The organism is Streptomyces sp. NPDC043867, from assembly GCF_056435845.1.
The window spans coordinates 61,953-119,623 of record NZ_JBWKDS010000024.1; the positions used below are offsets into that span (position 1 = coordinate 61,953).

Here is a 57,671-nt window from a genome sequence, read left to right on the forward strand (position 1 = left end):
GCGAATCCTCCCCCCCTTGGGGAAGAAAGGGCCGCAACGGACGGGCGCCCCCTTCCGCGTCATCCCCTACTTTGCGGGCGCACACGTCCTGGTGGGGCGTATCCCGCCTCCCCGGTGGGAGATGAGTGGGAGACAAGTGGGAGATGATCATGGCGTGGTGCTGCAATCAGGCGCTAGGAAATGCTAGATAGCGCTGCCTGCGCGGCCCGGGTTCAGCCGCCGGATTCGCCCGCGTGCGGGCTGAGCACACCCATGCTGACCAGCACAATCATCACCACACCGAGGGCAATGCGGTAGTAGACGAACGGCATGAAGCTCTTTGTTGAAATGAATTTCATGAACGAGTTCAAGTCGAGGTTCTGAGCGGCTCTGACCTGCTGTTTCCACCACTCGTCACGATTGAATGGGAGAGCAGTAGGAGATGGCACTTTCCAGTGCTCTCCCTCGCCGGCCATGAAGCGCAGCCACCTCGTTTGCAGCGGGAATCAATCATGGAGATACAGCACGCGCTTGAAGGCAGCATGGCGGCGAACGAGCTGCCCGCCCGGGGTCAGGATGAGTGAGCAATTCCGGGCAGCGGCAACGGAATCCGCATTGCACCTCCGTGCCCACATTGCGCGACTCGAAGTCCGCGAACTGGCCGCCACTGTGTTGCAGTGGCTGGAGCCACACCGAAGCGCGGCAGCAGCCCGGACGGCGCTCGACACCCTTCAGGACCGCCTGAGCCGCCATCTCCGAGGCCTCTACGCGGTAGGCAGTACCACTGTCACGATCAGACAGGCAACAAGCGCCCGTAGTCGGCGAGTACTCCGCGCACCTCGTGCACGTCCTCCGTGCGCTCAGGGGAGAGGTCCCGCCGGATTGGGCGATGACGTTCCTGGCCTCTTCGGCGGCCTGCTCGGGCTCGTTCGCGTCGGCCAGGGCCACCGCGAGCCACGACCGGTACGGGGCGACCTCCCGGGCGTGCGTGGCGCCGCAGCGTCCCAGCACGTCCGCGCTTGAGGTGAAGGACGCCTGGCCGAAGGATGAAGACTCTCGTGACGGCACTGAGGCACCGGATGAGGAACCGCTCGCTCCGGAAGAGGACCAGGGATAGTACCGAGTAAGGGGAAGCAGGCGCTCTGGGTCGTCCGTCGGGAGGCGGACGACCCAGAGTTATTCAGGGGTTAGGTGTATCTCACGGCGCGAGGTCGAGCACCCGGACGCCGGCCTTGTCCCAGGCCTCGGGCTGGACGGTGGCGACGCGTGCCCCGTCCAGGCGCTCGGGGCCGGGCATGGCCACATGGTGGGTGTGGCACCAGCCCAGAGACCGCTCGTGGCCCGAGGCGGCCAGGACCGCGGCGAGATCGAGCGGATGAAAAACCACCTGGTCGAGCATGCCGAGGTGGCCGGCGAGTCCGGTGCGTACCCGGTCCGCTTCGGCGAGTGTGGCGAGCGCGACGTGGACGCGCCAGGCCCCGGTCTCGGCGGCCTGGTACAGAAGGCGGGAGGCCAGGACGTTGCCTGAGCCCAGGGCGAGCAGGGCGCTGTCGTCGAGGACGACATCGACAGGGGCGACAGGGTTCACGCGGCGCTGCCGAGCCGGCGCGTGAGCTCATCGTCTGCTGCGCGGTCCTGCTCGGGATCCGGGGCGTAGCCGGAGAGCGTGTGCAGGACTTCGAGGGTCTTCGCGACCTGCTCGTCCCGCTCGCTCTGTGTGAGGGTGTGGGTGGCGAATTCGCCGACGAGCCCCGCGATCGTTGTGTCCTTCTCGGCGGCCAGGATCGCCAGCCGGTCCCGGACACTGCTCTCGACCTTGATCGTTGTGTGTGCCATGCCTGACAGAATACATCGGGTATACCCGCCCGGGGGAGGCGATTGAGGTAGCTGCTTGCGCCTCCCCCGGCCAGGGGCCGAGGGACGGTCGGTAGGTGTGATTTCGCAAGCGAGAGCTCCTCATGGCTGCCGTACAGCGCGGCGAAGTCGACGTCATCATCGTCCTGTGTGACGTCGGCCAAGAGCAATGTGACAACCCGCATGGAGGCCGCGCCGAGCGTGCCTATGGTCGACGCAGGCCGTCGTCTCTTCCCGTACCCGCGACGGGTCCCAGGAGCGGCACCATTAGCGCTTCCGAGGGTCGAGTTCGGCCACCGGAGCGTCGTCGTCTTCGGCGAGACGGCGGGCGACTTCCACCTCGAACTCGGAACCAGCCAGGTCCCCGATGGGCGCGACCCGGGCAAGGGTCTCGGAAGGGACTAGGCGGAGCGCGACGCGGTCCGAGTTGTGGATGACGACCACATCGTCGACCTGGAGGCCCAGCTCCGAAGCGGTGGCCCGCCCTGCCCCAATCGCGGGACGGAGCTCTGGTGGCTCCATACCGTCCTCCTCATCGTTGGGTACAGACACATCCAGGGACAGCGGTGTCACCCCATCCCGCTCCGAGCTGATCCGGAGCCTATTCAGAGCGCTCCGACCGCGTGTCCGACGCCATCACGTGGAGTCAAATATCACTTACACAACGAGGTGCCCAGGGCGGCAAGTGGAGTCAGAACTGATTGATAAGTGGAGTCCGACTTCACATACGAAGCCACCTCGTGATCGCGGGCACCTTCATCGCCGTCCTGGCGGTCTGGGATCTCGTCGGCACCCTGCCGTTGCCGCTGGGCGTCGCCGGACGCGAGGGCTCTACCGTCCTCGTCGGCCTTAACGGCCTGCGCCTGCTCGCCGACGGCGCCTGGTGCCGTGCCCGTCCGGACGCGTGATGAGCAGTAGTGCCAAGTGGGCCGGTGGATCCTCACCAGACTCCCGATCCCGCCCCCACCGTCCACCTGCTTGGCCCGCTGTTCGTCTTCGCGGATCTCGGGTCGAGGGGTCGTGGCATCCGTGCGAGGCCATATGCGGGTGGCGCACCCACGCCGGAGAGGAGTCGGGTCGTCCTCGTCTCTCCTGCAGATCCTGTGCCAGAAGGGCCGGGCCCGGCGGGGCCGTGGCGGCGACCACCGTCCGGCCCGGAATGCTTGGGGCTGGGGTATCAGGCTGGCTGCTCGTGCTCGCAAGCGCCGTCGGGGGGCCTTGGTCGACGGTTGCTAACCCGAGTAACTGATGGATTATTGCTGGTCGTGAGGTAGGGATGGGGCTGGAGTGACATCCGCCGCTGGGACCGGTGGTCGCGCGGGGCGGCCCGGCGCTATACCGTTAGTAATCGTTGAGGACTCGGGGGACGGACATGCGAACCACTTCGGCCGGAGCAACGTCGGGCAGCCGGCGGTCGCGGCCCACGGCCAATGACGTGGCCAAAGCCGCGGGGGTGTCGCGGTCGGCGGTGTCGTTTGCGTTCAACAGTCCCGAGAAGCTCTCCGCCAGTACTCGTGACCGCATTCTGGCTGCCGCTCAGGAACTGAGCTACGTGCCTAACACGCTGGCTCGCATGCTCAAGGCGGGGCAGACGCAATCGCTGGGCGTGCTGCTGCCGCAGAACCTTGCGAAGGTTCTGGAGAACCCGTACTACGCCCGATTCCTCACAGGGGTGGGTCAGGTGTGCGACGAGCAGGGGTACACGCTGCTGCTGACCCCGCCCCTTCGGGATTCGATGCTGAAGGCGATTCCCTACGCGGCTGTCGACGGTTTCATTGTGTGCGGTCTCGAGCACGACCGTGGTGAGGTGGCGGAGCTGCGCCGCCGGGGGATCCCATTCGTTCTGGTAGACAGCAGCGCGTATGAGGGTGTCCCCAGCGTCGATGTGGACGACGAGGGCGGGGCGTATGAGGCCGTGCGGCACGTCCTGGACCTGGGGCACCAGCGCATCGCACTGCTGTCGATCGATCCTGGGCCCGAGCGCGCCGAGCGCGGATACCGCGGACCGCTGGCCCGCCGCATGGCCGGGATAGTCCGTGCGCTGGGGGAGAGCGGCATGAGCCTGGACGATGTCCGGCTGGTAGAGGTGCCGGCCACGCGGATGGACGGATTCAAGGCGGTGAAGTCTGTGGTGGCTTCGAGTTCTCCTACGGCGATCGTAGCGATGTCGGACATCCTCGCCTTCGGTGCAGTCGATGCCTTGCATGACCTCGGGCTCAATGTGCCTGGGGACGTGACGGTGACCGGGTATGACGATCTGCCTGAGTCGTCATGGACGCGTCCGCGGCTGACGACGATCCGCCAGGCCATCACCACCAAGGGTCGCACTGCCGCAGACCTGTTGTTCTCTGCAATCCGCAACGAGGACCAGCATCCCCATCAGTTGCTCGGCACCCACCTGGTTGTCCGGGATTCCAGTGGTCGGCCTCCTGCTGCGCCGGGGCTCTCCGGCTCAGTTGGCTGATCCGGCGCTTCCTGCTCCAAACCGCTCCTCCGCGTGGTCACCGGACCCGTCGTAGGGGCGGTTTGTCTATGCCTCCGCTGGGGTCCCGCAGGGGGCAGGCGCGTTACATAACCGTTAACTAACTGCTGTTAATAACCTGCTAACGTCTGCGAGGCGAGAGCTCGTGAAGCTCCCGCCTCACCAGATAGCGAGGCACAGTGTGACCTCCTCTGGCGAGGAAGCATCCCGCGGCCCGGCCTCCTGTGTGCACACGTACAGGAGGTGCCCTCGCATACCGCTGCCGGCTCCATGCCCCGCTGCCGGCAGCGGCACCGGGTCCACCGTTGCCGGATCCGCCCTTACCCGAGGAGTCCCCATGCGCCGTGGCGTCGCCGCAGCCGCCTTGATATCAGCCATCTGCGTCACTGCGAGTGCCTGTTCCGGCGGCGCTTCCGAATCAGGAGACGCTTCCGGTCCGGTCACCATCACCTGGTGGGACACCTCTGACGCCACGAACGAAGCGCCCACGTACAAGGCCTTGGTCAAGGACTTCGAGAAGGCCAACCCCAACATCAAGGTCAAGCACGTCAGTGTGCCCTTCGGCGACGCACAGACCAAGTTCCAGACGGCGGCAGGCAGTAAGGGCGCCCCCGACGTACTGCGCGCCGATGTCGGCTGGACCCCAGGCTTCGCGAAGTCCAGCTACCTCGCCCCGCTGGACGGCACCGTCGCGGCCAAGGAGATCGCCAAGTTCCAGCCCGGCCTGGTCGAGCAGGGCAAGTACGAAGGCAAGCTCTACGGCATTCCGCAGGTCACCGACACCCTGGCCCTGATGTACAACAAGAAGCTCTTCACCGAGGCCGGTATCACCGAGCCGCCGACCACCTGGAAGCAGTGGAAGAGCGACATCACCAAGGTCAAGGAAAAGACCGGCGTCGACGGCTTCGCCTTCAACCCGCAGGGCTACTACGCCATGCCGTTCCTCTACGGCGAGGGCACCGACATGGTCGACCCCCAGGCGAAGAAGATCACCCTGAACTCGCCGGCCGCTGTCAAAGGCATCGACACGCTCAAGGACCTGGTGAAGGCGAAGGGCACGAGGAAGCTGGACACCACCAGCAACGCCTACCCCAACATCATGGACGCCTTCAGCAGTGGCAAGGTCGCCTGCATCATCCAGGGCCCGTGGGAGAACGCCAACGTTTTCAAGGGTTCAGCTTTCGCAGACAAGAACAACCTCGGCATCGCCCCCGTCCCGGCCGGCAGCAGCGGCAAGGCGGGTGCGCCCCTGGGCGGTCACAACCTCGTGGCCTATGCAGGTTCGGACGCCGCGCACCAAAAAGCGTCGCAGAAGTTCATCGCCTTCATGACCTCCGCCACGGCGCAGAGCCGTGTGGCGGTGAAGAATGGCACGCTGCCCACCCGCCGTGATGCCTATACCGCACAAGTCACCGCCAACCAGGGCATCGCTGGCTACCAGAAGGTCCTGTCCAGCGGCCAGCCGCGCCTGGCCCTGCCGGAGTACAGCTCGCTGTACACCCCGCTGGAAACCCAGCTGATCAAGATCCTTTCCGGTCAGGAGAGCACCGAGGGCGGTCTGGACAACGCGGCTGCAGAGGCGAAGAAGCTGCTGTCGGACTACAGCGTCAGCTGACGAATCCCGGTCCGTCCGCCCCGCGCGGCCGCGGGGCGGACGACCAGCCGACGTACCTCTCCTTCCCCTGTCCCCGAGGTGTCAGATGACCGTCGTCGAGGGCAAGTCCGCCCGCGCGAACCAGCACAGCACCGGGCCCGGCTCCGGCCCACTCAACCGCCTCAAGAATTCCTACGACCAACACTGGTACGCCTGGGCGATGTGCCTGCCCGTGGTGCTCGTCCTGGCGGCCGTCGTCGCTTACCCCCTGGCACAGGGGATCTATCTGACGTTCACCGATGCCACCAGCCAGAATGTCGGCCGCACCATTGGTGTCAACCACATCCCCGACAGCTTCTCCTGGGTAGGCCTGCACAACTATGCCGAGGTGCTGACCGGGGCGAACAACCAGTTCTGGCCGCACCTGGTGTGGACGGTCACCTGGACCGCGGCTTGCGTCGTCCTGACGTACGCGACAGGCCTGGCTCTGGCTATCGCCCTCAACCGTGACCTGCGCGGGCGAGCCTTCTACCGGCTTCTTCTCATCCTGCCCTGGGCGGTGCCGACCTTCGTCACCATCTTCGGTTGGCGTCTGATCCTGGCCGATGACGGAGTGGTCAACCAGCTGCTGGGCGCGGTGGGCCTGCCCGCCCCGTCCTGGTTGAGCGATCCCCTGGCGCAGAAGTTCGCCGCGATCGGCGTGAACATCTGGTGCGGTGTGCCGTTCATGATGATCTCCATGCTGGGCGGGCTGCAGGCCATCCCCAAGGAGCTCCACGAAGCTGCGGAAATGGATGGTGCCTCGCCCTGGCAGCGCTTCATCCACGTCGTCCTGCCCGGACTGCGTCCGGTCAGCAGCACGGTGATCCTGCTCGGCGTCATCTGGACCTTCAACCAGTTCAACGTGATCTTCCTGCTGTTTGGCGGGAACAGCGACAGCGTTCAGATCCTGGTGACCTACGCCTACCGCCTCTTCTTCGGCCAGCAGCCCCAGGACTACGCAGGCTCGGCGACTGTCGGCATCCTGTGCCTGTCGATCCTGGTGGTCTTCACAAGCGTCTACCGCCGCTGGCTCAAGCGCAACGACCAAGGGGCCCTGGCATGACCACTACCACCGCTCAGGTCACCCCCCGTCCCGTGACGGGCTCGGCTCACTCCGCGAGCCGCCCGCGCAGCCGCCGGCGGCGTTCCGTCTCCGCCTCGCTGCATGCCGTCCTCATCGGGGCCGCCTTCATCGCGGTCTTCCCGGTTCTGTGGATCTTCTACATTTCACTCGGCGCAGACAAGAACGACTACCAGCACCCCGGACGCATCGTCAACGACCCGACCTTGTCCAATTACAGCCACGTCTTGCGGGACACGGGCTTCGGCACGTGGATGCTCAATTCGTTGATCGTCGCTGGCGCCACCATGGTGATCGGAGTTCTGATCGCCGCGAGTAGCGCGTATGCCGTCTCCCGGATCCGCTTTCTGGGCCGTGGCTCGCTGATGTACACCTTCCTGCTCACCCAGATGTTCCCGGTCGCTGTTCTCATGGTGCCGCTGTACAAGATCATGGGAAGCGTCGGTCTGCTGGACACCTACGGCGGACTGGTCCTCATCTACTGCTCCACCGCCGTGCCGTACTGCGCCTGGCTGCTCAAGGGCTACTTCGACACCATTCCCGCCGAGATCGACGAGGCGGGACGCATCGACGGCCTGACGCCCTTCGGCACCTTCTGGCGCCTTGTTTTGCCGTTGGCCCGGCCCGGCCTGGCGGTCGCAGCGTTCTACACCTTCATCACCGCCTGGGGCGAAGTCGCCTTCGCCTCCAAGTTCATGCTCTCGGAAGGCAATTACACCCTCGCGGTGGGTCTGCAGTCCTACGTCAGCCAGTTCAACTCCCAGTGGAACTACATGGCGGCCACGTCGATACTCATCGCTCTCCCCGCCGGACTCGTCTTCTACATCGTCCAAAAACACCTGGTCACCGGTCTGACAGCTGGCGGCACCAAGGGCTAAGTCACAAACCCCGCCAGCGGGTGTCGCAGCCCCCATTTCCATAGCGAAGTCCCTGCTCCGTACCTGTCGGCGCCCAAGCGCCGCTGTCGTGAGGACTCCCTCTCCATGACCCAGTACCTTGTCGCCACCGACCCTGCCGCCGACCCGGACGCCGGCACCGTCCGTCCGGCCGACTGGTGGCGGGAAGCGGTGATCTACCAGGTCTATCCGCGCAGCTTCGCCGATGCCAACGGCGACGGCATAGGCGATCTTCCCGGTGTCCGCAGCCGGTTGCCCTACCTTCGCTCGCTCGGCGTGGACGCGGTGTGGCTCTCTCCCTTCTACGCCTCCCCGCAGGCCGATGCCGGTTACGACGTCGCCGACTACCGGGTCGTCGACCCGATGTTCGGCAGCCTGTCCGACGCCGTCGCACTGATCGAGGACGCCCACCAGCTGAGCCTGCGGATCATCGTCGACCTTGTGCCCAACCACTGCTCCGACCAGCACGAATGGTTCCAGCGCGCCCTGAGCGAAGGCCCTGGTTCCCGCCTACGTGAACGCTTCCACTTCCGCGACGGCCTAGGCAAGAACGGCGAGCTGCCACCCAACGACTGGGAATCCATCTTCGGCGGTCCGGCCTGGACCCGGACGAAGAACCCCGACGGGACACCGGGGCAGTGGTACCTGCACCTGTTCGCCCCCCAGCAGCCCGACTTCAACTGGGACCACCGCGCCGTCCACGACGAGTTCGCCTCCATCCTGCGGTTCTGGCTCGACCTAGGCGTCGACGGCTTCCGCATCGACGTCGCCCACGGCCTGGTCAAAGCCCCGGGCCTGCCCGACCTCGGCGCCCACGACCCGCTCAGGCTGCTGGGCAACGGCGCCAGCCCGTGCTTCGACCAAGACGGTGTGCATGAGATTTACCGCGCCTGGCGCACCATCCTCGACGAGTACGCAGGCAACCGGATCGGCGTCGCCGAGGCATGGGCTCCCACGCTGGAGCGCACCGCGAACTACGTACGCCCCGACGAACTGCACCAGGCATTCAACTTCCCCTACCTGGCCACCTCGTGGGACGCCGAGCCCCTGCGGCAGGTCATCGACGAAACCCTGACCACCGTGCGCCACGTCGGGGCCCCCGCCACGTGGGTCCTGTCCAATCATGACGTCACCCGGCACACCACCCGCTTCGCCAATCCGCCCGGAGTGGGAACCCAGATTCGTACCCCCGGCGACCGGGTGCTGGGCCTGCGCCGCGCCCGCGCCGCCAGCCTCCTCATGCTCGCACTGCCAGGCTCCGCCTACCTGTACCAGGGGGAGGAGCTCGGCCTGCCCGACGTCACCGATTTGCCCGACGAGGTGCGGCAAGACCCCTCGTTCTTCAGGGCCGATGGTCAAGACGGCTTCCGAGACGGATGCCGGGTCCCAATCCCCTGGTCGGGAACCCAGGCCCCCTACGGGTTCAACGCCGTTACGGGTGGTCCGAGCTGGCTGCCTCAGCCTGAGGAGTGGGCCACGCTCAGCGTCGACGCCCAGAGCGGCGATCCGGCCTCCACCCTCCAGCTCTACCGCGCCGCACTCGCCATCCGCCGCGACCACGTGGCCCTCGGCGGAGCCGACAACCTGCGCTGGCTCGCCAGCCACGAAGGTGTACTCGCCTTCGAGCGCCACGCCCCTGACGGCACGGTCTTCACCTGCACGGTCAACACCACCGGTCAGCCGGTACGGATCACCGCGCCGGGCGAACCGCTGCTCTCCAGCGCTCCCCACACCACGGACGGCACGCAAGCACACCTGCCGGGCGACACCACCATCTGGTGGACCAGCCGCTGAAACGGCGCACCCCCAGGCCCCGCGCAGCCCCGGCAGCGCAACAGCCTCTTCCCCCAGGACTTCACGTCCTGCCCCATACCAGCGAGGTCTCCATGCTTCGTAGACCCTCCCGAGTGCCCAAAGACGGCCGTCGGCGCACACCCCAGCTCATCGTCACCGCACTCGTCCTCATAGGCACCTCCACCGCAGGGGGCCTCACGCCGGCCCTCGCCGCTGACACCCCGCCCACCGCGGTCGCCATCGCCTCCGACTTCGACAGCCAGCTCGGCTGCGCAGGCGACTGGGCACCCGACTGCGACCAAGCCCAGATGAAGCATCGCGCGGACGGGGCATGGGCTCTCACCGCACGGCTGAAGGCAGGGACGTACTCCTACAAGGCCGCGCTCGACAAGAGCTGGGCCGTCAACTACGGGCTCAACGCCATCCCGGGGGGAGCGAACATCCCACTGACCGTCCCGGCCGGCGGGGCAGACGTGATGTTCATCTACGACCCGGTCACCCACTGGGTCACCGACACGCTCACCACGACGCTCGTCACCGCCGTCGGTGACTTCCAGAGCGAACTGGGCTGTACCAGCGACGGGGCCGCCGACTGCCTGGCGTCCTGGCTCACCGATCCCGACGGTGACGGCACGGCCACCTTCACCACCACCGGCCTGCCCGCAGGGACCTACACGGCCCGCGCCGCCCTGGGCCTGCCTGGCACCCCCACGGGCACGGCCACCTCTTTCACCGTCGCTGCAGACGGTGCGAAGACCACGTTCAGTCACACCGGCTCCTCGCAAAACCTGAACGTCTATGCGGGTGAGCCCAAACCCAGCCTCGCCCCCCGGGCAGCACACTGGCTCACCAAAGATCTGATCGCCTGGGACCTCGGCGAGGAGCCAGCCCAACGGACCTACCAACTCGCCGCAGCCCCCGACGGAGGACTTGCAGCGGGAGGGACCGGCATTACAGGCGGCACCACCATCCCACTGACCTACGACCCCACCGGACTGCCTGCAGCGGTCAAAAGGCAGTACCCCCACCTGGCGAAGCTCTCGGCACTGCGGCTCCCGCGCGCATGGGCCGCAAAGGCCCCGGCACTTCTCAAGGGCCAGGTCGCAGTCGCCGCCCTCGACCCGGACGGCACGCTGCACTCCGCGACCGGCCTGCAGACCCCGGGCGTGCTCGATGACCTCTATGCCGCACCGGCTCGCAAAGCCAGCCTCGGCCCCGTCTTCACAGGCGACAAGCCCACGCTGTCGGTGTGGGCGCCCACCGCGAAAAGCGTCAGCGCCGAGCTCTACGACACGGCCACGACTACCCAGCCGCGCCTGATAGGCATGACCCTCAACCCCCGCACGGGCATCTGGTCAGTGCGAGGCGAGAAGAACTGGAAGAACAAGTACTACCGCTTCGCTGTGAAGGTCTGGGCGCCCGCCGTTCTCAAGACCGTCACCAATCACGTCACCGACCCGTACTCGCTCTCCCTGTCCACCGACTCCCGTCTCAGCCAGATCGTCGACCTCCACGACCGCTCCACCGCTCCGCCCGGCTGGGCACGCAGCCGCCCGCCCAAGGCTATCGCCGCAGGAAAGCAGCAGATCCAGGAACTGCACCTGCGTGACTTCTCCGCGGCGGACGACACTGTCCCTGCCGCCGCCCGCGGCACCTACAGCGCTCTCACCCACCCGGCGTCGGCCGGGTTCAAGCACCTGAAGGAACTGTCCGGCTCCGGCGTCACCTCCGTGCAACTCCTGCCCGCCTTCGACTTCGCGGGGACCGCCGAGCAGCGCAGCGACCAGGCCGTCCCGGCGTGCGACCTGCCGTCGATGGCTCCGGACTCCGAGGCACAGCAGGCTTGTGTGGCGGGAACCCAGGCAACCGACGCCTACAACTGGGGCTACAACCCGTTGCACTTCACCGTGCCCGAGGGCTCCTACGCCACCGACCCGAATGGTGCCGCACGCGTCGTGGAGTTCCGGCAGATGATCCAAAACCTCCACAGGGCCGGTCTGCGGGTTGTCATGGACGTCGTTTACAACCACACCGCCGCCGCCGGCCAGGACCCGGCCTCAGTCCTGGACCGCATCGTCCCCGGCTACTACCACCGTCTGGATGCCACCGGTGCCGTCACCCGGGACAGTTGCTGCGCCGACACCGCCCCCGAGCACGCGATGATGAACAAGCTCGTCGTCGACTCCGTCACCACCTGGGCCAAGCAGTACCGCATCGACGGTTTCCGCTTCGATCTAATGGGCCTGGACCCCAAGCAGACCATGCTCGATGTCGACGATGCCCTGGCCCAGCTCACTCCCGGTCGCGACGGTGTCGATGGGAAGAACATTGCCCTGTACGGCGAGGGCTGGAACTACGGGGTGGTCGCCGACGACGCCCGGTTCGTTCAGGCCACCCAGGAGAACATGGCCGGCACCGGTATCGGCACCTTCAACGACCGGCTGCGTGACGGCGTACGCGGCGGAGGCATCTCGGACGCCGACCCCCGTCGCCAGGGCTTCGCCAGCGGTCTGTTCACCGATCCCAACGCCGCCGACGTCAACGGCACCCCGGAGCAGCAAAAGACGCGGCTGCTCAAGGACATGGACTTGGTGAAGGTCGGGCTGGCCGGCAACCTGGCCGACTACTCTTTCACCACCAGCGACGGCACCCGCCGCAAGGGCTCTCAGCTCGACTACAACGGCCACCCGGCCGGGTACACGGCTGCGCCCGGTGAAGCCGTCAACTACGTGGAAGCGCACGACAACCTGGCCTTGTACGATGCGCTGGCTTACAAGCTTCCGGTCGGCACTACGCCGGAGGCCCGAGCCCGCATGCAAGCTCTGGCCCTGGCGGCGAGCACGCTGTCGCAGAGTCCGAGCATGACCCAGGCCGGGACGGACCTACTGCGCTCCAAGTCGCTGGACGGCAACTCCTACGACAGCGGCGACTGGTTCAACGCCATCCAGTGGGACTGCCGCGCCGGCAACGGTTTCGGTCGCGGTCTGCCCTTGGCCGAGTCCAACCGTGCTCAGTGGAACCTTGCCAAGCCCTTGCTGAGCAGCGCCTCCCTTATCCCGGGCTGCAAGGAGATCGGCGAGGCCGGTGCGCAGTTCCAGCAGTTGCTGAAGATCAAAGAGTCCTCGCCGCTGTTCTCCCTCCCCAGCGCCGCTGCCGTGCAAAAGCGCCTGGGATTCCCGCTCTCCGGCACCCCGGGGGAGATTCCCGGAGTCATTACCCAGCACTTGGACGGACGAGGGCTGGACACCTACGAGGCCGTCACGGTCATCTACAACGCCACTCCACGGGTCCAGAAGCAGACCGTCGAGGGTCTGGCGGGAAGTCGGCAGGTGCTGCATCCGGTTCTGGCACGGGGTGGCGACTTCACGGTCAAGCAGTCCGCGTTTAGTGCTCACAACGGCACGTTTACCGTTCCCGCACGCACGGTGGCCGTGTTCGTCCAGCGATAACCGCCAGCTTTCAAGGCTCCTATCGGCCCGGGGGGGGGGGGGGGGGGGGGGGGGCGCCCCCCCTCCCCCCCCCCCCCCCCCCCCCCCCCCCCCCCCCCCGGGCCGTGCCCTTGCGCCACAGCCTCCTGTCTCAGTGCAGGTGCCACTCATTCACAAGAGGCCTTGTGAGACACCTTGACGGCCAACAAGTAACCAATTATTAACTTGAGTTAGCAACACGTGAACACTGAGGTCATCTGCCACGGTCCGTGCGGAAGCCCGAGCCGACCAACCGTGCCGCACCGCCGCCAGCTCACGCCACTCCTCCACGCACCCGCCTTGCGGGCCCCGCAGTGGATCCCCTCCCCAGGAGGCACCCCCATGCACGGCACTCCACCACCCCTCCGGCGCCACCGAGCAACAACTCTCTGCGCCGCCATCGCGACCGGCGCCGTCGCTCTCGTCCTCGTCCCCGCCCTGGATACCCCCGCACAAGCCGCCCCCAGCGCCGTGTCCGTCCCCGGCAGCTTCAACAGCGAGATCGGCTGCCCGGGCGACTGGGCGACCGACTGCGACCAAGCGCAGCTCACGGCACGCACCGACGGGTCCGGAGGTTGGTCCAAAACCATGACCCTCCCGGCCGGCTCCTACGCCTACAAGGCCGCCCTCGACAAGAGCTGGAGCGAGAACTACGGAGCCAAGGCACAGCCCTCCGGCGCCGACATCCCGCTGACAGTCCCCGCCGGGGGCAAGAGAGTCACCTTCGTCTACGACCCGGTCACTCACTGGATCACCGACGACATCAACGCCAAGATCGTCACCGCGGGAGGCTCCTTCCAGTCCGAGCTCGGCTGCGCCGCCGACTGGGCCCCCGACTGCCTCACCTCCTGGCTCAAGGACATCGACGGCGACGGCATCTACACCTGGGCCACGACCGCCATCCCGGCTGGAACCCACGAGGTCAAAGCCGCCGTCGGCCAGTCCTGGGCCGAAAGCTACGGTCAAGGCGGCAGCCCCAGCGGCGCCAACATCAGCTTCACCGTCCCCCGATCCGGCTCCACCACACAGTTCCGCTACGACAGCACCTCACATGTACTGACGGTTCAGACCGAAGCGGGTGGGAGTGACCCCGCGCCCACCGGCACCCTGGGCGCCACCTACACCCCCAGCAGGACGACCTTCCGCATCTGGTCACCCGACAGCTCCGCAGTGACCGTGACCCTCGGAGGCCAGAGCTACCCCCTCAAGCCCGTGACCCTGGCCGGATACACCGACGTGTACGAGGTCGTAGTGAGCGGGGACCAGAAGAACCAGGCCTACCAATTCCGCGTCGGCAACAACACCGTTCGTGACCCCTACGCCCGCATGGTGAAACCAGGCACCACCGAGGGCATCGTCCTCGATCCCGCCGCGATACGGCCCACCGCCGGAACCTGGGCGCCCACCCCGCCGGCGGCCAAACGCGAAGACGCCGTCATCTACGAGATGAGCGTCCGCAACTTCACTATTGACGCCAGCTCCGGAGTGGACAGCGCCAAGCGCGGCAAATTCCTCGGCCTGGTCCAAAGCGGCACCACGAACAACGGAGCCAAGACGGGCATTGACCACCTGAAGGAACTCGGCGTCACCCACGTTCAGCTCCTGCCGTCGTTCGACTTCAACAGCAAGGTACCCAACTGGGGCTACGACCCCGTCAACTACAACGTCCCCGAGGAGCAGTTCTCCCAGTTCACCGCCCCCGAGGACCGGGCCAGGGAATTCGCGGACATGGTCAACGAATTCCACAAGAACGGCATCCGCGTCATCATGGACGTCGTCTACAACCACACCTACAGCAAGGACGCACTGCAAGGGATCACCGGGAAGTACTACACCCCAAATGATCTGTCGGCCACGGGAAACTCCATCGACGATGGCAACCCCATGGTCAGCCGCATGATCAGAGACAGTCTTGAGTCGTGGGTCAGGAACTACAACATCGACGGCTTCCGCTTCGACCTGCTGGGAGTCCACCACTACAAAAACGTCGACAACTGGGCCAAGCACCTCAACGCCACCTTCCCCGACCGCATGCTGCAGATCTACGGCGAACCGTGGAGCGGCGGCGTCAGTGACCCGCTCGAGCCCCAAAAGGTGCGCTACGGAACCACCCCCGCACTGGCCGACGCCCACGTCGGCGTCTTCAACGGCGCCTACCGCGACGCCATCAAGGGCGGCACCCGCGACCAGAACCTCGGCTACATGGGCGGCTCGGGTGGCAACGCCGCGACCGTCGCAGCCGGCATGCAGGGCTCTCCCCTCGCGGTGAAGAGCACCACACCCCTCTCCGACCCGTGGAACCCGGCCTTCGCCTACGACCCCGAGCAGACGATCAACTACGTCTCAGCCCACGACGACCTCAACCTCTGGGACAAGATCACATACTCCGGTGTCACCGGAGGGGCCACAGGACGCGCAGGTCAGATGGACCGCTTCGGCGCCGGCATAGTCCTGACCTCCCAGGGCATCCCCTTCATCCACGAGGGCGATGAATTCCTTCACTCCAAGGTCGTCGGCGGCGACTACGAAACAGCCAAGAACTCCTACGAGGCACCGGACAGCGTCAACGCCATCCAGTGGGGAGAGAAGACGGCCCACGCCACAACCTTCCGCTACTACAAGGACGCCATCGCCCTGCGCAAGTCAACCCCCGCCCTGCGGCTGCACTCCTGGGACGCGGTCAAGGCACAAGCCACCGCCCGGACCGACGGTCAGGTCATCATCTCCGCTGCGAGCTCCCGCGAGAGCGCACCCACCGACTACGACACCGTCGTCGTTTACAACCCCACCAGCACCACGTACAACGCGAACCTGCCGACCGGCTCCTGGACGAAGGTCCTCGACACCACCGGAGCAGTCAGCACGACAGGCAATACCGCAGGGAGCCTGGCAGTGACCGTCTTCAAGAAGAACTGACCCAACAGGTCCCTACCACCATCGCACCGCGAGGCGTTGACCACAGCCCTCATCCTTGTACGCGGACGAGTACGGGCGGAGCTGCCTGCCCGCGGTGCGGCGACCTGCCCGACGCGGTGCGTAGGTCTGCGCGGACATCGGCTCCCGCGTGAGCGTTGCACAGCTATGGCGGGGAGGGGAAGAAGGCTTCCCTGGCAGAGACGAGGCCCGCGATGGAGGACCGCTGAACCATACCGGCCTCATCGCTGTGGAGGGGCGGTGGTCGAGACGTGAGCGCCCCGGCCCCTCCAGAGCGTTCTGGGGCCGGGTGCAACCAAAGGCGGGAAGCAGGGAGCACCATTGTTCACGACTCCTACTGATCTCCCCAGGATGAGGTCGGGCGCCTCGAGCAGTTGATGCTGCAGACAAGGCGGAGCTCTCCGAATGGGTGCCGCGCGTATCTCGCAGCGGACCCGGGGCCGCTCGACTGGTGAAGTTGGGCGACGGTCCGCTCCACAACCCAGCAGGGGCTTTCCCCGTTGTGGTGCTGCCAGCCCGCAGAAGCCGAGGTACGGGGCGAAGTCGTAGCCGCGGACGGCTGAGACCGTGTCCTGCGTGGTGAGGCGGACGAGGCGTTTGTAGCAACACAGGGCGGCCGCCAGTCCGAGAAGGGCCAGGTAGTTGCGGGGATCGCGCTCGTAGTGAGGAGCTCAGACGTCGGTAGCCGGACAGTCAGGACATCGTGCGCTCGATCACCCAACGGCGGCGGCCCAATCGTTCGCTGGACTCGATGCCTTTGCTTGTGGCGGTGGGGATCTTCCTTAGCCGCTCGCGCTCGGCGGTGGTTTTGACTGTCGGGCGGGCGCAGGCAACAGGCATGAGTCGAGGGCCGGCCGGCAGAAGTGGATCAGGTTCAGACTCGAGGGGTGGCGGAGGTCAGGCTGGCGTCGACGATGGCCTCGATGTGCAGGGCGGTCGAGTCCAGCAAGGGCAGAGCGGGGAAGTCCTGCGCGTCGATCAACTGCGTAATCTCGGTGCAGCCGAGGATGATCGCGTCCGCGCCCCGGTCTGTCAACTGTTCCATGATCCGCAGGTGTTCAGTGCGCGAGTTGCCGGTGAAGATGTTGCGGGTCAGCTCGTCGAAGATGACCTGGTCGACGAAGGTGCGGTCGTCTTGGCCTGGGACGATGGCGGACAAGCCGTGTTCTGCGAGGCGGTCGCGGTAGAAGTCCGCTTCCATCACGGGTCCGGTGATGTAGTCGGCGGCACCCTCGGATGCGGGGTTGTCGCATCCAGCAGGGGCATCAGCTCGTGCTGGCCCTTAACCGCTATCGGGCCTCTTGTGCCGTTTGCACCCGAGATTGACCGGCCCGCTCACTCGTCCCTGGTGCTGGCGGAGGCGCATTGAAATCGCCTCTGATGTGGGTTGATCAGGCATCGGTGCAGGTAGCGAACTCCTGGTCGGCTTCAGGCTGGTCGGGTCGTGAGCACCGTCCGCTGGGACGGAGATTCCAGGATGCGCTCCCGAGGGGTGGAGCGATGTGTGGACTGTCGCTTTTCTGGCCATACGGGTTGGGTGGCTGGGGGAGCGGCACATGGCGCGCCTCTCCGTAACGAAGCTTGCTCGCGCAGACAGGCGACATCGCCTCTCCAGCGCGGGAGGCGTGAGAAGAAGTGGTCGAGGGTCGGCGTGCTGGGCATCGGCAAGCCGGGGACGTGATCCCCGTGCATGCAGTCGAAGGTCACGCCCTGCTGAGACTCCTTGGGCGCGTGCTTCCAGCTACGTCAGAACCGTACTCGCCCTGACCTTGCCCCGACCGGTCCTCGCCGTGCGGTGCCCAACTCCTACGCGCCAGAGCGAGATGACTAGGGGCTTAATGAAAGACGAAAGATAAGTCGTGACACATCTCTTGACCGTCCGTCTCGTTACGGGCAAGGTTCCGGAGAGCGCTCTCCCGTGTCGTTCTCGTTTCCAAGGAGCCCCCGTATGCCCATAGTTGGCATATCGTCAGTCGCGCCACCCCCGCCTCGCAGATCTGTGCGCCGGGGTGTTGTCGGTGCGGTGGTCACCGCCCTCACCGCCACCCTGCTCGCCCTTGCTCCCGCTCAGGAGGCCGCGGCCGCACCCGTCCTGCTCTCGCAGGGCAAGCCGGTCACGGCATCCAGCCAGGAGAACGGCGGCACTCCGGCAGCCGACGCCGTCGACGGCAACACCAGCACCCGTTGGTCCAGTGCCCATTCCGACCCGCAATGGATCCGCATCGACCTCGGCGAGACCACCAAGGTGAGCCAGGTCGTCCTCGACTGGGAGGTGGCGTACGGCAAGGGCTACCGCATCGAGCTCTCCACCAACGGCTCCGACTGGTCGACGGCCTACCAGACCACCACCGGCGACGGCGGCACGGACACCATCACCGTGAGCGGCGAGGCCCGCTACGTACGTCTGTATGGCACTGACCGCGCCACCCAGTACGGCTACTCGCTCTGGGAGTTCAAGGTATACGGCGAGACCGGCACCGGAGGCCCGCAGCTCCCCGGCGGAGGCAGCCTCGGCCCCAACGTGCATGTCTTCGACCCCTCGACGCCCGGTATCCAGGCCAAGCTCGATGACGTGTTCCGCCAGCAGGAGTCGGCGCAGTTCGGCAGCGGCCGGCACGCCTTCCTCTTCAAGCCGGGCACGTACAACAACCTCAACGCCCAAATCGGCTTCTACACCCAGATCGCCGGCCTGGGCCTGAAGCCGGATGACACCACCATCAACGGAGACGTGACGGTCGATGCAGGCTGGTTCAACGGGAACGCCACGCAGAACTTCTGGCGAGCAGCCGAGAACCTCGCACTGAACCCGGTGAGCGGAACCAACCGCTGGGCGGTCTCCCAGGCCGCGTCGTTCCGTCGTATGCACGTCAAGGGCGGGCTGAACCTCGCTCCGAACGGCTATGGCTGGGCGAGCGGCGGCTACATTGCTGACTCGAAGATCGACGGTCAGGTCGGCAACTACTCGCAGCAGCAGTGGTACACCCGTGACAGTGCCATCGGCGGCTGGTCCAACTCGGTGTGGAACCAGGTCTTCTCAGGGGTCGAGGGTGCCCCGGCAAACGGCTTCCCGGAGCCCCGCTACACGACCCTGAACGACACCCCCGTTTCCCGGGAAAAGCCGTTCCTCTACCTCGACGGCAATGAGTACAAGGTCTTCGCGCCTGCCAAGCGGACCAACGCCCGCGGCACGACCTGGGCGAGCGGCACCCCGCAGGGCGAGTCGATTTCTCTGAACAAGTTCTACGTCGTCAAGCCCGGCGCCACCGCCGCAACGATCAACCAGGCACTCGACCAGGGCCTGCACCTGCTGTTCACGCCAGGCGTGTACCACGTCGACCAGACCATCAAGATCGACCGGGCGAACACGATCGTCCTGGGCCTTGGCCTGGCCACGATCATTCCTGACAACGGAGTGACCGCGATGAAGGTCGCCGATGTCGACGGCGTGCGACTGGCCGGGTTCCTGGTCGACGCTGGTCCGGTCAATTCCCAGACACTCCTGGAGGTCGGCCCGCAGGGAGCCTCCACCGACCACGGTGCCAACCCCACCACCGTTCAGGACGTGTACATCCGCATCGGCGGCGCGGGTGCGGGCAAGGCGACCACCAGCATGGTCATCAACAATGACGACACCATCATCGACCACACCTGGGTGTGGCGGGCAGACCACGGCGAGGGTGTCGGCTGGGAGACCAACCGCGCCGACTACGGTGTCCGGGTCAACGGCGACGACGTCCTGGCCACCGGTCTGTTCGTCGAGCACTTCAACAAGTATGACGTCGAGTGGTACGGCGAGCGTGGCCGCACGATCTTCTACCAGAACGAGAAGGCGTACGACGCTCCCAACCAGGCCGCTATTCAGAACGGCACGACCAAGGGCTACGCGGCCTACCGTGTCGATGACTCGGTCGATACTCATGAGGCATGGGGCCTGGGCAGCTACTGCAACTACAACGTCGACTCCTCGATCCGCCAGGACCACGGCTTCAAAACTCCGGTCAAGCCAGGGGTGAAGTTCCACAGCCTGCTGGTGGTGTCCCTCGGCGGAATGGGTCATTACAACCACGTCATCAACGACACCGGAGCATCCACGGTTCCCTCTGGAACTTCGACGGTGCCGTCCACCGTCGTGTCCTTCCCCTGATACGCCAGCCGCCAGCCGCCGCCTGATTTGGCAACGCTGGCCATGACTCCCCTCCGGTCCGGGTGACATCCCGCCCCGGCCCGGAGGGGCTGCGCGGTCCGGTGCCCGAACCGGGCGCCGTGAACCGCACCCTTGCACCTCCCCCCATGCGGCCGTGTCGTTCCCAGTAGGGCGGCACGCCGCGGTCACGCGCCGACACGAGGACCGGGGACCCCCCTGGTGAGCGCTCCCCGTCCGGCACCCCAACCTGCCAGGAGCAGATGTGTCCAGACCTCCCTCACCACCCGCCCGGACCCGCCGCCGCGCCGGCCTGTCCGTGCTGGCTCTCGGTGCACTGGTGGCGTCATCGTTCACCCTCGCTGCCCCGCCCGCCCAGGCAGCTGACAGCCTGCTGTCCCAAGGAAAGCCTGCCACCGCCTCCTCTCAGGAGGGGGACGCGTACGCCGCATCGGCGGCCGTGGACGGCAATCTCACCGGCACTCGCTGGTCGAGCAAGTGGAGCGACCCGCAGTGGCTCCAGGTTGATCTCGGCAAGCGTGCGAACCTCACTCGCGCCGTCCTGACATGGGAGGCGGCGTACGGGAAGGGCTACCAAGTCCAAGCGTCCGACAACGGCACCGACTGGCGGACGGTGAAGACCGTCACCGACGGCGACGGCGGCACGGACGACCTCACCCTTTCCGGTGCCGGCCGCTACGTGCGGGTGCTGGGAACGGAACGGTCCGGGGGATACGGCTACTCTCTGTGGGAGTTCCAGGTCTACGGGAACACGGACGACACCCCGCCGGCAGGAGGCGCGGTCCGGGTAGCGGGCTCTCAGGGGAACTGGCAGCTCACCGTCGGCGGACAGCCGTACACCGTCAAGGGGCTGACCTGGGGGCCGGCCATCGCCGACGCACCCCGGTACATGCCGGACGTGAAGTCGATGGGCGTCAACACGGTCCGCACCTGGGGTACCGACGGCGGAACCAAGCCCCTGCTGGACTCGGCAGCCGCCAACGGAATCCGCGTGATCAACGGCTTCTGGCTGCAGCCGGGCGGTGGCCCGGGCAGCGGCGGCTGCGTGAACTACGTCACTGACTCGACGTACAAGAACAACATGCTGACTGAGTTCGCGAAGTGGGTGGAGACCTACAAGTCGCACCCCGCCACCTTGATGTGGAACGTCGGCAACGAATCGGTCCTCGGCCTGCAGAACTGCTACAACGGCACCGAGCTGGAGTCGCAGCGCAACGCCTACACCTCCTTCGTCAACGACGTCGCCAAAAAGATCCACTCGATCGACCCGGACCACCCGGTCACCTCCACGGACGCCTGGACCGGTGCCTGGCCGTACTACAAGCGCAACGCCCCTGACCTCGACCTCTACTCGATGAACTCCTACGGGGACATCTGCAACGTCCAAAAGGACTGGGAGGCAGGCGGCTACACCAAGCCCTACATCATCACCGAGGGTGGTCCCGCCGGCGAATGGGAGGTGCCCGACGACGCCAACGGCATCCCCAACGAGCCGACCGATGTGCAGAAGGCCGACGGCTACACCAAGGCGTGGGGCTGTATCACCGGCCACCGGGGCGTCGCCCTGGGCGCCACCCTGTTCCACTACGGCACCGAGCACGACTTCGGCGGCGTCTGGTTCAACCTCGTGCCCGACGGCCTCAAGCGCCTGTCCTACTACGCCGTCAAGAAGGCCTACACCGGATCGACCAGCGGCGACAACACACCCCCGGTCATCACGAACATGACCGTCACCCCTGGCTCATCGGCCCCTGCGGGCGACGAGTTCAGCGTGCGGGCCGACGTCCGGGACCCGGACGGCGACCCGATCACGTACAAGGTCTTCCTCAGCGGCAACTACGCCAACGGCGACAAGCGCCTCGTCGAGGCCCGCTGGCGCTCCACCGGGAGCGGCACCTTCGCCGTCACCGCGCCCGAGAAGCTGGGCGTCTGGAAGGTGTACATCCAGGCCGAGGACGGACACGGGAACGCCGGCATCGAAACGAAGTCGGTCAAGGTCGTCGCTCCGCCGGTCTCCGGTACCAACGTGGCGCTGAACAAGCCGACCACCGCCTCCTCGTTTCAGGAGTCTTACGGAGACTGTCCCTGCCAGCCCTCCAAGGCCACGGACGGCAAGAGCGACACCCGCTGGGCCAGTGACTGGAGCGACCCGCAGTGGATCAGCGTCGACATCGGCGCCTCCACCGCGATCCGCAAGCTCCAACTGGTGTGGGACGCGGCCTACGCGAAGTCCTATGAGGTCCAGGTGTCCGACGACGGAAGCACCTGGCGCACGGTCCACTCCACCACGACCGGCAACGGCGATATCGACACCATCGATGTTGCGACCACCGCACGGCACGTGCGTCTCCACCTGACAGCCAGGGGGACGAGCTGGGGTTACTCGCTCCACGAATTCGGCATCTACAGCTGACACACCACGCCATACCCCCGGCAGGGGGTCAGCGCTCAGCCCCCTGCCGGGCCACCCCTCACCCATGGGCTGGAGGCCCTTCATGAAATGGCGTTCGAAACAACTCCCTGCGCTCCTTCTAGGCAGCGCTCTCGTCGCATCCGTTCTTGGCCTCGGCACGATCGCCACCGCGGCCGATCCGGAAAGTCGTGCCCCGGCTGTCAGTCACGCCGGGCACACGATGGCTGTATCCACCCAGGCGTCCGGCGACGACCCCGACGGTGACGGCTACATACCGGCCGTCCCCCAGGTCACAGGGGTCACGCCGTCTACGGCCACCCCGCCGTCGCGCTACTTCCACGAATTCCAGGCCAACTGCTCCGTCACGCATACCGCGCCGGACGACCCGATCGTGTATCCGGGACAGCCGGGCAAGTCCCACGACCACACCTTCATGGGCAACACCACCACGAACGCCGCCAGCACAACCGCAAGCCTCTACGGAGGCACGACGACCTGTAAGGCACCCGCCGACGCCTCCGCGTACTGGATGCCCTCCCTCTACAACGGGGACAAGAAGATCCTCCCCGTGGGGCCGCAGGTCATCTACTACAAGGCCGGTGTCACCGACTACACCAGCGTGCGGCCGTTCCCCAAGGGGCTGCGGTTCGTCGTGGGCGATCCCATGCAGAGCGCCGATGCCTTCCGCCACCACCGCGGGTTCGTCGAAGGCTGGGAATGTGGTGAGAGCTTCTTCAACGTCGACTTCCCGGCTAGCTGCCCGAGCCGGCCCGACGTACAGCTCAACATTCGTTTCCAGGCCCCCAGTTGCTGGGACGGCAAGTACCTCGACACCCCCGACCACAAGAGTCACATGGCCTACCCGGTCGTCAAACCCGGCACAAACGACAACATGTGCCCGGCCAGCCACCCCGTGGCCCTGCCGATGATCGAGTTCAAGATGGCCTTCCCGGTCAACGGCGACATGGGCCAGGTCCGCCTGGCCAGTGGTCGCGGGTACTCCTTCCACTATGACTTCTTCAACGCATGGGAGGAACTCACCCTCAAGGCGATGGTCGACCACTGCATCGTGGGCGGCCTCCAGTGCAATCCGCGTGGCTACGACGAGAACCACCCGGAGCAGGGCGCGGTCCTGAACGCGGACTACCGACTGCCCTGACCGACCGATTTTCCCGGGGCCCGGCCGTTCCCGCTCACGCGAGGGCGGCCGGGCTCTTGGTCCTGCCCCGACCATCTGGCAGGGCCATGACGGAGCAGATGTGAGAGAGGGGCGGGACATGGACGACAGGAACGTCGACTGGCATATCGGCAAGCTGACCCTTGAGCAGAAGGTACGTCTGCTTACCGGTGCGACGACATGGCGCACGGCGGGGGAGGTCGATATCGGGCTGCGGCAGATGGTGATGTCGGACGGGCCAGCAGGCGTCCGCGGTGAGGCGTGGGATGAGCGGCGCCCGTCGGCGTTGCTTCCCTCAGCGTCGGCCCTGGGCGCCTTGTGGGACGAGGAACTGGTGGAAGAACTGGGTGGATTGCTAGCGGCCGAGGCTGTCCGCAAGGGCGTCGACGTGGTGCTGGCGCCAACGCTCAATCTCCACCGGACTCCACTTGGAGGCAGGCACTTCGAGTGCTTCTCGGAGGATCCAGAACTGACGGGACGAACCGGTGCGGCCCTGATTCGGGGCATTCAGGCCCACGGTGTGGCTGCTACCGCCAAGCACTATGTCGCGAACGACAGTGAAACCGACCGCTTGACCGTCGACGTGCGCGTCTCCGAGCGGGTCTTGCGCGAGGTGTACCTCGCGCCCTTCGAGGCAGCTGTCGAGGCGGGCGTATGGCTTGTCATGGCGGGCTACAACTGCGTCAACGGCGTGACGATGACATCGAACCCTCTCCTGGAAAAGCCCCTGAAGACGGAGTGGGGATTTGACGGCGTCGTCGTGTCCGACTGGGCGGCCCTGCGTTCGACAGAGGAACCGGCCCGTGCCGCGCTCGACCTGGCGATGCCCGGACCGCAGAGTCCATGGGGGACCGCCTTGGTCCAGGCGGTGAAGGACGGTCGAGTCCCGGAGGAAGCAGTAGACGACAAGGTGCGCCGGCTGCTGCGGCTCGCCGACCGGGTGGGCGCTCTCGGACCGCCTCGACAGCGCCGCACGCCGATGCAGGGCTCGCGCGGCACCCGGGCACTGTTGCGCCGCGCGACCGCGGCCAGTTCCGTGCTCTTGCATAACCAAGGCGTGCTTCCGCTGGATCCGGCAGAGCTTTCCACCATCGCAGTCATCGGCGCCCATGCCGCCTCACCGCGCACGCAAGGCGGAGGCAGCGCCGGTGTCTTCCCTCCTGACGTGGTGACCCCGCTGGCCGGTATCCGAGCCCGGCTGCGGGGTCGCGCCCGCGTAGTGCATGTCCCAGCCCACCTGCCGGGGGCGGCCTCGGCTCCGCTCGACATCGACTTGTGCAGCAACCCCAGGACGGGCACCCCGGGTGTGCTGCTGCGCGTCTTGGACGAGTCGGGCGCAGAGCTGCATGCAGAACATCGCTTCTCGGGCCGTCAGCTCGAGCCGGATCTGCCCCCGGGGGCACATACCGTGGAAATCAGCGCTGCGCTGCGACCGCGACAGGCGGGTGCCTGGACGTTTGGGGTCGGAGGCTTCGGCCGGATGACACTCACCATTGAGGGAAACCCAATCCTGGACGGCGTGTTCCCGTGCGAGACAGACGATCCGGCGGTTGTCCACGTCAATCCGCCAGTCCAGCAAGCACGGACAGAACTGACCTCGAAACAGCCCGTGCATGTGGTGGCAAGGCGTGAGCTGGCGCCCGGTTGTGGACGCGCCACCATCGTCACGGCGGCGCCGCCGGAGTCCGTGGCGGAAGACGTCTTGCAGGCCGCGGTGGAGGCCGCCCGTGCGGCGGACGTTGCACTGGTGGTCGTCGGTACAACTGAGCATGACGAGACCGAGGGATACGACCGCAGTCACCTGTCCCTTGGCAGGTACCAGGACGATCTCGTACGGGCGGTGACCGCAGTCAATTCGCGCACCGTCGTGGTCGTTAACAGCGGTGGTCCGGTCGAGATGCCGTGGCGTAGGGACGCGGGCGCTGTGCTGCTCTCCTGGTTCCCAGGACAAGAGGCCGGTGCGGGAATCGCCGACGTACTCTTCGGTCTGCAAGAGCCCGGTGGCAGGCTTCCTACAACGTGGGGGGCCTCTCTCGCGCACACACCCGTGACGCGCACGCAACCGGCGCAGGGGCGTCTCGACTACACGGAGGGCCTTCACATCGGCTACCGGGCCTGGTCGCGGGCCAGCCGCGAGCCGGCCTTCTGGTTCGGCCATGGGCTCGGGTACACCACCTGGGCGTACGAAGCCGTCGATGCTCCCACCAGGGTCGCGGTGGGCGAGGCGTTCACCGTTCGAGTAAGCCTTCGCAACACGGGCAGCCGCGCCGGGCGGGAGGTGGTACAGGTGTACATGGCCCGGCCGGGGTCGGCCGTGGAGCGGCCCGTGCGCTGGTTCGCCGGATGGGCGGCGGTCCGGGCCGAGCCCGGTCGGCAGGTGGTCGCGGAGGTGGAGGTGCCTGCCCGTGCGCTGCGCCACTGGTCGGAGGTGGAGCACGCCTGGTCCCGGGAACTGGGGTCGTACCGGCTGATGGCGGGCAGGTCTGCGGGGGACTTGCGATGGGAGGGGGAGGTGACGCTGGAGCCTGAGGAGTTCACTGGTTGAAGCTGTTCAGTTCGCCGCCCGTTCCCGCAGGCTGGTCTGCCATGCAGGGCTCAGTTCCTCGGGGTCCGCTTCGGCGCGGCGGCCGCCGCGGGCGAAGAAGTCGGCGAGCGGCAGGATCGCGGCTCCGACGGTGACGGCGTCGGGCCCGAGGGTGCCGAGGTCGATTTCGACGCGCGCGGCTGGGAACTTCAGTGAGTACGCGGTGGCGTAGGTGCGGACTGTGTCCAGGAAGCGCGGGCCGAGTTGGAGGCCGGCCCATCCGCCTACGAGGATGCGGTCGGGCTGGAACAGGTTGATGAGGTCGGAGAATCCGGCGCCGAGGAACTCGGCGGTCTCTTCCAGGACGGCCAGGGCGGTCGCGTCGGCGGGCGGAGTCGTCCCGTTCTCGTCGGGGGCGGGGTAGGCGGCGGCGAGCATCGCGGTCAGCGCGGTCTCCTCGTCTGTGCCGGCAGGGGGACGGCCGCCCGCCTCTGACCAGCGTTCCAGGAGTGCCTCTGCGCCTGCGTACGCCTCAAGGCAGCCTCTTGCGCCGCAGCGGCAGTGCCGGCCCCGTACCCGTACGGTCAGATGGCCCCACTCCAGGGCTACGCCTGAACGTAGGTCGTCGGTGACGAGGCAGGCGCCGACACCGGAGCCGAAGAGGACCACGACGGCGTTCTGTGCGCCTCTTCCGGCGCCGAACCACATCTCGGCCTGGCCGAGGGTTTTGGCGCCGTTTTCGATGTAGTACGGCACGGTCTTGGGCAGCAGTCGGGATTCGCGCAGGAGTCGCTCGAGCGGGACGGCGTTCCAGCCGATGGTCTGGCCGTGCACTACGGCACCGTCCTTGGGGCTCTCGGCGACGATGCCCGGTACTCCGATGCCTACACCCAGGAGCTGTTCGGCGGGGATGCCGGCTTGGTTGAGGACCTTGGGGATGCCCTCGCGCAGGTGCCTGAGCACGACGTTGATGTCATAGCGGTCGACGCGTGGGCCTTCGGTTGCCAACGGCCGTTCCACTCGGGCGAGTTCGGTCAGGGCCAGGTCGAAGAGTTCGATACGTACGCGCGTCTCTCCGATGTCCACGCCGATGAGGTAGCCGCTGTCCGCTTTGATGCGCAGGAGCGTTCGGGGGCGGCCGCCGGCCGAGTCCACGCTGCCGGCCTCCTCGACGAGGCCCTCGGTGACCAGCTCGGCCACCACGTTGCTCACTGATCCGGAGCTCAGCCCGGTGACGGGGCCGAGCGAGAAGCGGCTCAGGGGCCCGTCGAAATACAACCGTTGCAACACTGCGGTGCGGTTCTCCAACCGCAGGTCACGCACTGTGCGGCCGTTGCGCACCTTCACCCTGCCCCCTCGTTTCCCGTGTTCTGCCTGCAACTTACATGGGACTGGGGCCTTGACGCGACCTTCGCTTGAGGTTTAACTCACACCGTAAATTAAGCGCCGGGGGTGCTTCAGGGCCCGAACGCGGGACGCCACTCGTGTCACACCCACCCCGCAGGCGAAGTCCGTCCACCTCCCCGGAAGGCCCCTACAGTCATGCGCAGAATCAGAGCCGCAGCCGTCGGCGCCGTCACCCTCTCGCTCGTTCTCACCGCCGCCGCATGCGGCGGGGGCTCGTCCGGCACGGAGGGCTCCAACAAGCAGCCGAAGACGCTCACCTACTGGGCGTCGAACCAGGGCGCCAACCTCAAGGTCGACAAGAAGGTCCTCCAGCCGGAACTCGACAAGTTCGAGAAGGACACCGGCATCAAGGTGAAGTTGGAGGTCGTGCCTTGGTCCGACCTCCTCAACCGGATTCTCACCGCTACCACCTCCGGCCAGGGTCCCGACGTCTTGAACATCGGCAACACCTGGAGCGCCTCGCTGCAGTCCAGCGGCGCCCTGCTGCCCTGGGACGCGAAGAACTTCGACGCGATCGGCGGCAGGGACCGCTTCGTGGATTCCGCCCTCGGCTCCACCGGCGTCCAGGGCCAGGACCCCGCCGCCGTACCGCTGTACTCCATGGCCTACGCGCTCTACTACAACAAGAAGATGTTCGCCGACGCCGGCATCCAGAAGCCGCCGGCCACCTGGGACGAGCTGGCGGAAACCGGCAAGAAGCTCTCCAAGAACGGCAAGTGGGGACTCGGCGCCGAGGGGTCCAACCTCTCCAACAACATCCACCAGGTCTTCGTCCTCGGCAAGCAGCACGGCGCCGACTTCTTCACTCCCGACGGCAAGGCCAACTTCACCTCGAAGTTTGCCGTCGCCGCCGTCAAGCAGTACGTCGACCTGATGGCCAAGAAGAAGATCGTGGCCCCGGGGAACGCCGAGTATGCCCAGAACCAGTCCCTGAGCGACTTCGCCAAGGACAAGACAGCCATGGTCCTGTGGCAGACCGCCTCGGCCACCTTCAAGTCCCAGGGCATGAACGAGGACGAATGGGGAGTGGCGCCCGCCCCGGTGCAGTCCGGCAAGCCCGGCACGGGCACGGCCACCAACTCCATGGTCGCCGGCATCAACATGGCCGTCTTCAAGAACACCAAGAACATCGACGGCGCCAAGAAGTTCGTCAAGTTCATGACCAGCGACAAAGAGCAGGTCATCCTCAACAAGGCGTATGGCTCCATCCCGCCGGTCAAGGCTGCTCAGCAGGACCCTGCCTTCAACACCCCCTCACTCGCCGTCCTGCGCGAGACCCTGGCCACCAGTGCCACCGCACTCCCGCAGGTCGCCGAAGAATCACAGTTCGAAACCGTCGTCGGCACCGCGGTCAAGGAACTCTTCGCCGACGCCGCCGCGGGACGGCCGGTGACCACCGACTCGGTCCGGGCCAAGCTCGAGAAGGCCCAGCAGCAGATGCCCAAGAAGTGAGTACGGACACTCCAATGACCCTCACCGCTTCCTCCGACACAGGTGAGCGGACAGCAGGGAAGAACTCTCCCGGAGCGGCGCCGCGCAGGCGCCGCTCCGGGCGGCTGCGCCGCATCGGCCTGCCGTACCTCCTGCTGCTCCCCGCCCTCCTGCTCGAACTCCTGGTCCACCTGGTGCCGATGGTCATCGGCATCGTCGTCAGCTTCAAAGAACTCACGCAGTTCTACATCCGGGACTGGGGCACCGCTCCGTGGGCCGGGTTCGACAACTACTCTCTCGCGATCGACTTCAGCGCCCCCATCGGCGAGGCCCTGCTGAAGTCCTTCTTCACCACCTGTCTGTTCACCCTGTGCTCGGTCGGCCTGTGCTGGCTCCTCGGGGTGGCCGCCGCGATCTTCATGCAGGAGAGCTTCCGCGGCCGTGGTTTCCTGCGCACGCTCTTCCTCGTCCCGTACGCGCTGCCCGTCTACGCCGCTGTCATCACCTGGGCGTTCATGTTCCAGCGCGACAACGGACTGATCAACCACGTCGTGCACGACCAGCTGGGTCTTACCGACAGCCCGCCGTTCTGGCTGATCGGCGACAACAGCTTCTACGCGCTGCTGGTCGTCTCCGTCTGGAAAGGCTGGCCCTTCGCCTTCCTGATCATCATGGCCGGCCTGCAGAACATCCCCCGGGAAATCTACGAAGCTGCAGCCCTCGACGGAGCAGGCGTCTGGCAGCAGATCCGCCGTATCACCCTGCCGTCATTGCGCCCGGTCAACCAGGTCCTCGTTCTGGTGCTGTTCCTGTGGACCTTCAACGACTTCAACACGCCCTTCGTCCTTTTCGGTAGAGCGGCGCCAGAAGCAGCAGACCTCATCTCCCTGCACATCTACCAGTCTTCCTTCCAGACCTGGAACTTCGGCACGGGATCGGCCATGTCGGTACTGCTGCTGCTGTTCCTGCTCCTGGTGACGGGCGCCTACCTCCTGCTCACTTCCCGAGGAAGGAAGGCCACTGATGCCTAGCCAAACCCGAGGCCGGGTCCGCTCCCCGATGGCCGCCCCGCAGTCCTTCCTGTGGAGCCGGCGCATCTTCCTGACACTGCTGGCCGCTTTCGTTCTGCTGCCGGTGTACGTCATGATCTCCAGCTCTCTCAAGCCTCTGGAAGACGTGTCCGGGAAATTCCAGTGGATCCCTTCCGGCCTGACCGTCCGCCCGTACTTCGACATCTGGAACACCGTCCCACTGGCCGACTACTTCATGAACTCCCTGATCGTCGCCGGAGCGGCTACCGTCTGCTCCGTCACGATCGCCGTGTTCGCCGCCTACGCGGTCAGCCGCTACTCCTTCCGCGGCAAGCGAGTCTTCACGGTCACGGTTCTCTCGACGCAGATGTTCCCCGGCATCCTGTTCCTGCTGCCGCTGTTCCTCATCTACGTCAACATCGGCAACACCACCGGCATCGCCCTCTTCGGTTCCCGCGGCGGCCTGATCCTCACCTACCTCACCTTCTCCCTCCCCTTCTCCATCTGGATGCTGATCGGGTACTTCGACTCGGTCCCCCGTGACCTGGACGAAGCGGCCAAGGTAGACGGCTGCGGACCGCTCGGCGCACTTTTCAGAGTCATCGTGCCCGCCGCCATCCCCGGCATCGTCGCGGTCGCGGTCTACGCGTTCATGACCGCGTGGGGGGAAGTCCTCTTCGCCTCCGTCATGACGAACGACGCCACCCGCACCCTCGCCGTCGGCCTCCAGGGCTACTCCACCCAAAACGACGTGTACTGGAACCAGATCATGGCTGCCTCCCTCGTCGTGAGCCTGCCCGTCGTCGCCGGCTTCCTTCTTCTGCAGCGCTACCTCGTCACCGGGCTGACCGCCGGCGCCGTCAAGTAGCCGTACAGCGCCCGCAGCCCCTTACCTCACCCCTGTGATCACCCCAGAGAGGCACCCACTGTGTCCCATTCGATAGAACTCGACGCATTCCCCCACGACTTCGTATGGGGCACGGCCACATCCGCCTACCAGATCGAGGGTGCCGTCGCCGAAGGCGGCCGAGCCCCATCGATCTGGGACACCTTCTCCCACACTCCGGGAAAGATCGACAACGACGACCACGGCGACGAAGCCTGCGACCACTACCACCGGTGGCCCCAGGACATCGCGCTGATGAAGGAACTGGGCACCGACGCCTACCGCATGTCCATCGCATGGCCCCGCGTCATCCCCGGCGGCGACGGACCCGTCAACGAAGCCGGCCTCGACTTCTACGACCGCCTCGTCGACGGCCTCCTCGACGCCGGCATCACCCCCAACATCACCCTCTATCACTGGGACCTCCCCCAGGTCCTCCAGGACCGAGGCGGCTGGACCAACCGCGACACTGCCGAACACCTCGCCGCCTACGCGTCCACCGTCGCCGGGCGGCTGGGCGACCGAGTCACCCGCTGGGCCACCCTGAACGAACCACTGTGTTCCGCATGGATCGGCCACCTCGAGGGCAGGATGGCACCCGGCCTCACCGACCTGACCGCCGCCGTGCACGCCTCCTACCACCTGCTCCTCGGCCACGGACTGGCCACCCAGGCCATCCGCGCCGCGGCGCCCGGAGCCCAGATCGGCCTCGTCACCAACCACTCGACCGTGGCAGCCGCCTCCACCACGCCGGAGGACATCGCCGCAGCCACCCGCATGGACGGCCACACCAACCGCTGGTGGCTCGACCCCGTCTACGGGCGCGGCTTCCCCACCGACATGCGCGAGCTCTACGGCGTCGAACTGCCGGAGCGCCCCGGAGACCTGCAGACGATGGCCGCCCCTCTCGAGTGGCACGGCCTCAACTACTACTTCCCCGTCACGGTCGCCGACGACCCGACAGGCCCCGTCCCGCACGCCCGTGAGGTCCGCCTGCCCGACGTGCCCCGCACGGGCATGGACTGGCAAGTCGACGCCGACGGCCTGGAGTCGTTCCTCATGCGGCTTACCGACGACTACGGCGTCCGCCAGCTGTTCGTCACCGAAAACGGCTCCGCATTTCACGACACCGTCAACGCTGACGGAAGCATCGACGACCCCGAGCGAGCCCGCTACCTGGAGCTACACCTGAGCGCATGTGCTCGGGCCGTGCGCAAGGGCGCTCCGCTTGCCGGCTACTACGCCTGGTCCTTGCTTGACAACTTCGAGTGGGCCTACGGCTACGACAAGCGATTTGGTCTCGTTCACGTCGACTACGTGACCCAGGCACGCACCATCAAGTCGAGCGGCCGCCGGTACGCGGACATCATCCGCACCCATCGGCGGAATTCCGCCTGACCTCCATGCGAAGAACTCAGGGCTCCTGCCTACGCACACCGAGCGTAGGCAGGGGCCTCTCTCAGGGACAGTCGGTGGTAACGGGGGTTCCGCCGCTAGGATTCTTGTCGGAAAACCACTGACAATGCATAAACCCGGCCCCTGATCCACTGGTGAAGATGTACTCATTCGTGTCATACATTTCTGGGAGCGATGACCAGGTTCAGGACGTCGGTCTCGGGCCGTGTGCTGAGAGCACATGCTGCTGGAGTAGGAAGCGGAACTGGAAGATTTAGGTCAACCGATCAGCCACACCTTGTACACCGAGCCACGCGATACACCCCTCGGTCGGCGCCAGGGCACCAAGGCCCCTCGAATCCAAGGAACCTGCCACGAGAAGCCTGATCCATGCCGACGTCCGTAGGGGAGACAGAGGGACCAGCAAGGCCACCGGGCACACTTTTAGCCACTTTGGCCTTGCCATGATTGGATGACTCGCGTGTCCTACGTAGAGCACTCAAATCCCCAGAAGGCTCCTGCCCCCGCAGGGTTGTACAGCCAGCTGGCTGTTACTGCGCCGCAAGCACGCATTGCTACGTTCTCCGGCCAAGTCGACATGGCTGCGGTCGCCGCCCAACCATCGCACGGCGCAGCAGAGCAAACACGCGCGGTTTTCGCTGCGATTGCTGACTTGCTCAGTTCACAAGGATCAAGACCAGCAGATCTGATCAAGCTGACCACCTACGTTGTCGGACGAAGCAACCTCGCGGAGTTCAACGAAGTCAGAAGTGAGATCTACGCTCAGTGGTTCTCAGAAGGCGCCGTTCCAGCCAACACGGTGCTTCTCGTGGCCGGGCTCGCGCATGAGGCACTCCTCGTGGAAATTGAGGGGACGTTCGTCTGTCCGCCTGCGGCAGCGGATCAACCTGTTCACTCTGCGACCGTGAATGCATTTCTGGGACAACGCCGCGTCTCGTAATGCGGCTAATTGATGATGCATAGTGCACTGCGGCAGTGTCCCGGGCTGGGGCATCATTAGACAGTGAGAGTTCGGAGATTCATGAAGGAAAGAGAATCCGATAATCCGCCGATTTATGAACTATTGGTGCGGGAGCGTGGTGACGTACTGGCTGAAACTCGAAAAGTGGCCGATCAGGCGCGAGACCAGGCACGGAAGGCGCTGGACTGGAGCTCTGTGAGACGCTCCGAGCGAGAAAGGGAAGAGCGCAGGTTTTCCGCCTTCGGTTAAGTGTCGTTTTCATACGGGAGACAGGCTTTCGCGGGTGGCGTAGGTCACTGCTGTGCTAAGGGCGGTACGTAAACTGCAGTCGTAATGAGGGCATGCCTTGCGAAGCGGTCTTGGTTCACTTTGCGGGGGCCCGGCGCAAAAGGTGTGCACCGCCTCGTCCTCAAGGAGCCGAGACCCACGCGTCGTCTCCCGCCCTGTGGTTCTGCCGCCGGATTCGGGACCACGTGCCGGGTGATCACCTCTGGCCCGCCAGGCTGTGTCACTCGACCTGGTGGCTCACCTGCGCGCCCCGGCCGCCATGTCGGCACATCCGGGAGCATAGGAGATCCTCCGTCGCACGTTCCTGCCTCTGGTTCTCATCCTCATCTCCGCTACGGGGTGCGTGGCTGTCCCAGCTCGACCAGTAGTGGGGTCACATTCCGCGCTTCCGTCCGTGCCGGCGCAGCGCCTGTCAAGGCCGGTTCTCTGACATGCTCTGGTGGGTGCCTGCGGGAACGCGGTGTCAGGACCGTGTCCCCGCAGGCCGTTTGAGGAACGTGCCTAAGCGGTGGTGATGCGCTTGATGGCTTCGCGCGTGAGCCGGCGGCCGTGCGGTCTTGTATCGAGGGCTCGGTGGACGGTGAGACCTTCAATGAGTGCGTCGAGCTGACGAGCGGTTTCGGCGTCGAAGTGGCGTTCCAGGAGTTGTCGGCTCCGGCTCATCCACATCCGTGTCAGCTCTCGGTACTCCGGGCGCCGGGCCGCGAGGGTGTAGAGCTCGTGTGTGAGGATCAGGTCGCGCTGGGGCCCGTCGGAAAGTGCATGGATGAGGCTGGTGACCGCTTCGCGTGCCCGCTCAGGGTTGTCGGCCGCATTCAGGTGCCGCTCGAAGAGGGCGGCGACATGGTCGGCGAAGCGGGTGAAGGCTTCGTGGAGCAGTTCGTCGATGCCCTTGAAGTGATACGTCATCGAGCCCAGCGGGACTCCGGCACGAGCGGCAATCTTCCGGTGGGAGACGCCGGTGACGCCTTCGTCGGCGATGTGGTCCAGAGTGGCGGCAAGGATGCGCTCGCGACGTTGCGGGTCGGTGTGTCCGGTGGCCATCGCGGCAGGCTCCCTTACAGGTCCCGGACGGGCCGGGCGGGGCTGCCCATAGCCACGACGTTTGCGGGGATGTCCTTGGTGACGACCGAACCGGCGCCGATGACGCTGTTGTCGCCGATGCTGACCCCGGGGCACACGATGACGCCGCCGCCGAGCCAGACATTGTCGCCGATGGTGATGGGGCGTGCAGCCTCCAACTTGTCGCGCCGGGCCTGTGGCTCCAAGGGGTGGGTAGGGGTGAGGAGTTGGACGTTGGGGCCGATCTGGCAGTCTTCGCCGATGGTGATCGCTGCAACGTCCAGTGCGGTCAGGTGGTAGTTGACGAAGGTCCGGGCCCCGATGGAGATGTTGCTTCCGTAGTCCACGTACAACGGGGGCCGCACCTCGATTTCCTCGCCTGCGAAGCCAAGCAGCTCATCAAGGAGCGGTCGGGCGGCGGCCGGATCGTCCAACAACACGGCCTGGTAGCGCGCTGCGAGCCGCATGGCGCGCTGCTGCCTGCCCGAGATCTCGGGATCATCGGCGATGTAGAGGTCGCCCGCGAGCATGCGCTCCAGATTGGTGCGGGGGTCATCAGCAAAGTAGTCCGCCTTCATGCGTACGATCGTACGCTCTGGAAGGTACATTCGTACACTCTAAAGCCCCAGGGGGGAGTAGAGGTACAGAGCCAGGGTCGTGCTGCCGTTGTCGAAACACGCCCTAACGAGCTCGTGCACAGTAGGCGGGAGGCGTCGGGCGGCCCGGCGAGGCTGGGTTTTCACCGCTATCGGGCAGGGATCAGGTCCTCAGTTTGCTGATGGCTGAGTAGGGCGGCAACGAACGGCTTGGACGGTGTCGCTCACCGCCCGGCGGCTGGCCGGCGGACCCGGATCTCGGTGCCATCGATGATGCCGGTCATTCTGCTGGCGCCGAGGTGGTCGATAACCTCGGCGAGCGATCTGAGTCGCATGCCGGGGCTGATCGTGCACCCACGGCGAGCAGCGGCCGTATCTCGCCGATGGCCCGAGGTGATGGTGGAGTGGTCCACGCCGAACCAGCAGGCCAGCACGTCGTGTGTGGTTGTGTGGCGAAGATGGACGAGCGTCGCCAGAAGCCGGTCGACGAACACGAGCCGGTGCTTCGCACCGGCACCGACCGCACGCTTCCGCGGTCGGGACACGAGCACGGCCTGGTGTCGTTCGGGCCACAACGGACTTACGTCGGTTACGAGTTCAGCGGTCGCTGCGGCCGACAGGCCCGTGACCCTCCGGTCGCCGATGACTGCTTCACGCGTCGCGTTCCCCACCACACGACCATGATCAGTGATCAGTGATCAGACGCTCGACGCCTCACCGCCTACCGTGCCCGAGCTCGTTAGGGCGAACTCGGCGACCGTGTCCGCATTGGGCCCCGGGGTATGGGTGACCGCCACACCGTCTGCACAGACTCGTTGACGTCCTTCACGCGAGCGTCAACGATTTCATGACTCTACGTAACCATCGAATGTGAGACAGGGCCGAAAACCGTTCAGTCCCTGGCGTGTCCCCGTCGCCTCGCATCGACTGCCGAACCTATTGACGCGCGCCACCAACGAATTTAGAGTCCGATATTGATTGATTCTGGTGGCTCGTGTTGGACGCACCCCACCCTGGGAGCTGCCTCGGCTCCACCAACCGCCATATGGGAGCAGTCCCATGAAGCGTCTCTTCTGGTACCGCCTGCTCGCCCCGATGCTCGCGGCGGCCCTGGTACTTCTGACGGTGATCGCAGCTGCCGCCACCGACACCGGCATCTATCAGGCCGAAGTCGGTGTGCTGACGAGGGTGTTCACGTCGACGGCCCTCCTGGGCTGGCAGCGGTTATGCGGCTGGCTTCAACGACCCGGCAGACCCGATCGCGATCACCGTGGCGGGCGGTGCCGACGGGCTCGCGGTCGCCTACCGCTCACCGTTCGGATCGAAACAGGCCCGGCGGATGTTGAATGGCGCTTTGGTCGGCGACATGGTGCTGCCTGGCGTCGAGACCTCCGGCAGCGCCTGGGCTGGGCGCATGCTGCTGCGGCCCGGCGACGACACAGTGACCCTGCAGAGCAACCGGGGCTGTTACGAAATCGACGCGCTGCGGCCGACTCTAGCCCCGGCGTCGCCGCCCGGTGGCTTCCTCACCGACGCCCAGTCCAATTCTCCGGATTTTTGCGTCGGTTCCACGCCCACCCGCGGGTGGTCACGCTCAGCGAGGTCGGCGACTTCAAGCACTGGCCACCCAGAGGCTCGATCCGTACGGTCGGCGACTGCTGCGTCGACGTGACCGGCGGCAACCGGGCGAGCGGCACCCCGATCATCTTCTGGGATCGCATCGGTGACGGCGCCCAAACCTGGACCGTACGAAGTGACGGCCCCCTGCGCACTGGACAAGCGCCTCGTCATCAAGGTGACCGCGGCGATTGGCTTGCCACCAAGGCCAGTACAGCCGTGCAGCTGTGGGGCTGCTGCGGTGGCCCGACGCAAAGCTGGGTCCTGCAGTTGACGGCAGCCTGCGCAATCCGCGCTCCGGCCCTTGCCCGGACGTCTCGACCAGCCACACCCGGCTTCGGCACCTGCCCTCAAATCTGGAACGGCAACCAGCTTCCCCCACAGGCGTCCCGCCGCCTCCGAACCCTGGAGCCCCCGTGTCCGACCAGTCCCCGTCCCGGCGCACCCTGCTCCGCACGGTCGCGCTCGGCCTGCCGCTTGCCGCGGCCGGCCTTCCGATGAGTAGCGCGCACGCGGCACCACTGCCGGACATGACCCGTCCCCTGCACCTCGACAGCACGCCCGACTCCGTCGGCATGTGTTACTCGGTCTGGCTGAACCTGGCCGTCGGGGTAGGGCAGCCGATCTACGACAACACCGACCTGTTGGCCGAGGCCGCCCGGACCGGCCAGCCGCCCCGGTGGGGCCCCGTGAACTGGTGGCACCACTGGGGACGGCCGGCCGGCGGCTACTACCGCAGCGACGACCGGGCCGTGTTAGACCGGCATTTCCAGCAGCTGTCCGACGCCCGCGTCGACTTCATCGTCGTGGACGCCACCAACTGCAGCGGCTACGGCGGGTACGACAACCTGTTCACCCATCCGGTCAACGTCCTGTTGGATCAGATGCGGGTCGCCCGGGGCGCCGGGCGGCGGACCCCGCACGTCGTGTTCTGGGTGGGCAGCTGGGCCAACTCCGGGGACGCCTCCGCAGTGGCACGCTTCGTCTGGGACCGCTGGTACGCGAACCACGCCAACGACCATTTGTTTGCCTTCTATCAGGGCAAGCCGCTGCTGCTGGTGACCGAGGTGGTCCCAGGGCAGCTCACCGACCGCTTCACGCTGCGCAAAATGTGGGGCCTGCAGGCCAGGCTGCCGCAACGCGAGTGGTCGTTCCTGCAACCGACTCCTCAGCAGGTCGCCTACGACGGCGGGGTCGCCGAGCAGATCACCGTCAGCGCCGCCCTGCAGCGCAGCTATATGACGGACGCCCGGAGCGCCATCTGGCGCCGCGGTGGGCTGACCTTGCAGGAACAGTGGCGGGGCGCGTTCCAGGTCCGTCCTCGTATCACCGTTCTGACCTGGTGGAACGAGTGGATTGCGCAGCGCTTCCTGGACGAGGCGGGCAACACCCGGTTCGTCGACAACTACCACTCGTCAGGCAGTCGCGATCTGGAGCCGCAGGATCCCGGTCAGCCCGGCGGCAACGGCGACCGCTACTACCGATGGACCCGGCAGTACATCGCCGCCTACAAGGACCATGCCGGCTTCCCGGAAGGGCTCACCGACAGCGGACGCGGTTGGACCGCCCTGTGAAACCCGCGCTCCGGCAAGGTGCTGGGCGTATCCGGCACCCCCCAGGACAGCGGGGCGCGGGTCTGGCAGTGGCACGAGACCCGCGGGGCAAACTCCAAATGGCTTCGTCGACAACGGGACGGCTGGTTCCGGCTGCAAGTGCAGCACAGCGGCAAGGTCCTTGCCGTCGCCGGGTTGTCGCGCGAAAACGGCGCCTGGATCACCCAGTTGAACGGCACCAGAACAGCCGACCAGGTGTGGCGACGGCTCGACCGCGGCGACGGCTGGTTCGTGCAGCAGCACCGGCACAGCGCCAAGTCATGGCGGTCGACGGCATGTCGTTGCTGAAACGGCGCCCAGACCACGCAGTGGGACGACAACGGCACCCCCACCACTTGTGGCGCTCGGTATGAACCGCCCAGCCCACCGAGAAAGGTCTTCCATGACCAGATTACTGCGATGTCTCCTGATAATTGCCATGCTGCTTACCGGAAGCCTGATCGCTGTCGCCAGCGCGCCGAGCAGCGCCGCGGCGGCTCCGGCGAACACGTTTCGCAACCCGCTGAGCCCGGCACCGGACCCATACATCACCTATCACAACGGCCGCTACTACGCCGTTGAGACCGGCGGCGACAACACCCTCCGGATGCGTACCGCGCCCAGTCTCGGCGGATTGCTCGCCGCACCCGCGGCCGTCATCTGGACCGAGACCAACGCCAACCGCAACCGCAACATCTGGGCGCCGGTCGTCGTCAGCCTCAACGACCGCTGGTACGTGTACTGGACCGGTGACGACGGTGACGTCCTCAAGCACCGCATGCAGGTGCTCGAGTCCGACGGGTTGGTCTCACAGGGGGCAACCCCGGCCGGCCCGTACCACTACAAAGCCCAGCTGAACGACCCGAGCAGCGGATACTTCGGCATCGACGGGGTGCCATTCCTGCACAATGGGTCGCTCTACTTCGTCTGGGCCTCCGGCTACTGCTGCGGCTTCGACCGGCTGCGGCTCGCACCGATGGCCAACCCATGGACGTTGACCGGCACCAGCTACGAGATGCCCGTCGACATCTGCGACGCCGTCGCCGAGGCGCCGGCCACCCTGCACCGCAACGGGCGTACCTTCCTCACCTACTCGGTCTGCGACACCGGCAAGCCCACCTATCAGATGAAGATGCTGTCGATCGGTGACGGTGCCGACCCGATGAACGGCGGCAACTGGCGCAACCACGGCACGGTCTTCGCCAGCAACCCGGCCTCCGGGGCCTACAGCGTCGGTAGCAACGGCTTCTTCACCTCGCCGGACGGCACCCAGGACTGGATCGTCTACCAGGCGAAGAACACCGACGCCGCCGGCGACAACACCTACGCTGGGCGTGACACCCGCGCGCAGCGGTTCACCTGGAACGCCGATGGCACACCTAATTTCGGTACGCCGGTGGCTAAGGGCGCCGACCTTGCGCTTCCGTCCGGCGATCCCGGCCCCGCGCCGAGGGCCGTCAACGACACCGACACTGAGGGTAGCGGCACCGTGACCGGCCCAATCCGCGGCCCCGGCAACACCGGCAAGTGCGTCGATGTCAGTGGAGTGGACACCGGAAGCCTCGGCGCGAAGGTGCAGCTTTGGGACTGCCAGAACGCGCAGGATCAGCAATGGACCGTCCATGGCGACGGCACACTCCGATCAATGGGCCGGTGCATGGACGTCGAGGGCTACGGCACCGCCAACTTCTCGAAGGTCCAACTGTGGGACTGCCACGGCGGGACCAACCAGATCTGGCAGCCGCAGCCGAACGGGTCGCTGCGCAACCCGGCCTCCGGACGCTGCCTCGACCTCAATGCCGGCAACACCACCAACGGGGTGCAACTGCAGCTCTACGACTGCAACAATCAGTGGCCCCAGCAGTGGCAGCTGCCAGCCGCTGGCAGCTCGACGGTGTCGTACTCCGCCGGCTGGAGCGTCGGAACAACCTGTGGCACCCAGTGCTACCAGGGCGACGACCACTACACCCACCAGAGCGGCGCCACCGCGACGATCACCTTCACCGGAGCTCAAATTGCACTGCTCGGTGTACGTGACGTCGGCAACGGCATCGCCGCGCTGTCAATCGACGGCGGACCGGAGACCACCGTCGACTACTACGGCCCGGTCCGGGACGGAGAAAGAGTTCTCTGGGTCAGCCCCCGGCTGAGCTCCGGCCCACACACCCTGCGGATCCGCAACACCGGCACCAAACAGACGGCGTCACAAGCCACGTACATCGGCTTCGACCGCGCCGAGATCTACCCGTAGCCGCAATGCTGGGCGCCCGCCGGGGGCGGCCCCCGAAACCGATCACAAAAGGAGCACACATGCCCAGCATGCCGGGTACCACTTCACTGCTGCGCCGGTCGGCCGGCGTGACGGCGCTGGCCCTGCTGGTGTCGGCGGGCCTGCAATCCGCCCCGGCACCGGCACACGCCGACGCCGCAGGGCCGATCCGAGGACCGGGAGCGACCGGCAAATGCATCGATGTCAGCGGTGACGACGTCGGGAACAACGGCGCGTCTGTACAGATCTGGGACTGTCTCGACGTCCGCGACCAGATCTGGACGGTGGTGGCCACCGACAACACCGTCCGCACCCTCGGCAAGTGCATGGACGTCGAGGGCTACGGCACCGCCAACTTCTCGAAGGTCCATCTGTGGGACTGCCACGGCGGGACCAACCAGATCTGGCAGCCGCAGCCGAACGGGTCGCTGCGCAACCCGGCCTCCGGACGCTGCCTCGACCTCAATGCCGGCAACACCACCAACGGGGTGCAACTGCAGCTCTACGACTGCAACAATCAGTGGCCCCAGCAGTGGCAGATCCCCGGCGGCTCGAGCGGCGGGACGTTCGGCAACACCACGATCCATCCCCAGAAGCTGGGGATCTACGCCATCCCCGACCTGTACTACGGCGACGCCGACCGCACGTTGGCGTCGCTGCGCCGGCTGCACGGCATCCTGCCCGATGCGTGGTTGCGGTGGGACAACGAGACCGGGCACTGGCGCAACACCCCGGCGGCGGTTCAGGGCTTCATCGCGCAGGCCGACCAGGCCGGCATTCCGATGATCATCGCGGGGTGCTGCGTCGACGGCTACGACAACTGGTGGGCAGGTGGCGGGCGTCAGCCCACCGTCTCGATCACTCAGATCGCCGATGGCCCGTACCTGGAGTTCGCCGACCGGATGCGCCGCACCTATCCGAACGTGCGTTATATCGAGACCATCAACGAACCGGACACGCACTGGTTCGTCGCCGACCCGGACAACGTCGGCGCCTGGAATCACTACATGAACCGGCTGTATGCAACCGTTGGCAACAACACCGGCGCCCTGATGGGACCGGCCACCGCCTTCCGCAGCTCGCAGATCTGGAACAACACGGTCGCCCGGCCAGAGATCCGCCAGGTGTCGTACCACACCTACGGCGGCTGGCAGTCACTCGGCGACATTCCCGGCAAGGCGGGCATCTGGGTGACCGAGTACGGCGACGACGGCGTTTCTGACGCCGTCGAGCGATCGCCTGGCCATGTGCTGACCGACCTGTGGCATGCCGAACGCAACGGCAAGCTGTCCGGAAGTATCCGGCAGCTGTTCTACGTCGACCTGCAGCACATGGTCACCGCGGACACGCTCGAAGGCGACCATTACGGCTTCTCCGGTCACCTGCGGACTCTGGCCGCCTACCACGCTCTGGGCCGAATATCGTCCCGGGCGTACCTCGACCCGGACCATCCCGACTTCGCCGCAGCCGACAACGGCGACGGCCAGTTCGCGGCGCTGCTGTGGAACAACAGCCCCGATGTCTCGGGTGGGCAGCGCCGGACGGTACCGAAAACCAGTCTGCCCGCTGGCGTGCCACTCAACGTCCTGACGGTCTTTGACCGCGCGTCCCACGCCGCAGAATGCGTCCCCCTGAGCGGACAGAACCGGATCGGTGCGGTGGTGCAGGGCTCCACCGTGACTCTCGACGTCCGCGAGCTCGACCCGAGGGCTGCGGTACTGGTCAGCACCGCCCCTTGCACCGACCTGGCGAAGTGATCATCCACTGTGATGCGCCTGAAATCCCAAGTTTGACAAGGCTGCCCATGCTGCCTTGACCTGCATCCGCCACGGATCTGGCGCACCGTCCGTTGAGACCCTTTAATGGGCGCCCGACCCCTCTCTCTGAGGAGACGACTTTTGAAAGCCTGCCTGCTGGGCCGGTCGAACCGTGTATGCCGCATGCGTCCCCCACAAATGGCCCGCGGCTGTGCCGACACTCCAACTTCGTCCGCGCTGACCCGCAACGCCTCCTGAACCTGGGCCAGGCGCCGGGCATTCATCCACCATGCGAACGCGTGCATTGCCACCCAGCGCCGGCTGCACGAACAGATCAATGCCAGATGGCACCCAAGCTGCGGCACCTCAGGCCGAAACTCACGGAGTTGTGCTGCCCGAACGATGCCGCTCCTAGACGAGCCGACCCGAGGAACCCGAGCTTCATCTCACGGTCGAAGTGCGAGAGAGCCAACAAGTCTACTACTGGGATGTTCGTAGCCGTCGGCCCTACAGGCCGCGTTCACAGGTGCTTCGGCCGACAGTAACGTTGACGATCGCGGGGACCTCGGTGCGGTAGGTGGGCCGCGGGTCGACGGAGTTGTGGATGGAAAGCCCTTCGGCCAGGGCGTCGAGAGCCCGGGCAGTGAGCGGGTCGAAATGTCTGGCCAGTGAGTTTCGGCTGGTCTGCATCCAGGAGCGCATGACGGCGCGCAGCTCAGGGTGGCGTGTGGCGAAGGCGTAGAGCTCGTAGCTGAGCAGGAGGTTGCGGTCGGTTCCCCAGACCTTGCCGCAGATGATCGCGACGACGGCTTCCTGTGCTTCTTCGGGTGTCTGTGCTGCTTGCAGGCGGGCTCCGTAGCGCAGGCCCTGGTGGTGGTGCCAGCGGAGTACGGCTGCCGGCGCTGAGGTGGATCTTGTCCCGGTGGCGGGCGGCCTACCGCCGGTTTCCGGCCGGATGTTCCTCGTCAAGCGCCCTGGTCCTCGTCCTCGCTGTCTTCGGGCCAACGGCCGAACAGCCCGATGCGGCGGGGGTCTTCGGCTTCGAGTGCGCCCTGCCCTTTCGTTGCCGCACTCGGCGTTCTGGGCGAGGTAGCGGGAGGACTCGTCGCCGGTAACGTCCATGAGCTGGTGCGGTAGCTTCGTCCGCCGTTCAGGTAGGCCAAGCGCTGGTCAGAAGTACCCCACGCGTAGTGCTCGGCATCGTAGCCCGACCATCCCGGCCGTCAGGAACCTGTCAGCCGCTTGGCCCTCGGTGTCCGGTGCGGTCATGACGGCTGCCCCGCCGTGACGGCTGTCCGGGCCTGCATCTGATCCAGGGCGTGATTGCAGCAGCGCCCGCACACCAGGGGGATCTTGTTCGGCTTCTCGGGGGCCGGGATGTTGTACGGCAGGTGGTCAGGTGGTCCTCGTCGTCGTGCTGGCGCAGGTCACAGTCGCACTGGGCGCACAGCACCGCTTCACCATCGCGAGCTGTCGGGCACATGCACTTGGGCTGTGGGTGGCCGGGAAGTGTCCTTTGGGAGCGCGAGCACCCTCTGCGATGACGAGTCCGGGTCCTCCACCTCAATCTGCGCCGCGAACGGCTCAATCATCCGCTGGGCACCTCGTCCAGGCCCAGTCGGCGTACCTACAGCCTCACCGGTTCGGGACAACCGTATGCGGAGGTCAGGAGCTCCATGCGCGCATTTGACGACCAATCAGCCCCACCCCCATCGCTCCGGAAGCAGCGTCCCGCACCAAGGTGACCGCTTCCTTGGGCAGGTAGTCGAGCCGACGTCCGTTCAGGGCTAGGTAGGCCTCCGCGGAGTGCCAAGCGAATGCGTCGTTGGAATGCTCGAGGCAGGGGAGTCTTACGAGCGTCTGAAGCAGTGCGGCCGCCCTTAGGTACACCGAGCCGTAGATGTCGTGCTCCAGGGCTCGGGCATTGACACGGGCAGCTGCCGCGTAGAGCGGGCCGTAGTCGTCGACCTGCGGATCACCGGGCAGCAATTGCGCAGCGTGCAACAGGAATGTCACGTCAAGAGGCTGGAGCGGCTCGTTCAGTGTCACGCGGCGTGGTCCCGCTTCCGCTGTTCCTCAAGATCATGCCGGGCTTCCAGTTCGGTTGTGCGTTGCTCCGCGGTGGCGATGGGTGCGCCGGTCTCCTCGGCGAACGCGTTGCTGCTCCGGGCCATTGAGGCTTTGAACGCGTCGAGGAAGCGCTGCTCTACGGCAGTGGCGCGAGTGTATGCGGCAGACAGGATGTACTCCTGCAGGCTCACGCCCTCCTGTCGTGCGGCGGCCTCGATCGCTGCGCGCTGGTCCGGGTCGGGGAAGCGCAGGTTCATTGCTTTGGCAGGTGACATGGTACCCATGGTACCTCCGGTACCATGGGCAGGCCATAAGGCCGAGCGTGCTTCAGCAGGCGGCGGAGTGCGTCATCCCGGCCGTGGCCGTCCGGCTGCGCACTCTGATCGGAAACTCCGGTTTTCTGTAGCGGGTGGGGTAGGGCTGAACTGCGCGGTCGACGACGCGCTCGCCGACTCGGGGACCTTAATTGCGCGCGTAGCCCATGGCACACGACGTCGGCGTTGCGTGGACTTCCGCGCTTGTGGTTGTGCGCGGCCTCGGCCGGGGACGTCCTTGGGAGGGCACTGACCGGACGCGTACGGTGAAGACCAGCGTCGCCGCTATGCGACTGTTCAAGGAACCCTCTGCGGAGAGCCTCTGGGACGAGATGGTCGGAGGTGACCGGCGACAGGCCGCCGGTCACCTCCGACAGACATTGCCGGGTGGACCGCTGCTACCGTCCCTGCCGGATCCCTGGTGCGGTGCTGTTGCGGATCACGAACTGGGAGCCGGGTTCGATCAGGATGTGGCCGTCGCGTGAATCGGTGATCTTCACGTTCGACAAGGTGGCGCTCCCGCGGGCTCCGCTCATGGCGAGGATGCCGGAGCCATTGTTGGACTTGGAGATCGTCACATCGCTGATCTTCACGTCCGGCACGACACCGCCGCCCGTCTTGAACTGGATGCCGTCGTAGGTCGAGTCGTGGATGTCGGTGTCACGGATCGTCACGCCTGGGATGTCCGGCCCCTGTGCGAACAGGGTGATTGCGCCGAACTCCTGGTCCTCGTGCCAGAAGGCACCGCCCGTGCGGTACAGGCCGTTGTTAGCGATCAGTGTCTGCCCGGAGAAGGGCAGCGGGTCATGGTCGGTCGCGAGCATGATTCCGGGGTAGTTCATGGTGTCGTACACCAGGTTGTTCTCGATCTTGTTGCCGTGACCGCCGTAGACAGCGATACCGTTGGCCCGCCAGGGCAGTTGCACGGTGTTGTTGCGGAAGACGTTGTCGTGGGCGACGTCTACCGAGGTGTCCTTGACGTATTTGTTGGCCCACACGGCCAGCGCGTCGTCACCGGTGTTGCGGAACGAGGAATTGTAGACGGTCGAGTTCCGCGTGCCGTTGGTGAAGTTGACGCCGTCCGCGTAGGTGTTGCGGATGCGCATCCCGCTGAACTCCAGGCCGTCGCCGGGTCCCCACAGTTCCGGGATATTGCTGTAGTCGCGGCCCACCCAGGCTCCGACGTTGGCGTGCTCGATCCACACGTCGCTGATCTTCGTGCCCTGGCCGAAGCGGCCGTTGAGCCCGACCCCGCCCTCCTGGTTGCCGTCGCCGCCGCGGATGGTGCCCGAGCCGAAGATGGCGATGCCGGAGATCTTCGTGTTGTGGTCGATGTCGAAGCCGAAGTTGCCCTCGTGCGGGTGGTTGATGCCGCCCGCCTCGTGGGGCGGAGTCAGCGTGTACAGCTGCGAGTGCCACATGCCGGCGCCGCGGATGGTGACGTCACGGATGCCGACCTGGTTGTGCGTGCCGCGGTTGAGTGGGTCGTCGGTGAGGATCTTCTGCTCCTGGCGCCACTGCCCGACCGGGATCCACACGCAGGCGATGTCGCCGTTCTGGTCGGCGGTCACGGCCTTCTGGATTGCTGCGGTGTCATCGATTCCGTCGCCCGGCACTGCGCCGTACGCGGTGATCGAGGTGCACTCCGCTGGTTTCTGGGCCGGCGGCGCGACCTGTTCGAGGTCGATCAGGTCGAGGATGTAGAACGCCGCGTCGTCACCGGCGTCGCGCTGCAGCCGGAACTTGGTGCCTGCCGGGTACGTCTGCTGGAGCAGCGCGTGCGACTCGTCGAAGAGCCGGCGCGCGTCACCGCCGGGCCGGTTGGTCAGGCCCTCGGGGTCGTCGGTGGTGCCGTACAGCCAGCTGTGCTTGGACGACAGTGTCAGCTTCTGCACGAACTTGCCGTCGGCGTAGAGACTCAGCGTCTTCTCCTGCCCGCCGCCGTTGGAGGCGTCCGGGATGGAGTTGCGTACGACGATGGAGTTGGACGCGTTGGTCGATGTGAACTCTACGTACTGGCCTGGCGAGTTGAGCCGTACCGACTTGCGGCCCGAAGATTCGGTGGCGAAGTTGGTGTGCCCGAAGGTGCGCTTGGCATCTGCTTCCAGCAGCGTGCCTTCGAATCGCGCGTCCTCCGCCTCGTACTCCACGTACGGCACCGCCGCGCCGCGGCCGACGACGATGGAGCGGGCGAAGACGTTGTTCCCTTCGTTGGTTTCGGCGACCGTGTTGGTCGCGTCGGCTGTCGCGGTGAGCGTGGCGCCGCCGCTGACTGCGGTCCAGCTGCCGGACAGGTTCACGGTGGCCGTTTCATCTGCGCCGATGGCGGGTGCTGTACCGCTGAGGGTTGTGTCGCCCACCGTCAGACGGGTGACCGAGCCGGCGCTCGCCGCGCTGGTGCCGCGGTTGTGGACTTTCACCGCGAAGGTGACGTTTGTGCCGACCGCGGGGGAGGCCGGGTTTGACGTGATGCCGGTGACCTCGAGGTCGGGGCCCGGTGCTCGACCGACGGTCATCTGGCTTGTTGCCGTGCGGCTGTTGTTGTCGTTGTTCTGTTCTGCGACGGCGTCGTTGGGGTCGACGAGGGCGGACAGGGTGTAGCTGCCCTGCGCCCGCTTGCCGACGGGGATGTCCACCACCGCAGACCCCCCGGCATCAAGGGCGGGCACGGAGGCGTTTCCTGCGACCGTACCGCCGAGGTTGGCGTTCACTGTGGTGGCTGCGGCGGCTGCGTTGCCGATGTTGCGCACGGTGGCCTTCACCGTGATCGGATCGCTCTCGGTGGGGGAGGCGGGCGCCCACGCCAGAGCAGAGACCGTCAGGTCCGGGTTGGGCGCCGGGGTTCCGTTGACCTGGAACTCGGCGACCTGGCCGCCGTATCCGGAGGAGTTGCTGTGAATCTTCAGCTGGATGTCGGCGTAGCGGCCCGAGACGGGGATGGTCACCGCGTTGCGGTTGACGGCCGGGTTGAAGGTGTAGTCCGCGCGGGCCTTGATTGACTGGAAGGTGTCCGCCGATTGTGTACGCCCTAACACCTCGATGTTCTGTGTGCGTGTGGACCAGGCCGGGTCCGGGTTGAGCTGCACCCCTACCGAGGTCAGATCGGCGTTGGCGCCGAGCTTGACTGTGAGCGTCGAGGGATTGTTCGTCGACTCCCAGTAGGTGCTGGTGGAGTCGTCGTTGGCGTTCTTCGCCAGGTAGTTCTGTGTCGTGGAGGAGGCCTCGATCGGCTTGCCGACGGCGAGGTTCGCGGCCTCTGCAGCCCGAGCCTGTTCCGGATCGGCCGCAGCCGCAGGCGTGAGGGGGAGCAGCGCGCTTGCCGTTAGGCCGGCGCCGAGGCAAGTGGCGATCAGCCGCGGAATTTTGCGTCTTTCTCTCATCGGGTTCCTTTCGCTTGCGGGGGCGAGGTCGGATGTCGTGCGAGAACGGGTCCGGTCCTTCACCCGATGTAGGCCTCGACCTCGCTGAGCTGGGCGGCCGGCCATCCGGTGTTGGCGGTCACCTGCACCCTGAGATGGCGTATGGCGGGGGCCGTCGCGGGCACGGTGATCGTGACCGTGTTGCCGCTTGCCGGGTCGAAGCGGTAGGCCTGCGAGCCGACCAGCGTGCTGAATGACGAGCCGTCGGTGCTGCCCTGCACTGACAGGGTCTGCGTGCGTGCACTCCAGGCAGCGGACGGCGGCAGCTTCAGCACGAGCCGCCGCACGGGTTGCGCCGAGCCGAGGTCGACGGTGAGCGACTGGGGGAAGCCGTGGTTCGTGGATTCCCAGTACGTCGAGGCGTCGCCGTCGACCGCCTTGCCGGGTGTGTAGACGTCGGCTGATCCGGTGGCGGTGGCCGGGCGGCCCTGGGCGAGGTTGCGGCCGGGGTCCGGGCTCGGGTTGCCGCCGCCGGGCTTGGGCCAGGTGGAGCAGTCCCCCCACACGCTGTCCCAGCCGGAGTTGCCGCCTCCGTCTGTCAGCGTGAAGGTGCCGGAGTTCGCCGGGTAGGGGCAGTTGTAGACGCCGGCTGCGCCGACGCCGGTGGCCTTCACATTGCTCATGCGTACGGCGCCTGGCGTCTCGGCCTGGACGACGACCGTGCCGACCTTGTCTACGGTTGACCCGTTGACGGTGACGTTTTTGACGGCCTTGCCGGTGCCGCTGCCCGAGACGAACTCGTAGGCGCTGTAGGGGCTGTCCTTGATCGTGGTGTCGGTGATGTTGACGGCGGCGTCGATGGCCGAGTCATAGGCGTCCACCCGCAGGGCGCCCATCGGATGGTTCCAGTTGGGGTTCACGGCGCCCGTGCGCACCAGTGTGTTCCCGGAGACGGTGATGGTGCCGGAGAGTGGGGAGAACGGGTCGAGGAACTTCTGGTTGGAGATGGCGATCCCGCTGCCGAGGGCGTTCGTGTCGAGGATCAGGTTGTTGTTGACGGTGATGTCGCGGCCGCCGTAGATCGCGATGCCGTTGGCCAGGTTCGGCTGGGTGATGGTGTTGTTCGTGAAGGCCGAGCGGTCGTTTGTGGCGTTGAGGGACCACATGGCGAGCGCGTCGTCGCCCTGGTTGCGCAGGAAGTTGTTGCGTACCTGTACGCCGCGGGCGTTGCCGTTGAGGTTGAGGCCATCGGCCGTCATGTCGAGGAAGCGGTTGTTTTCGACGATCAGGTTGTCGTTGTTGCCGGTCAGCCACAGGCCGACCTTCACGTGTTGCAGCCACATGCCGGACACGGACGAGCCGGGGCCGAGGGAGCCGTTGACGAAATTGTCCGGATTGCTGTCGACCCGCTCGGTGACTTCGCCGATCACGGCGAAGTCTTTGAGGTGGACCTTGCCGGCCGAGGTCGACTGGTTGATGAACCGCGAGGACTGGACGACGGAGTGCCAGTGTCCGGAGCCCTGAATCGTCACGTTCTCAACGCCGCTCAGCTCTGAGCCCACCTTGAACTGGCCTTGTGGGATCCATACGGTGCCGCCGTTGCTTTTGGCCTGGTTGATCGCTTCGCGGAAGGCCTGGGTGGAGTCCTGCTGTCCGGTGGGGTCGGCGCCCTTGTCAGCGACGGAGATCGATCCGGTCGGTCTGGCGGCGGGAGCCGATGCCTGCTCGAAGTCGGCCACGTCGATGGTCACCTGTGTGGAGGCGGCTTCCAGTCGTACCTTGTCGCCGGCTTGCAGGTTCCGGCCGAGGAGCAGTCGCGCGTTGTCGTAGAAGTGATGTGTCTTTGCACCCGCGATCCACGGGGTGTCGACGTAGCTGTACTTGGATGTGACGGCCAGGGACTTGTCCAGCTTTGTGCCGTTGACGTAGACGGTGAGTGAGCCGGACTGCCCGTCGGGGACGCTGTATGCGACGTTGAGGGCGTTGGCCGCTCGGTCGAGGGTGAACTCGACGCTTTGGCCTGCGGCGAGGCGCACTGCTTGGCGGCCGGAGGCTTCGGAGGCGAGGGTGCCCTGGGTGTAGTCGGGCCCGATCTTGGTTCCGTTGCTCGTGGCGGCTTCGGCTTCCACGGAGGTGAAGGGGAGTGTGGCGCCTGCGGCGGCTGCAGCCTCGGTCTTCGGGGTCGGCTGGGCGGAGGCGGGGCCGGTGGCGCCTATGACGGCGCTGACGAGCGTGATCGCGACGGCGAGGACGTACGAGCTGCGCAAAGACTTGTGTGACGGGTGCATGACAGTGGGGGAGTTCATCTGTTGGGGCACCTTCTTGGCAGGGGTGTGGGGGTCCCACCCGGGTGGCGCCACTGAAGCATCGCGTTCGTGTGAACACAAGATGTCGGGGAAGGATTGCAATTAATTAGCAGCGGCACGCAAAAACGGCGACAGATCGGCGGCGTCGGGGCGGCTGCACCTCGCGGCCTGATGTAGGACGCGGGACCGGGTGGGCGGAGGGGTGGGGTGGCCGGCGTGGCTGTATGAGCGCAAGGGCGGGTCCCGCTGGGCGTCACGCGTGCGAGATCGAGCCGTCAGGTCAACTCGCGCTCTCTTACTGTCGGTCGACCTGGGGAGTGCTCGGGCCGTGGCCCGCCGGGGAGGAGTGTGGCCGGCCTGTCGTGCAGGAAACCGCCGTGACAAAGTCGCAATCTTGCAATGATGGGTCAACTTATTGCGCAAATCTGTGTGTCGTCCTAGGGTGACGCAGCATCCGGCACTGATCGGGCTGTGCTTGGTGTTGATCTCCAGAGGAGCCGTAATGAAGCCCCGTAACCTCGCGATCCTCCTGACCTCAGGACTCGTACTCACCGCCACGGCCTGCAGTAGTGACTCGTCGGACTCCGCAGCGAACGGTGATGTGAGCATCACCGTCGCCTGCCAGCCGGCGAAGACCGCGGCGAAGCAGCGCAAGGCCTGGGACGACGACGTGGCCGCCTTCGAAAAGGCGCACCCGGGCGTCGACGTCAAGAGCACTGACCAGCAACCGTGCTTCGACCCAAAGACGTTCGCCGCGAAGCTGGCAGGCGGCCAGATGGAGACGGTCTTCATGGTGCCGGTCACCAACTACGCCGACGTCATAGCCAAGAAGCAGGCCAGGGACATCACCGGCCTCACGAGCACGGTGAAGAACTACGAGGACATCAAGCCGGACGTCCGCGCGATGGTCACCAAGGACGGCAAGGTCTACGGCATCCCCAACGTCAGCTACAGCGTCGGCCTCGTCTACAACCGCAAGCTGTTCGACGAGGCCGGGCTCAACCCCGACCAGCCGCCGAAGACCTGGGCCGAGGTTCGCACCGCAGCGAAGAAGATCGCTGGACTCGGTGACGGCTACGTGGGCTTCGGCGAGTACGGCGGCGGCAACACCGGCGGCTGGCACTTCGCGCAGGCCATCTTCAGCCGTGGCGGCGAGATGGTGGTCGACGGGAAAGCCGCTTTCAACAGCCCCGAGGGCAAGGCCGTCTTGCAGACGCTGCACGACCTGCGCTGGAAGGACAACGCCACCGGCTCCAAGCTCAACATCGGCTGGGAGTCGCTCATGCAGCAGATGGCTGCAGGCAAGACAGGCATGATGCTCGGCGCTCCCGACGTCGTCACCGACGTGGTGCAGAAGTTCCAGGGTGCCAAGGACAACTATGGCATCACCGCCATCCCCGAGGGCAAGGCGTCGCTGAGCGGCGGCGAAGCTTACATGATCAATCCCAAGGCGAACGCCGCAGAGACCAAGGCGGCCTTGCAGTGGATCGACTTCCAGTTCAACACCCCGGGCAAGGGCCGGCACGACTACGCCCGCGGCAAGGCCAACGGCGAAGCTGTCGGCGTCCCGAACAACGACTACATGGGTGACTCCCCGAGCGGCATGAAGATCGCTGAACTCCGCAAGGAGAACGCGGTCCTGCCGGTCGAGTACTACCAGCCCTACGTCGAGGGCTCGAAGGACGTCCAGCTCAAGCTGGAGCCGCCGAAGGCCCAGGAGCTGTACGCGGTGCTCGACGTGGCGATGTCCGCGGTGCTCACCCGCGAGAACGCCGACATCGACAAGCTGCTCGCCGACGCCGAGACCAAGGCCAACCGGATCCTGGCCCAGGGCTGATGTTGTAGAACCGCCGGGGATGCCGCCCTCCTCAACAGGGAGAGGCCGGCACCCCCGCGGTGGATCGAGTCCGCCGGGAACGGGAGAACACCATGGACACCATCACCATCGAGTCGAAGCGGCCGACCGGTCCACGCCGCAAACCGCCTTCGCGACGGCCGCCCACCCAGCGAGGACGGGCGGTGCGCAGAAACCTGACCGCGTACGGTTTCCTCTGCGCGGCGCTCTTCTGCTTCGCGATGTTCGCGTGGTGGCCGATCGTTCGTCAGGTCCTGCTCGCCTTCCAGGAGACCAACCTCGTCGACGACCCCACGTGGGTGGGCCTGGAAAATTTCCGTGCGGTGGTGGAGGACCCGGCGTTCGGCCCGGCCTGGCGCAACACCGTCGTCTTCACGCTGCTGGCCCTGGTGTGCGGCTATGTGGTCCCCTTCGCCGTGGCGATCGTCCTCAACGAACTGCGCCACGCCCGCGCATATCTGCGGTTCGTGGTCTATCTGCCGGTGATGCTCCCGCCGATCGTCTCCGTGCTGCTGTTCCGCTGGTTCTACGATCCCGGACCGGGTCTGTTCAACCAGATCCTGGACTTCTTCGGCCTGCCCACCCTGGCCTGGTTGGACTCCACCGACACCGCGCTGATCTCCCTCGTGATCGTCTCGACCTGGATGAACATGGGCGCCGGCGTCCTGATCTATCTGGCCGCCTTGCAGAACATCCCCGGTGACCTGTACGAGGCGGCAGAGCTCGACGGCGCCGGCATCTTCAAGCGGATCTGGAACGTCACCATCCCCCAGACCCGGCTGATCCTGCTGCTGATGTTGATGCTGCAGATCGTCGCCACGATGCAAGTGTTCATCGAGCCGTACATGCTGACCGGCGGCGGACCGGAGAACGCCACCGTCACCGTGGCCTATCTCATGTACCAGTACGCCTTCGTCTACGGCGGCAACTACGGAGCGGGCAGCGCCCTCGGCCTGATGCTCATGATCGTGCTGCTCGCGGTCGCGGCAGTGCAGCTCCGGCTCACCCGCGACGAGAAGAGGTAGACCCATGGTCCACACAACAGCTCGCCCTGACACAGACGAAGAAATGCGCGAGGAGGTGCCCGCCGCGCGGAGCTGGCAGCGCCCTAAGGGCCGGGCGGCGTGGGCCGAGGGCCACAGCCGTACCATCGTCTCACCGCTGGAGCTCAAGTCCCGCTGGGGACGACGGATTTACTGGACGGTCCTCACCTCCATCGTCGTGCTCTTCACGCTGGTCTTCGTCTTCCCGCTGTACTGGATGGTCACCGGCGCCATGAAGACAGGCGAGGAGATCGCCCAGATGCCACCGACGTTCTGGCCGAAGGACCCCGACTTCTCCGTGTTCGCGGACGCCTGGGAGCTCTTCGACATCGGACTGCTGCTCAAGAACACGCTGTTCTACGCCGTCGGAGCATGGCTCTTCGCCCTCGCGGTTGACGTCGCCGCCGCGTACGCCCTGTCCAAGCTCCGGCCCTGGTTCGGAAACGCGATCCTCGGCGGCATGCTGGCGACGTTGATGATCCCGCCGATCGTCGTGATGATCCCGGCCTACATCACCATGACCGAGGTACCGATCCTTGGTTGGCATCTACTCAACTCGCCCTGGGCCATCTGGTTCCCAGTGGCCGCCAACGGCTTCAACATCTTCCTACTGAAGCGGTTCTTCGACTCCATCCCGGACGAGATCCTGGAAGCGGCCGAAATCGACGGCGTACCGCCGTGGCGGGTGCTGATCTCGATCATCCTTCCGATCTCACGGCCGATCCTCGGCGTGGTGTCGATCTTCACGGTGGTCATGGTCTTCAAGGACTTCGTCTGGCCGCTCCTGGTGCTGCCCGACAGCGAGAAGATGACCATCAGCGTGGGGCTGTCGCAGACCGCAGGAGCGGTAACTCAGAACCAGATCATGGCCGGCCTGGTGATCGCGAGCATCCCGATGATCATTGTCTTCTTCTTCTTCCAGCGCAGCATCATGGCGGGCCTGACCGCCGGAAGCCTCAAGGGCTGACACCACCCACGCCCTCCCAGATCTCCGCCGCCGGCCCGTCTGTCCATGTCCCCGCTAGACCGGCGGCGGAGCTTGCACCTGCCCGAAAGGACTTCACGTGGCAGCCTCTTACGCGTCTCGCACCGACGACTGGTGGCGCAAAGCCGTCATCTACCAGATCTACCCCCGCAGCTTCGCGGACGGAGACGGCAACGGCACCGGGGACCTGGCAGGCGTCCGCGCCAAGCTGCCGTATCTCGCAGAACTCGGCGTGGACGCCGTCTGGTTCACGCCCTGGTACTCATCCCCGCTGGTGGACGGCGGCTACGACGTGGCCGACTACCGGACCATCGACCCGGCCTTCGGCACCCTGGAAGATGCCGAGAAACTGATCGCAGAGGCCGCCGAATTCGGCCTCAAAGTCATCGTCGACATCGTCCCGAACCACGTGTCCGACCAGCACGCCTGGTTCCAGGCCGCGCTCGCGGCGGGCCCCGGCAGTCCCGAGCGCAAGCTGTTCCACTTCCGGCCTGGCCGCGGAGAGAACGGAGAACTGCCACCCAACGACTGGCCGTCGCAGTTCTCCGGCACCACCTGGACCCGTGTCCCCGACGGCGAGTGGTACCTGCACCTGTTTACCCCCGAGCAGCCGGACCTCAACTGGTCACACCCGCAAGTGCTCCAGGAACACGAGGACGTGCTCCGCTTCTGGTTCGAGCGGGGCGTAGCCGGCGTACGCATCGACTCCGCGGCGCTGCTTGCCAAGCACCCCGCCCTGCCCGACTTCGTGGAGGGTGTGGACCCGCACCCCTACATCGACCAGGACGAGATCCACGACATCTACCGGTCCTGGCGGGCGATCGCCGACGAGTATGGCGGCGTCTTCGTCGGTGAGGTGTGGCTGCCAGACACGGAACGCTTCGCGCGGTATCTGCGCCCCGACGAACTGCATACCGCCTTCAACTTCAATTTTCTGGCCTGCCCCTGGGAGGCCGACCGCCTGCGCCGCACCATTGACGACACCCTCGCCGAGCACGCGCCCGTCAACGCCCCGGCCACCTGGGTGCTGTGCAACCACGACGTGACCCGCACAGTCACCCGCTACGGCCGCACCGACACCGCGTTCAGCTTCGACACCAAAGCGTTCGGCACCCCCACCGACCTCGCTCTCGGCACCCGCCGTGCCCGCGCCGCCGCGCTGCTCACGCTCGCCCTACCGGGCTCTGTCTACATTTATCAGGGTGAGGAACTGGGCCTGCCCGAGGCGGACGTCCCTCTTGAGTGTATCCAGGACCCGATGCACTTCCGCTCCGGCGGCACCGACCCGGGCCGTGACGGATGCCGGGTGCCGCTGCCCTGGTCCGCAGACGCTCCCAACTACGGCTTCGGCGCGCACCGCGAGCCCTGGCTGCCACAGCCCGACGACTGGGCGCACTACGCCGTGGACCGTCAGACGACCGACCCCGAGTCCATACTCACCCTCTATCGCACGGCGCTGCGCCTGCGTCGGCTGGAAGCCGGTTTCGGCGAGGGCCCGATGACATGGCTGCCCTGGAATGAGGGCGTGCTGGCCTTCGCTCGCACACACGGCTTGGTCTGCGTGGTCAATTTCTCTGGCCGACCCAGCGAGCTCCCGCCGTACGAGCGGCTGATCCTCGCCAGCGGACCGCTCGACGAGCAGGGCCGCCTGCCGGACGACACCGCGGCATGGCTGAGGACCTGACCATTGAAAGCGCTTGCTGATTCTGTTCTATTCTTGCGCTCATGACGCGAAGAATTGCTGAAGTTGCCAAGAAGGTGGGGGTCAGCGAGGCGACGGTGAGTCGTGTCCTCAACGGCCGGTCGGGGGTCGCCGAGGCAACACGGCAAGCCGTGCTGACAGCACTGGACGTCCTCGGGTACGAGCGGCCGACGCAACTGCGGGGGGAGCGCGCCCGGCTGGTTGGTCTGGTGATCCCGGAACTGCAGAATCCGATCTTCCCCGCCTTCGCTGAGATCGTTGGTGGTGCGCTCGCACAGCGCGGGCTCACACCCATTCTGTGCATGCAGACCGCGGGCAGTGCTGCCGAACCGGACTACGTGGACCTGCTGCTTCAACAGCACGTCTCCGGTGTGGTCTTCGTCGGTGGACGCGCGTCGCCCGCGCAATACCGCCGTCTGGCCGAGCGGAAGATCCCCGTCGTCCTCATCAACGCCGGAATCCAGGGCTTCGAGTTCCCCTGCGTAGCGTGCGACGACGCCGTCGCCACCGAACTGGCTTGGCGACACCTCGCCTCGCTCGGCCACCAGCGTATCGGCCTGCTGATCGGGCCCTCGGACCACGAGCCGTCACGCCGCAAACTGGACGCCGCACGGACAGCGGCTCGAGCCGCGGGCACGAACCTGAGTGACGAGTGCGTCCAGCGGGCGACCTTCTCCCTGGAAGCCGGACAGGTTGCAGCCACACACCTTCTGGAACAGGGAGCCACCGGGATCGTGTGCGCGAGCGACCCACTCGCCCTGGGCGCGATCCGGGCGGCTCGCCGACGGGGACTGTCCGTCCCCACCGACGTGTCGGTCATCGGATTCGACGACTCGTCCTTCATGAGCTGCACCGATCCACCCCTGACGACGATCAGACAACCCATCGAGGCAATGGGACGCGCGGCAGTCGAATTGCTGTGCGCCCAAATCCAAGGGGTCCAAGAGAACCCGGGAGAGGTCCTGTTCGAGCCGGAACTCGTCGTCCGGAGATCGACCGCACCAATGTCGAAGGTGCTCCGCCGCGTGGCGTAGCGGATCGTGCCAGCGTGTCCTCCGAGATCGTGGCTCGGCGACGTGGCTCAGGTAGTCCAGGGTCGCGCCATCGGGGGCGTTCGGCGAGCATGCATAAGACATGGGACTGTTGCGGTGCCATCGGTTCGCCGAATCCGAGATCACCTGCACCGAGCTGCACGAAGCGCTCGCCCATTTCGCACAGCACCAGCTGATCGAGCACATCGACACCGAGCCCCACCCTCGCCATCACACCCCAGGGCGTCAGCTGCGCGCGTGGTCAGCCAGAAGGGTCTGCTGGGCCGAATGGGA

At 66.2% G+C, this 57,671-nt stretch carries 39 protein-coding genes and 6 pseudogenes (1 of these 45 only partly in view); 29 read left to right on the top strand and 16 right to left on the bottom strand.

The genetic code is table 11. The features are described 5' to 3' along the window. Positions 1-212 precede the first annotated feature (212 nt). The 4 genes and pseudogenes from AC069T_RS23525 to AC069T_RS23540 all read right to left on the bottom strand — a co-directional run. Positions 213-341 (bottom strand): annotated as a pseudogene (locus tag AC069T_RS23525) (undecaprenyl-diphosphatase); the annotation flags it as partial. Between the two features lie 836 nt (positions 342-1,177). Continuing rightward, the gene (locus AC069T_RS23530; RefSeq protein ID WP_478784594.1) at positions 1,178-1,567 is read right to left on the bottom strand and encodes a PIN domain-containing protein; all 390 of its coding nucleotides are present in this window, start codon (positions 1,565-1,567) and stop codon (positions 1,178-1,180) included. Continuing rightward, positions 1,564-1,815 carry a hypothetical protein gene (locus AC069T_RS23535; RefSeq protein ID WP_478784595.1) on the bottom strand — a complete coding sequence of 84 codons (252 nt, stop codon included), beginning with the start codon at positions 1,813-1,815 and terminating at the stop codon, positions 1,564-1,566. The genes AC069T_RS23530 and AC069T_RS23535 overlap by 4 nt, the downstream gene beginning before the upstream one ends. Positions 1,816-2,109: 294 nt before the next feature. Continuing rightward, positions 2,110-2,355: pseudogene (locus AC069T_RS23540) on the bottom strand (aminoglycoside phosphotransferase family protein); the annotation flags it as partial. Positions 2,356-2,573: 218 nt separating this feature from the next. Here AC069T_RS23540 and AC069T_RS23545 point away from each other — a divergent pair. The 9 genes and pseudogenes from AC069T_RS23545 to AC069T_RS23585 all read left to right on the top strand — a co-directional run bounded on the left by AC069T_RS23545 (position 2,574) and on the right by AC069T_RS23585 (position 16,105). Next, on the top strand, positions 2,574-2,741 hold the full coding sequence (locus tag AC069T_RS23545; protein ID WP_478784653.1) for a hypothetical protein: 168 nt from the start codon (positions 2,574-2,576) through the stop codon (positions 2,739-2,741). Positions 2,742-3,268: 527 nt separating this feature from the next. Continuing rightward, entirely contained in the window at positions 3,269-4,297 is a 1,029-nt protein-coding gene (locus tag AC069T_RS23550; RefSeq protein WP_478784596.1) for a LacI family DNA-binding transcriptional regulator, read from the top strand. A gap of 355 nt (positions 4,298-4,652) precedes the next feature. Next, on the top strand, positions 4,653-5,930 hold the full coding sequence (locus tag AC069T_RS23555) for an extracellular solute-binding protein (RefSeq protein ID WP_478784597.1): 1,278 nt from the start codon (positions 4,653-4,655) through the stop codon (positions 5,928-5,930). Positions 5,931-6,015: 85 nt separating this feature from the next. Then, the gene (locus AC069T_RS23560; RefSeq protein ID WP_478784598.1) at positions 6,016-7,014 is read left to right on the top strand and encodes a carbohydrate ABC transporter permease; all 999 of its coding nucleotides are present in this window, start codon (positions 6,016-6,018) and stop codon (positions 7,012-7,014) included. Beyond that, positions 7,011-7,910, top strand: coding sequence for a sugar ABC transporter permease (locus tag AC069T_RS23565; RefSeq protein WP_478784599.1), 900 nt, complete (start codon positions 7,011-7,013; stop codon positions 7,908-7,910). Before AC069T_RS23560 ends, AC069T_RS23565 begins: the two co-directional genes overlap by 4 nt. Positions 7,911-8,015: 105 nt before the next feature. Continuing rightward, complete coding sequence (locus AC069T_RS23570; RefSeq protein ID WP_478784600.1) at positions 8,016-9,722, top strand: glycoside hydrolase family 13 protein; 1,707 nt, start codon at positions 8,016-8,018, stop codon at positions 9,720-9,722. Between the two features lie 92 nt (positions 9,723-9,814). Then, positions 9,815-10,477, top strand: a pseudogene (locus AC069T_RS23575) (pullulanase X25 domain-containing protein); the annotation flags it as partial. Positions 10,478-10,510: 33 nt separating this feature from the next. Further along, a complete protein-coding gene (gene pulA / locus AC069T_RS23580; protein WP_478784648.1) occupies positions 10,511-13,171 on the top strand; it encodes a pullulanase-type alpha-1,6-glucosidase in 2,661 nt (886 codons plus the stop codon). A gap of 360 nt (positions 13,172-13,531) precedes the next feature. After that, complete coding sequence (locus AC069T_RS23585; protein ID WP_478784601.1) at positions 13,532-16,105, top strand: pullulanase X25 domain-containing protein; 2,574 nt, start codon at positions 13,532-13,534, stop codon at positions 16,103-16,105. Between the two features lie 593 nt (positions 16,106-16,698). On the opposite strand, the pseudogene AC069T_RS23590 reads toward AC069T_RS23585, so the two are convergent. Further along, positions 16,699-16,882 (bottom strand): annotated as a pseudogene (locus AC069T_RS23590) (transposase); the annotation flags it as partial. Positions 16,883-16,997: 115 nt separating this feature from the next. Beyond that, positions 16,998-17,324: an aspartate/glutamate racemase family protein gene (locus AC069T_RS23595; protein ID WP_478784649.1), complete on the bottom strand. Its 327-nt coding sequence runs from the start codon at positions 17,322-17,324 to the stop codon at positions 16,998-17,000. Between the two features lie 747 nt (positions 17,325-18,071). Here AC069T_RS23595 and AC069T_RS23600 point away from each other — a divergent pair. From AC069T_RS23600 to AC069T_RS23615, 4 genes are all read left to right on the top strand, one after another. After that, positions 18,072-20,267, top strand: coding sequence for a discoidin domain-containing protein (locus AC069T_RS23600; protein ID WP_478784602.1), 2,196 nt, complete (start codon positions 18,072-18,074; stop codon positions 20,265-20,267). Positions 20,268-20,529: 262 nt separating this feature from the next. After that, a complete protein-coding gene (locus AC069T_RS23605) occupies positions 20,530-22,698 on the top strand; it encodes a discoidin domain-containing protein (RefSeq protein ID WP_478784603.1) in 2,169 nt (722 codons plus the stop codon). An 82-nt stretch (positions 22,699-22,780) separates the two neighbouring features. Continuing rightward, positions 22,781-23,857 carry a DUF1996 domain-containing protein gene (locus AC069T_RS23610; RefSeq protein WP_478784604.1) on the top strand — a complete coding sequence of 359 codons (1,077 nt, stop codon included), beginning with the start codon at positions 22,781-22,783 and terminating at the stop codon, positions 23,855-23,857. A 118-nt stretch (positions 23,858-23,975) separates the two neighbouring features. Next, positions 23,976-26,420 carry a beta-glucosidase gene (locus tag AC069T_RS23615; RefSeq protein ID WP_478784605.1) on the top strand — a complete coding sequence of 815 codons (2,445 nt, stop codon included), beginning with the start codon at positions 23,976-23,978 and terminating at the stop codon, positions 26,418-26,420. A gap of 6 nt (positions 26,421-26,426) precedes the next feature. Here AC069T_RS23615 and AC069T_RS23620 read toward each other — a convergent pair whose 3' ends face one another. Then, positions 26,427-27,746, bottom strand: a complete 1,320-nt coding sequence (locus AC069T_RS23620) for an ROK family protein (protein WP_478784606.1) — start codon at positions 27,744-27,746, stop codon at positions 26,427-26,429. Positions 27,747-27,941: 195 nt separating this feature from the next. Between AC069T_RS23620 and AC069T_RS23625 the strand changes: the two genes are divergently transcribed. The 5 genes from AC069T_RS23625 (at position 27,942) to AC069T_RS23645 (ending at position 33,510) form a co-directional block, all read left to right on the top strand. After that, positions 27,942-29,258: an extracellular solute-binding protein gene (locus tag AC069T_RS23625; protein ID WP_478784607.1), complete on the top strand. Its 1,317-nt coding sequence runs from the start codon at positions 27,942-27,944 to the stop codon at positions 29,256-29,258. A gap of 14 nt (positions 29,259-29,272) precedes the next feature. Beyond that, on the top strand, positions 29,273-30,268 hold the full coding sequence (locus tag AC069T_RS23630; RefSeq protein WP_478784608.1) for a carbohydrate ABC transporter permease: 996 nt from the start codon (positions 29,273-29,275) through the stop codon (positions 30,266-30,268). 28 nt (positions 30,269-30,296) lie between these two features. Then, positions 30,297-31,136 (top strand): carbohydrate ABC transporter permease, encoded by an 840-nt coding sequence (locus AC069T_RS23635; protein WP_478784650.1) that lies wholly within the window; start codon positions 30,297-30,299, stop codon positions 31,134-31,136. A 60-nt stretch (positions 31,137-31,196) separates the two neighbouring features. Next, the gene (locus tag AC069T_RS23640; RefSeq protein WP_478784609.1) at positions 31,197-32,552 is read left to right on the top strand and encodes a GH1 family beta-glucosidase; all 1,356 of its coding nucleotides are present in this window, start codon (positions 31,197-31,199) and stop codon (positions 32,550-32,552) included. Between the two features lie 478 nt (positions 32,553-33,030). Continuing rightward, positions 33,031-33,510, top strand: coding sequence for a RidA family protein (locus AC069T_RS23645; RefSeq protein ID WP_478784610.1), 480 nt, complete (start codon positions 33,031-33,033; stop codon positions 33,508-33,510). Between the two features lie 810 nt (positions 33,511-34,320). On the opposite strand, the gene AC069T_RS23650 is transcribed toward AC069T_RS23645, so the two are convergent. The 3 genes from AC069T_RS23650 to AC069T_RS23660 all read right to left on the bottom strand — a co-directional run bounded on the left by AC069T_RS23650 (position 34,321) and on the right by AC069T_RS23660 (position 36,151). After that, complete coding sequence (locus tag AC069T_RS23650) at positions 34,321-34,863, bottom strand: TetR/AcrR family transcriptional regulator (protein WP_478784611.1); 543 nt, start codon at positions 34,861-34,863, stop codon at positions 34,321-34,323. Positions 34,864-34,877: 14 nt separating this feature from the next. Continuing rightward, positions 34,878-35,459: a sugar O-acetyltransferase gene (locus tag AC069T_RS23655; protein WP_478784612.1), complete on the bottom strand. Its 582-nt coding sequence runs from the start codon at positions 35,457-35,459 to the stop codon at positions 34,878-34,880. A 242-nt stretch (positions 35,460-35,701) separates the two neighbouring features. Next, the gene (locus AC069T_RS23660) at positions 35,702-36,151 is read right to left on the bottom strand and encodes a helix-turn-helix domain-containing protein (protein ID WP_478784613.1); all 450 of its coding nucleotides are present in this window, start codon (positions 36,149-36,151) and stop codon (positions 35,702-35,704) included. A 542-nt stretch (positions 36,152-36,693) separates the two neighbouring features. Here AC069T_RS23660 and AC069T_RS23665 point away from each other — a divergent pair. The 6 genes and pseudogenes from AC069T_RS23665 to AC069T_RS23690 all read left to right on the top strand — a co-directional run. Beyond that, positions 36,694-37,149 (top strand): annotated as a pseudogene (locus tag AC069T_RS23665) (CBM35 domain-containing protein); the annotation flags it as partial. Beyond that, the gene (locus AC069T_RS23670) at positions 37,062-37,595 is read left to right on the top strand and encodes a ricin-type beta-trefoil lectin domain protein (protein ID WP_478784614.1); all 534 of its coding nucleotides are present in this window, start codon (positions 37,062-37,064) and stop codon (positions 37,593-37,595) included. The pseudogene AC069T_RS23665 and the gene AC069T_RS23670, both read left to right, overlap by 88 nt. Continuing rightward, on the top strand, positions 37,511-38,668 hold the full coding sequence (locus tag AC069T_RS23675) for a hypothetical protein (RefSeq protein ID WP_478784615.1): 1,158 nt from the start codon (positions 37,511-37,513) through the stop codon (positions 38,666-38,668). Before AC069T_RS23670 ends, AC069T_RS23675 begins: the two co-directional genes overlap by 85 nt. Positions 38,669-38,680: 12 nt before the next feature. Next, positions 38,681-38,995: pseudogene (locus AC069T_RS23680) on the top strand (RICIN domain-containing protein); the annotation flags it as partial. Between the two features lie 94 nt (positions 38,996-39,089). After that, positions 39,090-40,937 (top strand): family 43 glycosylhydrolase, encoded by a 1,848-nt coding sequence (locus tag AC069T_RS23685; RefSeq protein ID WP_478784616.1) that lies wholly within the window; start codon positions 39,090-39,092, stop codon positions 40,935-40,937. A gap of 59 nt (positions 40,938-40,996) precedes the next feature. Continuing rightward, positions 40,997-42,712: a ricin-type beta-trefoil lectin domain protein gene (locus AC069T_RS23690; RefSeq protein ID WP_478784617.1), complete on the top strand. Its 1,716-nt coding sequence runs from the start codon at positions 40,997-40,999 to the stop codon at positions 42,710-42,712. Between the two features lie 507 nt (positions 42,713-43,219). Here the strand turns inward: AC069T_RS23690 and AC069T_RS23695 are convergent. The 5 genes from AC069T_RS23695 to AC069T_RS23715 all read right to left on the bottom strand — a co-directional run bounded on the left by AC069T_RS23695 (position 43,220) and on the right by AC069T_RS23715 (position 50,761). Beyond that, on the bottom strand, positions 43,220-43,681 hold the full coding sequence (locus AC069T_RS23695) for a TetR/AcrR family transcriptional regulator (RefSeq protein ID WP_478784618.1): 462 nt from the start codon (positions 43,679-43,681) through the stop codon (positions 43,220-43,222). A gap of 696 nt (positions 43,682-44,377) precedes the next feature. Next, complete coding sequence (locus tag AC069T_RS23700; protein ID WP_478784619.1) at positions 44,378-44,761, bottom strand: fic family toxin-antitoxin system, toxin component; 384 nt, start codon at positions 44,759-44,761, stop codon at positions 44,378-44,380. Then, positions 44,758-45,066 (bottom strand): type II toxin -antitoxin system TacA 1-like antitoxin, encoded by a 309-nt coding sequence (locus AC069T_RS23705; protein ID WP_478784620.1) that lies wholly within the window; start codon positions 45,064-45,066, stop codon positions 44,758-44,760. The genes AC069T_RS23700 and AC069T_RS23705 overlap by 4 nt, the downstream gene beginning before the upstream one ends. Positions 45,067-45,494: 428 nt before the next feature. Then, entirely contained in the window at positions 45,495-48,476 is a 2,982-nt protein-coding gene (locus tag AC069T_RS23710; protein ID WP_478784621.1) for a CARDB domain-containing protein, read from the bottom strand. Positions 48,477-48,535: 59 nt separating this feature from the next. Beyond that, the gene (locus AC069T_RS23715; protein WP_478784622.1) at positions 48,536-50,761 is read right to left on the bottom strand and encodes a discoidin domain-containing protein; all 2,226 of its coding nucleotides are present in this window, start codon (positions 50,759-50,761) and stop codon (positions 48,536-48,538) included. Positions 50,762-51,263: 502 nt separating this feature from the next. Between AC069T_RS23715 and AC069T_RS23720 the strand changes: the two genes are divergently transcribed. From AC069T_RS23720 to AC069T_RS23740, 5 genes are all read left to right on the top strand, one after another. After that, entirely contained in the window at positions 51,264-52,598 is a 1,335-nt protein-coding gene (locus AC069T_RS23720) for an ABC transporter substrate-binding protein (RefSeq protein ID WP_478784623.1), read from the top strand. Positions 52,599-52,690: 92 nt separating this feature from the next. Then, entirely contained in the window at positions 52,691-53,641 is a 951-nt protein-coding gene (locus AC069T_RS23725; RefSeq protein WP_478784624.1) for a carbohydrate ABC transporter permease, read from the top strand. 43 nt (positions 53,642-53,684) lie between these two features. Next, on the top strand, positions 53,685-54,626 hold the full coding sequence (locus tag AC069T_RS23730; RefSeq protein WP_478784625.1) for a carbohydrate ABC transporter permease: 942 nt from the start codon (positions 53,685-53,687) through the stop codon (positions 54,624-54,626). Positions 54,627-54,723: 97 nt separating this feature from the next. Beyond that, complete coding sequence (locus tag AC069T_RS23735; RefSeq protein ID WP_478784626.1) at positions 54,724-56,328, top strand: glycoside hydrolase family 13 protein; 1,605 nt, start codon at positions 54,724-54,726, stop codon at positions 56,326-56,328. A 41-nt stretch (positions 56,329-56,369) separates the two neighbouring features. Further along, positions 56,370-57,380 (top strand): LacI family DNA-binding transcriptional regulator, encoded by a 1,011-nt coding sequence (locus tag AC069T_RS23740; RefSeq protein ID WP_478784627.1) that lies wholly within the window; start codon positions 56,370-56,372, stop codon positions 57,378-57,380. Between the two features lie 243 nt (positions 57,381-57,623). Here the strand turns inward: AC069T_RS23740 and AC069T_RS23745 are convergent, their stop codons facing one another. Further along, positions 57,624-57,671: the end of an NUDIX hydrolase gene (locus AC069T_RS23745; protein WP_478784628.1), read on the bottom strand. Its footprint extends 480 nt past the window's final position; the window shows 48 of its 528 coding nt (coding positions 481-528); the start codon falls outside the window, past its right edge; its stop codon occupies positions 57,624-57,626.

Coding starts and splice junctions, on each gene's coding strand:
- AC069T_RS23535 (WP_478784595.1), bottom strand. CDS start 1,815: ATGGCACACACAACGATCAAGGTCGAGAGCAGTGTCCGGGACCGGCTG.
- AC069T_RS23555 (WP_478784597.1), top strand. CDS start 4,653: ATGCGCCGTGGCGTCGCCGCAGCCGCCTTGATATCAGCCATCTGCGTC.
- AC069T_RS23560 (WP_478784598.1), top strand. CDS start 6,016: ATGACCGTCGTCGAGGGCAAGTCCGCCCGCGCGAACCAGCACAGCACC.
- AC069T_RS23565 (WP_478784599.1), top strand. CDS start 7,011: ATGACCACTACCACCGCTCAGGTCACCCCCCGTCCCGTGACGGGCTCG.
- AC069T_RS23570 (WP_478784600.1), top strand. CDS start 8,016: ATGACCCAGTACCTTGTCGCCACCGACCCTGCCGCCGACCCGGACGCC.
- AC069T_RS23585 (WP_478784601.1), top strand. CDS start 13,532: ATGCACGGCACTCCACCACCCCTCCGGCGCCACCGAGCAACAACTCTC.
- AC069T_RS23595 (WP_478784649.1), bottom strand. CDS start 17,324: ATGGAAGCGGACTTCTACCGCGACCGCCTCGCAGAACACGGCTTGTCC.
- AC069T_RS23600 (WP_478784602.1), top strand. CDS start 18,072: ATGCCCATAGTTGGCATATCGTCAGTCGCGCCACCCCCGCCTCGCAGA.
- AC069T_RS23610 (WP_478784604.1), top strand. CDS start 22,781: ATGAAATGGCGTTCGAAACAACTCCCTGCGCTCCTTCTAGGCAGCGCT.
- AC069T_RS23615 (WP_478784605.1), top strand. CDS start 23,976: ATGGACGACAGGAACGTCGACTGGCATATCGGCAAGCTGACCCTTGAG.
- AC069T_RS23625 (WP_478784607.1), top strand. CDS start 27,942: ATGCGCAGAATCAGAGCCGCAGCCGTCGGCGCCGTCACCCTCTCGCTC.
- AC069T_RS23630 (WP_478784608.1), top strand. CDS start 29,273: ATGACCCTCACCGCTTCCTCCGACACAGGTGAGCGGACAGCAGGGAAG.
- AC069T_RS23635 (WP_478784650.1), top strand. CDS start 30,297: ATGGCCGCCCCGCAGTCCTTCCTGTGGAGCCGGCGCATCTTCCTGACA.
- AC069T_RS23650 (WP_478784611.1), bottom strand. CDS start 34,863: ATGGCCACCGGACACACCGACCCGCAACGTCGCGAGCGCATCCTTGCC.
- AC069T_RS23655 (WP_478784612.1), bottom strand. CDS start 35,459: ATGAAGGCGGACTACTTTGCTGATGACCCCCGCACCAATCTGGAGCGC.
- AC069T_RS23685 (WP_478784616.1), top strand. CDS start 39,090: ATGACCAGATTACTGCGATGTCTCCTGATAATTGCCATGCTGCTTACC.
- AC069T_RS23690 (WP_478784617.1), top strand. CDS start 40,997: ATGCCCAGCATGCCGGGTACCACTTCACTGCTGCGCCGGTCGGCCGGC.
- AC069T_RS23705 (WP_478784620.1), bottom strand. CDS start 45,066: ATGGGTACCATGTCACCTGCCAAAGCAATGAACCTGCGCTTCCCCGAC.
- AC069T_RS23710 (WP_478784621.1), bottom strand. CDS start 48,476: ATGAGAGAAAGACGCAAAATTCCGCGGCTGATCGCCACTTGCCTCGGC.
- AC069T_RS23715 (WP_478784622.1), bottom strand. CDS start 50,761: ATGAACTCCCCCACTGTCATGCACCCGTCACACAAGTCTTTGCGCAGC.
- AC069T_RS23720 (WP_478784623.1), top strand. CDS start 51,264: ATGAAGCCCCGTAACCTCGCGATCCTCCTGACCTCAGGACTCGTACTC.
- AC069T_RS23725 (WP_478784624.1), top strand. CDS start 52,691: ATGGACACCATCACCATCGAGTCGAAGCGGCCGACCGGTCCACGCCGC.
- AC069T_RS23730 (WP_478784625.1), top strand. CDS start 53,685: ATGCGCGAGGAGGTGCCCGCCGCGCGGAGCTGGCAGCGCCCTAAGGGC.
- AC069T_RS23740 (WP_478784627.1), top strand. CDS start 56,370: ATGACGCGAAGAATTGCTGAAGTTGCCAAGAAGGTGGGGGTCAGCGAG.